This window comes from Nocardia alni (assembly GCF_019038435.1).
Classification (GTDB): Bacteria; Actinomycetota; Actinomycetes; order Mycobacteriales; family Mycobacteriaceae; genus Nocardia; species Nocardia alni.
In genome coordinates this window covers 1-48,280 of the sequence record NZ_JAGPOX010000071.1, presented here as the reverse complement: position 1 = coordinate 48,280, position 48,280 = coordinate 1, and the positions used below count along the sequence as shown (strand labels likewise).

46 protein-coding genes and 3 pseudogenes are annotated in these 48,280 nt (G+C 65.7%); 19 read left to right on the top strand and 30 right to left on the bottom strand.

Features of this window, described 5'->3' with window-relative positions; translation table 11 throughout:
* Positions 1-681 precede the first annotated feature (681 nt).
* The 5 genes from JZ791_RS25040 to JZ791_RS25020 all read right to left on the bottom strand — a co-directional run bounded on the left by JZ791_RS25040 (position 682) and on the right by JZ791_RS25020 (position 4,916).
* Positions 682-1,113 carry a hypothetical protein gene (locus JZ791_RS25040; RefSeq protein ID WP_216897656.1) on the bottom strand — a complete coding sequence of 144 codons (432 nt, stop codon included), beginning with the start codon at positions 1,111-1,113 and terminating at the stop codon, positions 682-684.
* Positions 1,114-1,189: 76 nt separating this feature from the next.
* Positions 1,190-1,495, bottom strand: coding sequence for a hypothetical protein (locus JZ791_RS25035; protein WP_216897655.1), 306 nt, complete (start codon positions 1,493-1,495; stop codon positions 1,190-1,192).
* Positions 1,496-1,539: 44 nt separating this feature from the next.
* Positions 1,540-3,174, bottom strand: coding sequence for a M4 family metallopeptidase (locus JZ791_RS46115; RefSeq protein ID WP_216897654.1), 1,635 nt, complete (start codon positions 3,172-3,174; stop codon positions 1,540-1,542).
* Between the two features lie 262 nt (positions 3,175-3,436).
* Positions 3,437-4,033: a DUF1697 domain-containing protein gene (locus JZ791_RS25025; RefSeq protein ID WP_216897653.1), complete on the bottom strand. Its 597-nt coding sequence runs from the start codon at positions 4,031-4,033 to the stop codon at positions 3,437-3,439.
* A gap of 136 nt (positions 4,034-4,169) precedes the next feature.
* Positions 4,170-4,916 (bottom strand): acyltransferase, encoded by a 747-nt coding sequence (locus tag JZ791_RS25020; protein WP_216897666.1) that lies wholly within the window; start codon positions 4,914-4,916, stop codon positions 4,170-4,172.
* A gap of 302 nt (positions 4,917-5,218) precedes the next feature.
* Here JZ791_RS25020 and JZ791_RS25015 point away from each other — a divergent pair, with 302 nt between their 5' ends.
* Positions 5,219-6,592, top strand: coding sequence for an outer membrane protein assembly factor BamB family protein (locus JZ791_RS25015; RefSeq protein WP_308163076.1), 1,374 nt, complete (start codon positions 5,219-5,221; stop codon positions 6,590-6,592).
* A 327-nt stretch (positions 6,593-6,919) separates the two neighbouring features.
* Here JZ791_RS25015 and JZ791_RS25010 read toward each other — a convergent pair whose 3' ends face one another.
* The 9 genes from JZ791_RS25010 to ctaD all read right to left on the bottom strand — a co-directional run bounded on the left by JZ791_RS25010 (position 6,920) and on the right by ctaD (position 18,753).
* A complete protein-coding gene (locus JZ791_RS25010) occupies positions 6,920-9,103 on the bottom strand; it encodes a terpene synthase family protein (RefSeq protein ID WP_216897652.1) in 2,184 nt (727 codons plus the stop codon).
* A gap of 208 nt (positions 9,104-9,311) precedes the next feature.
* Entirely contained in the window at positions 9,312-10,589 is a 1,278-nt protein-coding gene (locus tag JZ791_RS25005; protein ID WP_216897651.1) for a THUMP-like domain-containing protein, read from the bottom strand.
* A 20-nt stretch (positions 10,590-10,609) separates the two neighbouring features.
* The gene (locus JZ791_RS25000; RefSeq protein ID WP_216897650.1) at positions 10,610-11,587 is read right to left on the bottom strand and encodes a class I SAM-dependent methyltransferase; all 978 of its coding nucleotides are present in this window, start codon (positions 11,585-11,587) and stop codon (positions 10,610-10,612) included.
* Between the two features lie 35 nt (positions 11,588-11,622).
* Positions 11,623-12,387, bottom strand: a complete 765-nt coding sequence (locus tag JZ791_RS24995) for an enoyl-CoA hydratase-related protein (RefSeq protein WP_216897649.1) — start codon at positions 12,385-12,387, stop codon at positions 11,623-11,625.
* Between the two features lie 48 nt (positions 12,388-12,435).
* Complete coding sequence (locus tag JZ791_RS24990) at positions 12,436-13,209, bottom strand: NUDIX hydrolase (protein ID WP_216897664.1); 774 nt, start codon at positions 13,207-13,209, stop codon at positions 12,436-12,438.
* Between the two features lie 140 nt (positions 13,210-13,349).
* On the bottom strand, positions 13,350-14,192 hold the full coding sequence (locus JZ791_RS24985; protein WP_216897648.1) for an ABC transporter ATP-binding protein: 843 nt from the start codon (positions 14,190-14,192) through the stop codon (positions 13,350-13,352).
* 431 nt (positions 14,193-14,623) lie between these two features.
* The gene (locus JZ791_RS24980) at positions 14,624-15,370 is read right to left on the bottom strand and encodes a peptidyl-tRNA hydrolase (protein ID WP_254206265.1); all 747 of its coding nucleotides are present in this window, start codon (positions 15,368-15,370) and stop codon (positions 14,624-14,626) included.
* A gap of 213 nt (positions 15,371-15,583) precedes the next feature.
* Positions 15,584-16,825, bottom strand: a complete 1,242-nt coding sequence (gene serB / locus JZ791_RS24975; RefSeq protein ID WP_216897647.1) for a phosphoserine phosphatase SerB — start codon at positions 16,823-16,825, stop codon at positions 15,584-15,586.
* A gap of 191 nt (positions 16,826-17,016) precedes the next feature.
* Positions 17,017-18,753 carry an aa3-type cytochrome oxidase subunit I gene (gene ctaD, locus JZ791_RS24970; protein ID WP_216897646.1) on the bottom strand — a complete coding sequence of 579 codons (1,737 nt, stop codon included), beginning with the start codon at positions 18,751-18,753 and terminating at the stop codon, positions 17,017-17,019.
* Between the two features lie 354 nt (positions 18,754-19,107).
* Here ctaD and JZ791_RS24965 point away from each other — a divergent pair, with 354 nt between their 5' ends.
* Positions 19,108-20,046: an ABC transporter substrate-binding protein gene (locus tag JZ791_RS24965; RefSeq protein ID WP_308163075.1), complete on the top strand. Its 939-nt coding sequence runs from the start codon at positions 19,108-19,110 to the stop codon at positions 20,044-20,046.
* A gap of 158 nt (positions 20,047-20,204) precedes the next feature.
* On the opposite strand, the gene JZ791_RS24960 is transcribed toward JZ791_RS24965, so the two are convergent.
* Both JZ791_RS24960 and JZ791_RS24955 read right to left on the bottom strand, forming a co-directional pair.
* Positions 20,205-21,038, bottom strand: a complete 834-nt coding sequence (locus JZ791_RS24960; protein WP_216897644.1) for a hypothetical protein — start codon at positions 21,036-21,038, stop codon at positions 20,205-20,207.
* Positions 21,013-21,765, bottom strand: coding sequence for an alpha/beta fold hydrolase (locus tag JZ791_RS24955; protein WP_216897643.1), 753 nt, complete (start codon positions 21,763-21,765; stop codon positions 21,013-21,015). Before JZ791_RS24955 ends, JZ791_RS24960 begins: the two co-directional genes overlap by 26 nt.
* Positions 21,766-22,197: 432 nt before the next feature.
* Here JZ791_RS24955 and JZ791_RS24950 point away from each other — a divergent pair, with 432 nt between their 5' ends.
* Positions 22,198-22,824: a class I SAM-dependent methyltransferase gene (locus tag JZ791_RS24950; protein ID WP_216897642.1), complete on the top strand. Its 627-nt coding sequence runs from the start codon at positions 22,198-22,200 to the stop codon at positions 22,822-22,824.
* 5 nt (positions 22,825-22,829) lie between these two features.
* Here the strand turns inward: JZ791_RS24950 and JZ791_RS24945 are convergent, their stop codons facing one another.
* Entirely contained in the window at positions 22,830-23,897 is a 1,068-nt protein-coding gene (locus JZ791_RS24945) for an alpha/beta fold hydrolase (protein ID WP_216897641.1), read from the bottom strand.
* A gap of 112 nt (positions 23,898-24,009) precedes the next feature.
* Between JZ791_RS24945 and JZ791_RS24940 the strand changes: the two genes are divergently transcribed.
* Positions 24,010-24,903: a LysR family transcriptional regulator gene (locus tag JZ791_RS24940; protein WP_216897640.1), complete on the top strand. Its 894-nt coding sequence runs from the start codon at positions 24,010-24,012 to the stop codon at positions 24,901-24,903.
* A gap of 119 nt (positions 24,904-25,022) precedes the next feature.
* Here JZ791_RS24940 and nrdF read toward each other — a convergent pair whose 3' ends face one another.
* Entirely contained in the window at positions 25,023-25,985 is a 963-nt protein-coding gene (gene nrdF, locus JZ791_RS24935) for a class 1b ribonucleoside-diphosphate reductase subunit beta (protein WP_216897639.1), read from the bottom strand.
* A gap of 298 nt (positions 25,986-26,283) precedes the next feature.
* Here nrdF and JZ791_RS24930 point away from each other — a divergent pair, with 298 nt between their 5' ends.
* From JZ791_RS24930 to JZ791_RS24910, 5 genes are all read left to right on the top strand, one after another.
* Positions 26,284-26,682: a DUF7144 family membrane protein gene (locus tag JZ791_RS24930; RefSeq protein WP_216897638.1), complete on the top strand. Its 399-nt coding sequence runs from the start codon at positions 26,284-26,286 to the stop codon at positions 26,680-26,682.
* 183 nt (positions 26,683-26,865) lie between these two features.
* Entirely contained in the window at positions 26,866-27,186 is a 321-nt protein-coding gene (locus JZ791_RS24925) for a WXG100 family type VII secretion target (protein ID WP_254206258.1), read from the top strand.
* On the top strand, positions 27,186-27,485 hold the full coding sequence (locus JZ791_RS24920) for a WXG100 family type VII secretion target (RefSeq protein ID WP_216897637.1): 300 nt from the start codon (positions 27,186-27,188) through the stop codon (positions 27,483-27,485). The genes JZ791_RS24925 and JZ791_RS24920 overlap by 1 nt, the downstream gene beginning before the upstream one ends.
* Entirely contained in the window at positions 27,482-28,966 is a 1,485-nt protein-coding gene (locus JZ791_RS24915; RefSeq protein ID WP_216897636.1) for a hypothetical protein, read from the top strand. Before JZ791_RS24920 ends, JZ791_RS24915 begins: the two co-directional genes overlap by 4 nt.
* A gap of 21 nt (positions 28,967-28,987) precedes the next feature.
* Positions 28,988-29,629, top strand: a complete 642-nt coding sequence (locus JZ791_RS24910; RefSeq protein WP_216897635.1) for a pentapeptide repeat-containing protein — start codon at positions 28,988-28,990, stop codon at positions 29,627-29,629.
* Between the two features lie 67 nt (positions 29,630-29,696).
* On the opposite strand, the gene JZ791_RS24905 is transcribed toward JZ791_RS24910, so the two are convergent.
* Positions 29,697-30,539, bottom strand: coding sequence for an oxidoreductase (locus tag JZ791_RS24905; RefSeq protein WP_216897634.1), 843 nt, complete (start codon positions 30,537-30,539; stop codon positions 29,697-29,699).
* A 95-nt stretch (positions 30,540-30,634) separates the two neighbouring features.
* On the opposite strand from JZ791_RS24905, the gene JZ791_RS24900 reads away from it, so the two are divergent.
* Both JZ791_RS24900 and JZ791_RS24895 read left to right on the top strand, forming a co-directional pair.
* Positions 30,635-31,267: a hypothetical protein gene (locus JZ791_RS24900; protein WP_216897633.1), complete on the top strand. Its 633-nt coding sequence runs from the start codon at positions 30,635-30,637 to the stop codon at positions 31,265-31,267.
* A 66-nt stretch (positions 31,268-31,333) separates the two neighbouring features.
* Positions 31,334-32,302 (top strand): amidohydrolase family protein, encoded by a 969-nt coding sequence (locus tag JZ791_RS24895; RefSeq protein WP_216897632.1) that lies wholly within the window; start codon positions 31,334-31,336, stop codon positions 32,300-32,302.
* 112 nt (positions 32,303-32,414) lie between these two features.
* On the opposite strand, the gene JZ791_RS24890 is transcribed toward JZ791_RS24895, so the two are convergent.
* The 7 genes and pseudogenes from JZ791_RS24890 to JZ791_RS24870 form a co-directional block, all read right to left on the bottom strand.
* Entirely contained in the window at positions 32,415-33,047 is a 633-nt protein-coding gene (locus JZ791_RS24890; RefSeq protein WP_216897631.1) for a hypothetical protein, read from the bottom strand.
* 520 nt (positions 33,048-33,567) lie between these two features.
* Positions 33,568-35,184, bottom strand: a pseudogene (nrdE, locus tag JZ791_RS47235) (class 1b ribonucleoside-diphosphate reductase subunit alpha); the annotation flags it as partial.
* A 276-nt stretch (positions 35,185-35,460) separates the two neighbouring features.
* Positions 35,461-36,396: pseudogene (locus JZ791_RS47230) on the bottom strand (LAGLIDADG family homing endonuclease); the annotation flags it as partial.
* A gap of 6 nt (positions 36,397-36,402) precedes the next feature.
* A pseudogene (locus tag JZ791_RS47225) lies at positions 36,403-36,900 on the bottom strand (ribonucleotide reductase N-terminal alpha domain-containing protein); the annotation flags it as partial.
* A gap of 38 nt (positions 36,901-36,938) precedes the next feature.
* The gene (gene nrdI, locus JZ791_RS24880; RefSeq protein ID WP_216897661.1) at positions 36,939-37,436 is read right to left on the bottom strand and encodes a class Ib ribonucleoside-diphosphate reductase assembly flavoprotein NrdI; all 498 of its coding nucleotides are present in this window, start codon (positions 37,434-37,436) and stop codon (positions 36,939-36,941) included.
* A 67-nt stretch (positions 37,437-37,503) separates the two neighbouring features.
* Positions 37,504-37,737: a redoxin NrdH gene (locus JZ791_RS24875; RefSeq protein ID WP_216897630.1), complete on the bottom strand. Its 234-nt coding sequence runs from the start codon at positions 37,735-37,737 to the stop codon at positions 37,504-37,506.
* A gap of 688 nt (positions 37,738-38,425) precedes the next feature.
* Positions 38,426-38,992: an NAD(P)H-dependent oxidoreductase gene (locus tag JZ791_RS24870; RefSeq protein WP_216897629.1), complete on the bottom strand. Its 567-nt coding sequence runs from the start codon at positions 38,990-38,992 to the stop codon at positions 38,426-38,428.
* A 185-nt stretch (positions 38,993-39,177) separates the two neighbouring features.
* Between JZ791_RS24870 and JZ791_RS24865 the strand changes: the two genes are divergently transcribed.
* Together JZ791_RS24865 and nadE are read left to right on the top strand one after the other, a co-directional pair.
* Positions 39,178-39,801, top strand: a complete 624-nt coding sequence (locus JZ791_RS24865) for a TetR/AcrR family transcriptional regulator (RefSeq protein ID WP_438804561.1) — start codon at positions 39,178-39,180, stop codon at positions 39,799-39,801.
* Between the two features lie 4 nt (positions 39,802-39,805).
* Positions 39,806-40,639: an NAD(+) synthase gene (gene nadE / locus JZ791_RS24860; RefSeq protein WP_216897627.1), complete on the top strand. Its 834-nt coding sequence runs from the start codon at positions 39,806-39,808 to the stop codon at positions 40,637-40,639.
* A gap of 3 nt (positions 40,640-40,642) precedes the next feature.
* Here the strand turns inward: nadE and JZ791_RS24855 are convergent, their stop codons facing one another.
* The 3 genes from JZ791_RS24855 to moaA form a co-directional block, all read right to left on the bottom strand.
* The gene (locus JZ791_RS24855) at positions 40,643-41,068 is read right to left on the bottom strand and encodes a DUF1003 domain-containing protein (RefSeq protein WP_216897626.1); all 426 of its coding nucleotides are present in this window, start codon (positions 41,066-41,068) and stop codon (positions 40,643-40,645) included.
* 116 nt (positions 41,069-41,184) lie between these two features.
* The gene (locus JZ791_RS24850; protein ID WP_216897625.1) at positions 41,185-41,427 is read right to left on the bottom strand and encodes a MoaD/ThiS family protein; all 243 of its coding nucleotides are present in this window, start codon (positions 41,425-41,427) and stop codon (positions 41,185-41,187) included.
* Positions 41,420-42,478 (bottom strand): GTP 3',8-cyclase MoaA, encoded by a 1,059-nt coding sequence (moaA, locus tag JZ791_RS24845; protein ID WP_216897624.1) that lies wholly within the window; start codon positions 42,476-42,478, stop codon positions 41,420-41,422. Before moaA ends, JZ791_RS24850 begins: the two co-directional genes overlap by 8 nt.
* A gap of 112 nt (positions 42,479-42,590) precedes the next feature.
* Between moaA and JZ791_RS24840 the strand changes: the two genes are divergently transcribed.
* From JZ791_RS24840 to JZ791_RS24830, 3 genes are read left to right on the top strand one after another with little or no spacing between them, the layout of a single operon-like run.
* Positions 42,591-43,823 (top strand): molybdopterin molybdotransferase MoeA, encoded by a 1,233-nt coding sequence (locus tag JZ791_RS24840; protein ID WP_216897659.1) that lies wholly within the window; start codon positions 42,591-42,593, stop codon positions 43,821-43,823.
* Positions 43,824-43,876: 53 nt separating this feature from the next.
* A complete protein-coding gene (gene moaCB, locus JZ791_RS24835) occupies positions 43,877-45,019 on the top strand; it encodes a bifunctional molybdenum cofactor biosynthesis protein MoaC/MoaB (protein WP_216897658.1) in 1,143 nt (380 codons plus the stop codon).
* Positions 45,012-45,452 (top strand): molybdenum cofactor biosynthesis protein MoaE, encoded by a 441-nt coding sequence (locus tag JZ791_RS24830; RefSeq protein ID WP_216897623.1) that lies wholly within the window; start codon positions 45,012-45,014, stop codon positions 45,450-45,452. The genes moaCB and JZ791_RS24830 overlap by 8 nt, the downstream gene beginning before the upstream one ends.
* Before the next feature lie 16 nt (positions 45,453-45,468).
* Here the strand turns inward: JZ791_RS24830 and JZ791_RS24825 are convergent, their stop codons facing one another.
* Positions 45,469-45,903, bottom strand: coding sequence for a MarR family winged helix-turn-helix transcriptional regulator (locus JZ791_RS24825; protein WP_216897622.1), 435 nt, complete (start codon positions 45,901-45,903; stop codon positions 45,469-45,471).
* Between the two features lie 87 nt (positions 45,904-45,990).
* Between JZ791_RS24825 and JZ791_RS24820 the strand changes: the two genes are divergently transcribed.
* The 3 genes from JZ791_RS24820 to JZ791_RS24810 form a co-directional block, all read left to right on the top strand.
* Positions 45,991-46,893 (top strand): LLM class F420-dependent oxidoreductase, encoded by a 903-nt coding sequence (locus JZ791_RS24820; protein WP_216897621.1) that lies wholly within the window; start codon positions 45,991-45,993, stop codon positions 46,891-46,893.
* 379 nt (positions 46,894-47,272) lie between these two features.
* The gene (locus JZ791_RS24815; protein WP_308163077.1) at positions 47,273-47,704 is read left to right on the top strand and encodes an ATP-binding protein; all 432 of its coding nucleotides are present in this window, start codon (positions 47,273-47,275) and stop codon (positions 47,702-47,704) included.
* Positions 47,705-47,709: 5 nt separating this feature from the next.
* Positions 47,710-48,280, top strand: a 571-nt coding sequence (locus tag JZ791_RS24810) for a CobW family GTP-binding protein (protein ID WP_216897620.1), incomplete at its 3' end; no start/stop codon positions are given.

The window sequence follows — 48,280 nt, the reverse complement described above, 5'->3', positions numbered from 1 at the left end:
GTGCCTCCACCCCCACCCTCCCCTGCACCCTCTGGGTAGAACAACACATCCAGCACGTCAACCCGCACTTGGCCGAATTGGTCGAAGCCGCAGATGAACTCGCCCGCCAGCGAGCGCTGCCGTGGTGGAGGTAGCCGCACCGTACTTCCCGCCCGAGCACTCCCTGCGCCGCCCAGCACCCGATCCGACAGCGCAGATCGGCACAGAGGCAGATCGACACAGAGATTGCTCGGTGCATACAGCAGCCGATAGACCTACCGAGTTGTCGGTGACACGACCGCGCCGCGAAGACACAGTCTGCTCAGACTTCTCCTGCCCCGCAGAATCGGCACCGCACCCGCTGGGCGATGGCATCCGCTTCGTCGTCCCCGCCGGGCCACAACCGCAACGCTCGCTCGATCTCACTCTCGCCCTTGTCGAGGTACGCCTTCAGCGTGGCGTACTTGATAGCGAGCCTGTGGAGGTGCCTGCCGTGGTCGGCACCACGTCGCCTTCAGCCGGTTCGAGAATTCCAGTGAATGCCTCCAGCGCTGCCACTCGAGCCTCGAGCAGGTCCTCAGTCATGTACATCAACCCTTTCTATCGCGTTCGCACAAAAGATTCATCAATGCGGCAACCCGTCCGACACGCTCGCCGGATAACTCACGGACAGCCCGAACTACGACGCAGAAGTATTGCGCACTACTGATTCGAGGGGAGCCGATGGAGAATTTCTCTCAATTGTTCGGACTGCGCCTGGAACATTCCGGTGAACGACTTTAGCATGGTGTCATGCCCGCGCAATACGGCGGTCTGCTCATCGAGCCTAGCATTGATCGCATCGAAATTCTCATGCATATACTCGAATTCCTTATGCATGTGCCCGAACTGGCCATGCATGTAGTCGAACTGGTCATGCATATACTCGAACTCGCCATGCGTGTACTCGAACTCGCCATGTACGTAGTCGAACTCGTTGCGGATGTTCTCGAACTGGCCGTGCGCTAGGCCGAACTCCTCCAGCACCTTAGAATGGTTATCATCGATGGTTTTCGCAAATTTCCCGATTCGATAGTTTGTTTCGGAGGCATCGTCTTCCAATTTGGATACCCTGACTTCTACGGCGGCGGTCATTGCGCCTATCCTCTCACTAGCGGGAATGGTATCAATCTGGAGCTGAGCGCCTGGGTCTATCAGAGCGATCGGACTGCTAGTTCTTCGAGCGGAGACTGTCCAGGATTTCTTGCTGTGTGTCCCTGAAGGACCTGAACAGGGTGCCCTGGTCGGCCACCTCGAGGTGGAGTTCATTGAGGTAGTTTTTGACCTCGCATAATTCGGACTTGACATCGCCGAGTCCGGCTTTCATCGCGTAGATCTCGTCTTGGACGGTGGCGAGTTCCTGCATCGTTCGTGCGTGGTTGCTCTCGGCGGTGTGCAGTAGGTCGATCAGTCGCGCGGTCGTGCCGATCTCGACGTCTTTCAATCGGCTTGCCCTTGCCTCTAATTCGAAAATCACTAGTGCTCCTCTCGGTGGTCGGATACTGCCGGGCAGGATCCGGGTCAGGCGCGGTCCTCAATGACCGGGATGCGGACGGCGTCGATGGCCCTGCGAATTCGGGTGCATTCGGCGTCGGTGAAGCCGGGAGTAGCGTCTTCGACCGCGTCGTGGCAGGCGGACAGGAGGGTTCCGGCCAGGGCCGGATAGTCGGCGCTGGGGTACAGCTCGGTTTCGACCGTCCAGTAGAGGGTGGCCGCCTTGTCGAGGCCGAGGCCCTCCAGCGGCTTACCGGCGACGGTGTCGCCGTCGGTGATCAGGTAGGCGAGGCGGTTGCCTACGCCGCTGTTGATGTGAACGCCGCCGAGGTCGGGGGCGGGGGTGCGGTCAGAATCGGTCGCGGGGCTCCAGCGCGGGCCCTGATACGTATCCGGTTGGGGGTCGGGGGATTCGGCGGGCGCCCGCATGTCGCGGATGACGCCCAGGCGAGTGCCGTTGCCGATCTTCCAGCGATCCTTGGCGGAATGCTGTGCTCGCGTCGACAGTTCGGTGAATTCACCGAAGATGTCGGAGAGCGACTCGTTGATCGCGCCGGATTCGTTGCGGTAGTCGAGATTACTGGTCTTCTCGGTGACGCCGTGGGTCAGCTCGTGGGCGACGACATCCAGGCTCATCACCTCGGTGCCCATGACGAAGCCCTGCTCGCCGGACCAGAAGGCGTTGGCGTACGGGCAGGTGTCGAGGCAGGCCCGCACGGTCGCGCGCAGCGCCTTGCCACGGCCGTCGCGTGCGTCGATGCCGATCAGATCGGTGAGGCTGCCCAGCTCGGTGTGGTGAGCGAAGAAGCTCTCGGTGTCGCCGATCCAGTCGTACACCTTGTTCGCATCGGCGTTTCCGGCGACGCGCGGCTTTCCTTCGGTCCGCACGACCGGATACGATCCGTCACCGCCACAGGGGATTTCGATCTTCTCGTCGGCTCCCCGGGAGCGCGCGTCGCACACGATCCGATTCACGTCCTCCTCTGATTTCCATGCGTCCAGCACCGTATCGGGCGAACCTGCCGCGACGAAGACCCGCCAACCGCCCGCACCCGCCGTGACCTCGAAAACGAAGGCCGGGATCGCGGTCTTGTCGGAGCCGCCCCCGGACAGCTCGGGGTCATACCAGACCGGCGATTCGACTCGTATCCGGACGTCACGTGCGGGAACCCCGGCTCGCCGGGCCGCCGCGGCGAGCGCCGCCGCCCGAGCGGGTTCGGCTGGACCCCAATGGTATTCGCCGATGACCCGCTCGGCCAGCGCGCCGGTCGCCGACAGCAGCGCCCCGTCGGCCCGTAACGCCAGCACGACACCCGCACCGTAGACAGGGACCGCGCCGATCGACTGGACCAGCCGCACGGCGGCACCCTTGCCGCGCCGAGATACCTTCTGCACCTGGAGTTTTGCCGATGCGGCCGCACCGAAGAGCCGCTCGACATCGGCGGTGTGCGCGGTGGCCGCGGCCCTCGGATCCTGCACACCGCCGGGCCCGGGCACAGGCCGGTCCGGCACGACCTGCCGGACCGATCCGTGCGCGTCACGGTGAATCCGCTTGGGAGCGGCCACCAGTGACGGCGACGGCGGCCCGGCCACTGCCGAACCCGTCGCTACAACACTTACGAGCACGGCAACCACGGTCAGCCGCGCGAGGAATGCACTCATCGAGCCCCCTAGCTCGTCGATGGACGACGCCTCGGGCATCGCCGACGACGAGCCAACCCGAACGAGTGTGTGGACACCAAGTGCACCGGGCCGCTCAACGAAGACATACCGAGTGAGACGTCTACTGAAAATTCGCTTGTTGCAACCTATTTCGGCTGCGGTCCCCCGAGACGAACTCTCTCGGTACTAATTCATCGACTCTAAGGCTGCATATCCCACCCACTCGATCCGCTGCGGATCGCCGGAGGGTGGTGCTCTATGGCTACAGTTTGGCGAGGATCTTGTGCACCGTCAACCACGTTCGTGTCGTAATGCCTTGACCATAGGCTTTTTCCAGCCACGCCATGTGGGCCGGCGAGTTGGGCGTGCTGTTGTCCATGATCGCCAGCAACGCGCGGCACGGCTCGTCGTACCGGACGACCTGGACGGTCTCGGCGACATCCGCAGGCGGCTTCGCCTTCAGACCGGGATTGTCGGCATCCTTGATGAAGGTGGCCATCAGATACGTCTCCCGGGAATGCGTCAGCCCTGGGAACGGGTCGGAGTCGACCAGTGCCTGCAACTCTTCCCGGCTGCGGATGATGGTGCCGCCGCCGATGCCGAGTTCCGCGTTGAGCGCCTGCTGAATCCGTGATTCCAGTGCGACGGTATCGGTCTCGTCGCTGCCGAATACGATATTGCCGCTGGCCAGCACCGAACCCACCGAGCTGAACCCGAGCCCACTGAACACCCCGCGCAGCTTCTCGCCCTGCATATTCGGATTGCTGGGCATGATCCCGCGCAACAACGCCGCATACCGCCGCGGCTGCCCCTCACCCGTGCGGGGAGCACCCTTCGGTTTCGACTTCGTCGGACTCATACGCCAGACCGTACCTCGCCCCACCGACAGAATCGTGCTCCGCGCGGTATCAGCGGCGCCCGGCCTCTCGATCCCCGCACCTCATGATCACGACGGATCATCGGCCACGATCCACCACTTCCTGTGCGGCCTCGCGCTACCGCTGCCCCGCGGCGACCCCGCCCGACTTCTTGCGCTCGATATCGGCCAGCGCCGCCTCCCGCGCGGCCCGCGCCTGGGCCTGGGCCTCCCACGCCTCCTTGCGGTTCTTGACCACCTTCGCGGGCGCGCCGACGGCGATGCTGAAGTCGGGGAAATCGCCCTTCACCACGGCATGCGCGCCGAGCACGCAGCCGCGCCCCACCCGCGTGCCGCGCAGCACGGTGACCTTGGCGGCGATCCAGGTGTCCGGGCCGATGCGCACCGGCGTCTTGACGATGCCCTGATCCTTGATCGGCATGGTCACATCGTCCATCCGGTGGTCGAAGTCGCAGATGTAGCACCAATCCGCGACCAGCGTGGACGCGCCGATCTCGATGTCGAGGTACGTATTGACGACGTTGTCCTTACCGAACACCACCTTGTCGCCGATGCGCAGCGAGCCCTCGTGGCAGCGAATCGCGTTGCCGTCGCCGATGTGCACCCAGCGGCCGATCTCCATACGGCCCATCTCGGGGGTGGCGTGGACCTCCACCCGGCGGCCCAGGAAGACCATGCCACGCAGCACGATATGCGGATTGGCCATGCGGAACTTGAACAGTCGGTAGTACCGCACCAGGTACCAGGGCGTGTACGCCCGGTTGGCGAGCACCCAGCGCAGTGACGCCACCGTCAGGAAGCGGGCCTGCTCGGGATCGCGGCGGCGAGACCCCCGCCAGCGCGCGCTCAACGGTGCGCCCCACATGCTCGTCACAAGTGCTCCTCGCGTCCATCGGGCGATGCGTGTCGTCGCACGGTGTGCCCATATTCGTCGTCGAGCCACCAGGGTACTTTCGCCGTGCCCGGGCATGTCCCCTACCCTCGGTAGCGACCCGTCGCACGTCGGCCGACGCGCGCGGAAATCGGCCGTTCGGGCACGACATCGTGAGGCGGCACGCCACTTGTCGGGGTGGACGGTTAGTCTCGTGCAGGCCCGTACGAGCAGATGGGAGACAAGGTCAGGTGCATACCAGCATCCGGCGACCCGCGCGCGACCCTCGGATCGCAGTGCATCCCTCCACCGCCACGCGTTCCCGGACGGCATTGCGCCGCCCGGCATTTCGGGCCGCCGTCCACCTGGGGGTCCTGGGTTCGGTCGGCGTACTGGCCCTGAGCGGCTGCGGGGGCACCACATTCGACAACATCTCGGTCGGCCCCGGCAAGGGCTGGCCCTCGGCCTTCCACGACGGCCGCAACAGCGCGACGAGCCCGGTCACCGGTTCCCGCCACTTGGCGCTGAGCTGGACCCGGCCGATCGGTGGCCCCACCGCGGCGGCCACCGTCCTGGACCAGGACGGTCAGATATTCGTCACCACCGATATCGACACGAGCTGCGTCGGAGTACCGAATCCGGGCGGCGCGATCTTCTCGTTCCAGATGCCCACCGGCCGCAAACGCTCCTGCGATGAACTGGGACCCGACGGCATCTACGCGGATGCGGCGATCGATGGAATGTCCAACGTCTATGTCGGCGACGACGGTGGCGCGTACTCGCTCACCGCGAACGGCCAGCCGCGCTGGCGCACCCCTGTGGCCGGAGTTCCGATCTCGGTGCAGTTCACCGGCGACAGCCATGTGCTGACGGTGACTCAGTCCGGCCAGGTCGACGTGCTGAACCGGCAGACCGGCGACCGCATGGTGCCGACCTATCAGCTGCTCGGCCAGCCCGACTTCCTCGCCCACCCGAACCTGCCGCGCCCACCGGACGGCGACGGGCTGCCGGACTGCGCGACCGGCGGCCCGCAATGCCCCGTCGCGAACGTCTCTGCGATAGAGGCGAGTACGGGCCGCTTCTACGTCACCGTCTGGCACCCCGGTTCCCCGACCGCCTCGCTGGTGGCATTGCGCTATGCGGACAAGCAGATTCACCAGGAATGGCGCGCCGACATGCTGATCGGCGGCAGCGCCACCAGCCCTACCCTGTCCCCGGACGGCAAGACCGTCTACGTCGGCGACAACAGCGGCCGCCTGATCGCCGTCGACACCTCGAACGGCCACACGAAATGGGTTCAGCCCCTGGGCTTCTCACCCGAGGGCGGCATCTCCGACGATGACGGCCTGCTGATCCCCGGCGGCGACGACGGCCACCTGATGGCCGTGCGCGACAGGGGTGACAGCGCCGAAATAGCCTGGGAACGCAAGGATTTGGCCCTACGCGGCCGTCCGGTGCAGACCGCGGGGAATACGGGCTACGTCGTCTCCCCCATGGGAGACGTGCTGAAATTGGTCACCTTCGACACCACCGGCGGCAATACCGTCGCGTCCGCCACCCTCCCAGGCGCCCAGGGCACCACCACCGGCACGGCGATCGGCCCGAAGGGAGGCGTGGTCGTCACCACCCGGGTCGGCGAGATCTATGTCTTCAAGCCCGAGGCTCAGTAGTCACCGGTCGCGGTGAATCACTTGATCCGCCAAGGCAACCGGGTCGGCGGTACCGGTGAAATCGGCCAAGAAGGTTTCCAGGCACTCTCCGGACTCACCTGTCCCTTGTCTCGGAGGCACAGTCACGGTGCTGGCCCGGGCACAGCTCGATGACTGCGCCCTGGAGCCGCATTATGACACTCGACACGGGGCAGGGCGCGTCGAACTCCCGCGCACGCGATCGTCCCGACGCCCGTACGGTGCCCCGGCGTGAAGTCGTGTAGCGCGCGGAATCCGAGGCTATCGGCGAACTCACATCAACCACCGGTGACAGTTGCAAATTCGTCGTCAACTCGACGCGACAGATCGGGACAACCGGGTGCGCAGGTCAGCGAGTTCACTGGCGAAACGCCCGGACGAACCGCCGGGAACGGGTGCGCGATGCGATATCCACAACGCCTGCTCCTCGAAGCGCTCGCTGGTCGGATACCAGGCCAGGTCTCCGGCCATCAGATGTTGTAGCCGGCGCACGTGGTCGTCCAGGGCCGAGCGCGCATCGTCCGACAGGCGGTAATCCTCGCAGAACACCGGAAGGTCCTCGCGCACCACATGGTCGAACTGGCGTACGCGTTCGTCGACGAGGTCGACGACGATATCGCGGGCGGCCTCGCGCGAACAGCCCAGGAAGGACTGGGTCACATACACCAGGTTGTGGTGCTCGAGGTCGAACTGGATCTCCTTCTGATAGGAGTACAGATCGTTCACCAGCCCGAGATGATCGAACACCGCACCCTCCAGCTGTCGAATCACACTCGAATCGGAAAGGTCCCCCGCCCCGAAACCCGCGGCGACCGGCGCGCCATCGGTTCCGAGCAGCGCGGCCAGCAGCGGGCCGCCCGCGGTGATCCGCCGGATGTCGAGGTAGTCGACGGGATCAGGTATGCGCTTGCGAGTTTCGTTGTCCAGCACCTGTTCCCAGGCCCCCAGCAGATCCCTCAGCGCCGCGTGCATCCGGCGCGTGCGCGCCTGGCCGATCCGGTCCGAGGCCGCACCCCACAGGTCGACGAGCCCGCATTCCAGCGGCGTCACCGGCGGGGGAGCATCCGCGGCGGCGAAGATCGGCAAGCGTCGCAACTGTTCTCGTCCGGCGACAGGTGCGCTGCGGTAGACGCGCGAGAGCAGGTCGTTCGCATAACAACCCCAGCCGAGGAACCGGGAGCGCAGGATCAGGTCCTCCACCGCGTCCTCGTGCCCCATCAGTGCGGCCGCCCCGGCGAGATCGGCGCCGCGCACCGATTCCGCCGTCCAGCCGACAGCCGGGTCCAGCATGCCCATCGCCGACAACCACTGCGGCAGATCCGCCCGCGCCGCCTCCACATGCGGATGCATGATTGCCCGATAGGGCATGAGAAGTTGGGGCACCGGCAGTCGTCCCGGCCTGCGCGGCGGCGGCATGTGCTGCTTCAGTTGGGCACGAAAGCCCGGCGCCAGCCGGGCCACACCGCTGCCGAGCCCGGTGGGCCCCGGGTTCATTCCACTGTTCATGTAGCGGCTGGACCGCAGATGCCATTCGTGCCCGCCGGCCTGCCAGTCCTGCAGCCCCTGGGTGTAGCGGGCGAGCGCGAGCTGTTCGGCCGCTGTCGCGGCCTGTTCCAGGAACAGCTGCGGCAGATCGACTTCGGCGGTGTCCTCGAACTGCTTCAATCGCGAGGTGATGATGTCGTTGACCAGGTCGGCCGCGGCCTGCGTGGGCAGATGCAGGAAATGCTCCAGCACCAGCACCATATTCGCATTCTCGCCCTCGACCCGCACCTCACGCTCGTAGGAGAACAGGTCGTTACGCAGATGAACGCCATCGGAGAAGGTGTCACACAGCACCCGTACCGGGCGTTCCGCGGCGAAACGCTCGGGAATCTCCGCGCCGCAGGCATATTCGACAAGATTGGCCGACCATGGCGCGCCCCCGACCCGGCGCCGCATCTCGATGTACTCGATGGGGTTGGCGATTCGCTCGCGTGCGATATTGTCCAGCTCCCACAGGGATTCGACCATGAGGTTGTGGGTGGACAGCCGCATCCGCCGCCGCCAGTCCGGCGACGTGCGCGCGATGGTGCGGGCCCAGCAGTCGGCCAATCCCGCCTCGGCGGGATTCCCGGGTTCCGGTGCGGGAGAGCCCGGTTCGGCCATGAAGCCTTCCAGGCGCTCGAGATATCGGGCGGCCTCGCCGTGCCGGCGGGTGTTCTTGTACTTGGCCAGGAAATCGTCGTCGAAGAAGAAGACCCAGACGTACCAGTCCGTCACCAGGGCGAGTGTCTCGGCATCGCAGTCGGGGTGCGTGTACGCGCACAGCAGGGGCATCTGCATGCGTTCGAGCCGTTCGGCGGTCCAGACGAGCTCCCCGTCGGGCCCGGGCTCGCTGAGAATGCCCATACCTCGAGCCCAGGCGGCCGAATGGTCGTGGGCATACGCCAGATTCGGGTTGAGCCGCGCCGGATGCGGAAGATAGAAATCGGGCAGAATAAAGGGCTTCAAGCCGGGCTCCCTCGGGCAGGAAAGTGCCGGTATTGCTGGCGCCTAGATGCTGAAAGACATGCGTGAACTGCACTGATGTTGATCTACCGTTGATTTCACGGTAAGAGCCCGCGCGGCTCGCGGTCAACACCTTCACTCACCGTCACGGCGAGTCCCGTGCGACTCGCCGCACACTACCGGCCAACTCGTGACACAAGTCCCTCGGAGATCAGCGGACCGCTGGTGTCCGGCACAGGAAAACGGTTGGCGTGCGGCCGATTCGCGTGATCACCAGGGACAGTGGCTCGGTTCCGCGCGGTTTGAGCCGCTTGCGCAGGGCGTCGGGGTCGACATCGACCCCGCGAGCGAGGATCTCCAGGGGGCCACAGTCGCGACGCAGCAGTTCCGCCCGCAACGACTTCTCCCGGAATTCCAGGCGATCGAGAATGCGCAGACCACGGACGCCCTCGGGAACGCGGTCGCCGGTGAGATAGGCGATGTGGGGATCCAGCTGCCACAGCCCATGTTTCGCGGCGTAGTGCCGGACCAGGCCCGCGCGGACGACGGCGCCGTCGGGATCGACGATCCACTCACCGGGCGGACGGTGGTCGATATCGTCGGGCTCGGCGTCGGTGAGGGTCCAGGATTCGCCCTCCGAGCGCAGGACGCTCGCGCGGCGGGTCACACCGAAGTCGGACAGGGCCGCCGGCCAGAGGCACGCCTCCCGCACCGCCCCGTCCAGCGACACCACCTCGACCTCACCTTCCCACTGCGGCATATCAGTGGCGGCGCCCGGACGGCCGTTGCGACGGTTCGGCCGCGCTACCGGATCCTCGGTGCCGGCGCCCGGACGACGCGGCACAAAACCATCGAAATCCAGTCCGGGAGCGCACTTCACGACCAGGTCGCGGCCCGGATATGCCGCCATCAGAGCGGGCAGCGGCGGTTGCAGTCTCGCCGGATCGTGTGTCCGACGACCGTCCGCGCGCCGAGCCGGATCGGCGATGACAACCTCGGCGCCACTGCACGGAGCGAGCGCGTCGGCCCTGGCCAACAGCACATTTCGTACGGGATGAGCGGCCATCGTCGCGAGATTGTGTGCGGCCATCGCGAGTCGCACATCGTCCAGATCGCTGCCGATCACCTGGGGGCATACCGGATGCAACGCGGCGAGTTCCGCGCCGATCGAGCAGGTGACATCGTGCACGACACGTCCGGCCAGACGTTCGGCGCGATGTCGCGCAACCGCGGTCGGTGTCGCCTGCTGCAACGCGTCATCGGTGAACAGCCACTGGCCGGCCCCGTCGAGTTTGACCGCGGCGCGGCGGCGCAGGCGGACCGTCTCCGCCAGGATCGGCGCGCGCTCGCCGTGATCGCGGCGCAGGCGAGTGAGATCCTCGAGCAGAGAGGTCGCGGTCAGGGCGAAGCCGTTCGCCTCCGCCAACGCGGCCTTCCCGGCCGCGCTGACAAGGTAGGCGACATCGTCTCGAGTGAAGACGTAGCCCAAGGGATATCGCCTCGCGCCGGCTACCGGCCCGACGCAGCCGGCTTCACGCCGGTGATCATCGCGTTGTAGAAGAACTGGCGTGGCACGACGTGGCGCAGCACCTTCTCGTCCAACTGGCTCAGCGCCAGCCACGCCTTGTACTGAGCCATGCGGTAACGCCAGGTCAGCTTCTCCTCCGGGACCGCGGCCTCGAAGGTGCGCACCGGCCAGCCCCACAGGGCCGCGGCGAACTCCTCGGTCGCCGCGTGCGCCTCGGCGGCCCCGGCGCGGCTCGCGATGGCCTCGAGTTCGCTCGGATCGAAAGTGTGCAGATCCACGACTGCCTCGAGGGCCGCGGCACGCGAGGACTCGTCGAGCTCGGCCTGCGGCCGCCGCCAGCCGGACAGGAACGGCAGCTTGGTCACCTCCGTGGTGACCTTCCAGGTGAGCTGCCCCAGCTTGCGGGCGTAGAAGTTGCCCACGGTGGTCGGCTCACCGGCGAACACGAACCGGCCGCCCGGCTTCAACACCCGCAGGCACTCCTTCAGCGCCAGCTCCACATCGGGAATGTGGTGCAGTACGGCGTGCCCCACGACCAGATCGAAGGTGTCGTCGTCGTACGGGATCGTCTCGGCGTCGGCGACCCGGCCGTCCACGTCCAAGCCCAGATTCTGGCCGTTGCGGGTGGCGACCTTGACCATGCCGGGCGACAGGTCGGTCACCGAACCGGCCTTGGCCACCCCGGACTGCATCAGGTTCAGTAGGAAGAATCCGGTTCCGCAGCCGAGTTCGAGGGCCCGCTCGTAGGGCAGCTGGGCATCGGGAACCACGGCGTCGAAACGGCCGCGGGCGTAGGCGATGCAGCGCTCGTCGTACGAGATCGACCACTTGTCGTCGTAGGTCTCGGCCTCCCAATCGTGGTACAGCACCTGGGCGAGCTTGTTATCGGAGAGCGCAGCCTGGACCTGCGCCTCGGTGGCGTGCGGGTTCGGCGCGGGATCGTCATGACGTCCGGTCATGGTCGGAAAGGTTACTCGAGAGTCGCGGGCTCTGATCAGCGGCCCACGAATTCGGCGGAGCCCGGACCGACCGCCAAATAAGAACCTGTTCCTATGCTGCGATCTTCGGTCGCGAACAGTTCCGCCCACTCGGTGCGAGCCCGATCGTGGCCGTGCGTACCGGCCTCGAAGACCCGCTTGGCGGCCGCCAGCGCGCGGGCCGGGCCGGCGGTGAACTGGCGAGCCCAGCGCAGCGCGGACACGTACACGTCGTCCGGGGGGACGACCTCGTCGACCAGCCCCAGTGCCGCGGCCTCCTGCGGTTCCACGAAGCGCCCCGAGTACACCAGGTCCTTGGCGCGCGCGGGCCCGATCAGCAGGCTCAGCCGCCGGATACCGGCCAACGGAATCAGGCCCGCCAACGTTTGCGGCAGGCCCAGCTTCGCGTTGTCGCCGATGATGCGCCGGTCGGCGCCCAGCGCCAGCTCCAGCCCAGCACCGAGCGCATATCCGCTGATGGCCGCGACCGTCGGCTGCGGCAGACCGGCCAGGCACCCCAGTGCGGATTGCAGATCAGCCGCCATCGCGGCGGCCTGCTCGGGAGTGAACAGGGCCAGCTCGGACAGCTCGTTCCCCGCCGAGAACACCCGCTCGTCGCCGTAGACGACGACCGCCCGCACCTGCTCGTCCACGCCGACCTCCGCGGCCGCCGCCGCCAGCTCGCGCGCCACCTGCAGGTCGATCAGATTCATCGGCGGCCGCGCGAAGCGCAGCACGGCGATTCCCGTCTCGGGACGGTCCACGGTCACGAATTCGGCCATGGGGGACGAGACTACTTGCACCGAGACCATGGCACGGATCGTGGGCACTCAGTCCACGCGCCGAGAACCCTGGAGCCGAATCCCGCCGGGGAATTCCGCGTAGTAACGCTCATTGTCCGGGAAATTCAGCCGCTGCTGCCCGTTCTGGGTGCTGAAGATCGGCCGGATCGGCTCGAGGGTCGGCGCGGCGGCGAGGATTTCCGCCGTGGAGGCGAACTCACCGAGGTTGACCAGCTGCGACCAGGTGGGCGGCAGCAGCACATCGGTGCCCGCTCGCCAGCGATCGAGGGCCTCGGCGGGCGTGCACCACCGCACCTCGAGTGCCTCGGAGGTCGCCCCGTCCGCGCGCTGCCCCGAGGGCAGTACGGCGACGAAGAAGCGGGTGTCGTACCGGCGCGGCTCGATGACCGGGGTGATCCAGTTCGCCCAGGGACGCAGCAGATCCGCGCGCAGCACCAGGTTCTCGCGGGCGAGGAACTGGCCCAGGGACAGCTCGCGGCGCTCCAGTTCGGCGCGGGCCGCGGCATAGGCGGCGGTGTCGGATACGACGGTATCGGCCGTCGGCCCGGCCAGCAGCACCCCGCACTCCTCGAACGTCTCGCGCACCGCGGCGCACACCAGCGCCTGCGCCCGGGCCGCGTCGACGCCGAACCGCTCCCCCCACCACGCGGGCCCCGGTCCGGCCCACGCGATTTCGGCCTGCGCATCGCTGGCATCGACCCCGCCGCCGGGAAATACCGTCATCCCCGCCGCGAACGCCATCGCCTTGACCCGCCGTTGCAGGAACACCTCGGGCCCGGATGCGCCGTCCCGTACCAGCATCACCGTCGAGGCGTCCTTCACCGGCGGGGGCGCCGAATCGGCCTCGACGGATGGTCCACTCGCACGCTCACTCACTCTTCGCACCCTAACGCCCGCTCGAGTCCACCCCGGATCGGGATAGCGATTGCGCCCGCCGCGACTCACCGATTGCGGTTGCTCCGATGCCGGCCCAACCGGCGGCTGCGCCGGGCGAAATAGCGGCCGTCGATGCGGTCCAGGGTGATCGACTGCCGGAACGCCTTACTCAGGTTCTCCGCCGTGAGCACGTCCTCGAGCAGGCCCTGTGCGACGACGCTGCCCTCGTTGAGCAGCAGGCCGTGCGAGAAGCCCGGCGGGATCTCCTCCACGTGGTGGGTGACCAGGACGGTCGCGGGTGCGTCCGGATCCGAGGCCAGATCGCCGAGCTTCTCCACCAGTTCCTCGCGGCTGCCCAGATCCAGGCCCGCGGCGGGCTCGTCCAGCAGCAGCAATTCCGGATCGCTCATCAGCGCCCGCGCGATCAGCACCCGCTTGCGCTCGCCCTCGGACAGGGTGCCGTAGGCGCGGTCGGAAAGATGTTCCGCACCGACGCTTTCCAGCATGTCGACCGCGCGGTCGGTGTCCATGTCCTCGTACTGCTCGCGCCAGCGACCCATCACCGCATAACCCGCCGAGACGACCAGATCACCGACCTTCTCATCCAGCGGCACACGCGCGGCCACGGCCGCCGACGACATCCCGATGCGCGGGCGCAATTCGTTGATATCGGTCCGCCCCAGCGTCTCCCCCAGCAGAACGGCGGTGCCCGAGGTGGGGTACATGTCAGCGGCGGCCATGCGAAGCAGGGAGGTCTTGCCCGCGCCGTTGGGGCCGAGCACGACCCAGCGTTCGTCTAGCTCCACTTGCCAGGTGAGCGGACCCACCAGCGTATGGCCCGAACGTCGTACGGTTACGTTGTCGAAGTCGATGAGTAGATCGGGATCCGGTTGGCGCACGGGCTCCATCTTGGACCACGCGCTCGAATGATTCCCAACATGGTCCGTATGGACTTAATGCGTCATATGCCGCGAGGCCGTCAACGAGACGTGGATTCATCGCCGCCCCGGTGAAATTCGGCATTTTCGGGCGATTCAGTAGCACTTCCGGACGGGCCGCCGTCGCCCCGCGGGTCCGTGCCATCGGATGATCCGACGCCGTCGGATGAGGGATGATCGTCCGGACGCCGATGGCGGGGCCGACGAAACAATCGGGCCAGGATCAGGGCGATCGGAATCGAGCACGCCACCCAGGCGCCCAGCACTATCCACACTGTGGTCATATCCGTGGCACCCTCCCGCGGACTCGTATCCGACACTGCCGCACCCGGGCCGTCACGTCGAGCGTGCGGCTCATGTGCGCCAGGCGCAGGCTCGGGCGACCGTGATATTCGACCGCGCTACTGCGCCGCTACGGCGATAACCGTCATCGAACCGGGCGCCACCTCGGTGAACCCGGCATCGCGCACAGCCGTCGCCGACCCCTCCCCGACCCGGCGAATCAGATCGGGCCACCGCGCCCCGGCCTCGCGCACCGAACACGCGTAGCCGTTACGGCCCCACTCGAACACTCGCTCCACAGACAGAGCACCGGCCAGCAGCATGCTCGCGTGACCGACCTGTGCCGCGGCCTTGCCAACAGTCATACCCAATTCCGAATCAACCCATAGCACAGGGAGTTCCGGATCGATCGGGCCTGGACTGTCCGGTTCGATATCGGTGCCGCCGATCTGGAGCCTGCGGATGCGCGGGTCGATATCACCGACCGGACCCGGGACCAGCGCCCGCGCCTGCGCGCCCTCGAATTCGACGCTCACCCCGGCCACCTCGTTCGCGGCCAGCCATTGCGCGCCGCGGGCCCGCCGCGCGACCTTGCGGATACGCGAACGCTTCCAGCTCAGATACCGCTGCTCCCACTCCCCGTCCGGACCGACGCGCGGGTCCATGCACAGCGCGAGCGATGCGGCCGCCGCGGCCGCCAGCAGGGCGCTGCGGCGTGGCGGATCCGGCTTCGGAATATGCAGCACGATCTGCATCGCCTGCACCAGCGCCGGATCGTCGGGATCACCGCCGCCACCGTATCCCCGCGCCAATTCGGCATGCCGCGCGATGAATCCGGCGTCGAGTACGGGATCGGTGGTCACCAGCCCCGCCGAATCCGATCCTGGTCCCTCTCCGGCCGCTGCGGACACGCGTTCCTCCCTCTGTGTATCACCGCTCGTAACCAATTTATCCGGGCAGTCGAGCAATTTTGCAGCGATCGGATACTCCGCTCGACGCGGACATCATCGGCAACTTGTCCGCAACTGGACGTGTTTCGGCCCGGACCGGGCATTCCGGCTCATTCGGGACGCGCCCGCTCAGGTCAGCGGCACCCGACGCAGCAGTCCATCACGAGCGTCGGCGGCCTCCACCTCGTCGCGGGTGACGCCGAGGATGAACAGCACCGCGTCCAGATATGGATGCGACAGAGCCGCGTCGGCGATCTCGCGCAGCGCGGGCTTGGCGTTGAAGGCGATGCCCAGGCCCGCCGCGTTGAGCATGTCGATATCGTTCGCGCCGTCGCCGACCGCGACGGTCTGCTCCATCGGCACCCCTGCCTCGGCCGCGAAACGCCGCAGCGCCACCGCCTTACCGGGCCGGTCGACGATCTCCCCGACGACCTTGCCGGTCAACCGGCCGCCGACCACCTCGAGCGTATTGGCCTGGACGAAATCCAGCTCCAGTTCGTGCGCCAGCGGCTCGATCACCTGACGGAAGCCTCCGGACACCACACCACAGCGGAACCCAAGACGACGCAGTGTGCGGATGGTGGTACGCGCACCCGGCGTCAACTCGATGCTGTCGGCGACCTCGTCGATCACCGACTCGGACAGTCCGCTCAGGGTCGCCACGCGCTGGCGCAGCGATTCGGAGAAGTCGATTTCCCCGCGCATGGCGGCCTCGGTGACCCCGCGGACCTGATCCTCGACGCCGGCGTGTGCGGCCAGCATCTCGATCACCTCGCCCTGGATGAGCGTGGAGTCCACGTCGAACACGATCAGCCGCTTGGCACGCCGGGCCAGGCCCGCGCGTTCCACGGCGATGTCGATGCTCTGTTTCGCCGCGATCTCGGCCAGGGTGGTGCGCAGACGGGTCTCCGCGTCGTCCGTGGGCGGGGCGGTCACCATGAGTTCCAAGCCGGTCACCGGATAGTCGGCGATGCCGCGGATCGCATCGATGTTGACGTTCTGCGCGGCCAGTTTGCGGGCGATCACGCTGAACGCCCGCGCGGTCACCGGGCTGCCCAGCACCACGATCGCATGGGTCGACAATCGGGCGCCGACCGTGGAGTCCGCGCCGATCTCCACGTCGACCTGCATGCCGATCGACGTCATCGCGTCCTCGAGCTGATCCTGCACGTCCTCCGGATCGCGCGGGCACGACACCAGCACGCCCAGGGTGAGCCGACCGCGGATCACGACCTGCTCGACATCCAGAAGGCTGACCTCGTTGCGCGACAGGGCCGCCAGCAGAACCGAGGTGACGCCGGGCTTATCGGGTCCGGTGACGGTGATCAGAACGGTCGTCCCCGCCCCGGCATCGGACTCGGACGTGCTCACGATTAATGAGTTCCTCTCGTGACATGCGTACGCCGCCTGTGCGGCACGCTCATTGTCTCAGGTCGATACCGGCGGGTACGAACCCGTCCGCGGCACGTGTCCGGGATCACCCCGGCCCGGTCAGCGGCATGAAAAAACAAGCGCGGCGGCCGTCTCGAAAGACGGCCGCCGCGCCGGGAAAATTCGTCGTGCTAGCTGTGCACCTTGTCCTTTTCCTCGACGGTGTGCGCCTTCCCGCCCCAGCCGACGTGGGCCTCGGCCCGCATCCTGTCGACCATGTGCGGGTAGTGCAGCTCGAACGCCGGACGCTCGGACCGGACACGCGGCAGCTCGTAGAAGTTGTGCCGCGGGGGCGGGCAGGAGGTCGCCCACTCCAGCGAGTTGCCGTAGCCCCACGGATCGTCCACGGTCACGACCTCGCCGTACCGGTACGACTTGAATACGTTCCAAATGAAGGGCAGCTGCGAGGCGCCCAGGATGAACGCGCCGATCGTAGAGATGGTGTTCAGCGTGGTGAAACCGTCACTCGGCAGGTAGTCGGCGTAGCGGCGCGGCATGCCCTCGGCGCCCAGCCAGTGCTGCACCAGGAAGGTGGTGTGGAAGCCGACCATAGTGGTCCAGAAGTGCCACTTGCCCAGGCGCTCGTCCATCATGCGGCCGGTCATCTTCGGGAACCAGAAGTAGATGCCCGCGAAGGTGGCGAACACGATGGTGCCGAAGAGCACGTAGTGGAAGTGCGCGACCACGAAGTAGGTGTCCGACACGTGGAAGTCCAGCGGCGGGCTGGCCAGAATGACGCCCGACAGACCACCGAACAAGAAGGTGGTAAGGAATCCGACGGACCACAGCATCGGCGTCTCGAACGTCAACTGACCACGCCACATGGTGCCGATCCAGTTGAAGAACTTCACGCCGGTCGGCACCGCGATCAGGAAGGTCATGAACGAGAAGTACGGCAGCAACACCGCACCGGTGGCATACATGTGGTGCGCCCACACCGCGATCGACAGCGCGGCGATGCCCAGCGTCGCGTAGACCAGGGTGGTGTACCCGAAGATCGGTTTACGGCTGAATACCGGGAAGACCTCCGAGACGATACCGAAGAACGGTAGCGCGATGATGTAGACCTCGGGGTGACCGAAATACCAGAACAGATGCTGATACAAGATCGTTCCGCCATTGGCCGGGTCGTAGATATGCCCACCCAGGTGCCGGTCGTAGGCCAACCCGAACAACGCGGCCGTCAGCAACGGGAAGGCCAGCAGAATCAGCACGCTGGTGACGGCGATATTCCAGGTGAAGATCGGCATCCGGAACAGCGTCATCCCCGGGCAGCGCAGGCAGACCACCGTGGTCAGCATGTTCACACCGCCGAGGATGGTGCCCAAACCGGAGACGGCCATGCCCATGATCCACAGGTCGGCGCCGACACCCGGAGAGTGCACGATGTCCGAGAGGGGGGTGTAGGCGGTCCAGCCGAAGTCGGCGGCGCCACCGGGGGTGACGAAGCCGGCGGTCGCCAAAGATGCGCCGAACAGGTACAGCCAGTAGCTGAAGGCGTTCAAGCGCGGGAAGGCGACGTCGGGGGCGCCGATCTGCAGCGGGAGCACGATGTTGGCGAAGCCGAACACGATCGCGGTCGCATAGAACAGCAGCATGATCGTGCCGTGCATGGTGAACAGCTGGTTGAACTGCTCGGGTGAGAGGAACTGCAGGCCCGGGCGGGCCAGCTCTGCGCGCATCAACAAGGCCATCAGGCCGCCGATCATGAAGAACGACATGGCCGTCACCAGGTACATCATCCCGAGGACCTTCGGGTCAGTGGTGGTGATCAACTTGTAGATGAACGAACCCTTCGGACCCAGACGTTTCGGGTACGGCCGAGTCGCTTCCAATTGGGGGACTGGCTGGGGCTCTACAGCAGTCACTGATCCTCCTGAAGGTGTGCCTTCTGGTCGTCGTTCTTGGTCAGGCTCCGTACGTCTGTGGCGTTCCTTGGATCGACGCACGACGAACGACGCTGGCTTTCGCTACTACGGATCGTAAACCGTGCTGCCGCAACCATCGCGTCCGGTCCTACTCAGTGTCGTACTTGGTGTCGCGATCGGATGTCGGTCCCGCCGTGTAGCCTTCCCCGCATGCCGGTGACTCAGCGCCGAAACATTCATACCCACGACCGGGCATATGCACGGCGTTTGCGTGCCGGTTGCTTGCTATTGGTCGCTGCCGTGGGCGTTTTGACCGCATGTAGCAATGGGTCCTCGGACAACCCGAGTTCGATCGTGCGCACCACCACCAAGATCGCCACCGCCGATGTGGTCGGCGTCGAGCGCGACACCTCCAAGGCCTGCCCGCTGCCCAGCGCCCCCGATCAAGACACGGGCACTCATACCGTGACCACTCCGAGCGGCGCCGTGCAGGTACCGGCCGATCCCAAGCGGATCGTCGTGCTCGACACCGCCGCCCTCGACGCGGTCTGCGCCCTGGGGCTGTGGCAGCGAGTCGTCGGCGCGACAACGATTTCCGGACCGACCCCGCAGCCGACATATCTGGGTTATGGCATGCAGGTGGTACCGAGCGTGGGCGCCACGGGTGCGGTGGATGTGGCGAAAGTCTCTGCGCGGCACCCGGATCTCATCCTCGGCACGGTCGGCGACGGCGACGCGGGGGCGTTGCACGGTATCGCGCCCACCGTGCTGATCGGCAAGGATCCCAGCTGGCAGGCCTCGTTCAGCGCCTTCGCCGACGCCATGGACCGCGCGGGCGCCGGAACCACCGCGATCTCGCAATACCACACCGATGCTCACCAGATGGGAGTCTCGATCGCCGCGAAGCTCTCTCAGGCCTCGGTGCTGCGGTTCGACGCCAAGGACGCCCAGGTCCAGGGCGACGACACCTTCGCCGGCGCGGTCCTGGCCGACGCCGGTGTGCAGCGGCCCACAGCCCAGCGGGGCGCCTCCTTCACCGTCGACAGCCTCGCCACCGACGCCGACCGCGACAAGGTCGAGGGCGACATCATCTACGTGATGTTCGACGGCAAGGACGGCAAGGACTACGGCCAGAAGGTCATGCACAGCGACGACTGGAAAAAGCTCGAGGCCGTCTCGGACAACCGCAACTTCGCCGTCGACGACACCATCTGGCACGGTTCGGGCATCACCGCGGCCCGGGCAATCCTGAGCGATCTGCACGACTCGCTGAACGGCTACGTCACCGACTGATCCGCGCGTCTCCGATCGCCACCGAGTTGGTCAGTGAACACCGGTAATCCACCGCTCAGGTCGCTACTGAGCAAACTGCATGTGCAGTGAGCAAACGATGTAGCTGTTGCTCACTGCACACACGTCTTGTTCAGTGGCAGAAACGCTAGGGGCGAGGGTCAGTAGATACGCAGGCCACGGCGGCGCACGATCGCGAGGGCGATCGCGGTGCCCAGGATCCAGACCAGGAGACCCAGGCCCGCGTTCCAGATGAAGCGCAGGCTGCGGTCGATGTGAGGCAGAAGTCGCAGCAGTGGATCGTGCTGTTGGCCGTCGATGGGAGCGATCAGGTAGTACAGGCCGTATGGGAGCATCAGATGGACGATCCACAGGACGGTGGCCCAGCTGCGCAATTCGCGCCAGCGCCGGATCAGGGTTCGGGTCTCCACGGCCAGCAGCACCGAGATGACGTTGCCGACCCCGAGCCAGCACAGCAGCGGCAATGCCACGGCGAACAGCGTCCCGGTGAGCGCTCGGGCGTGCAGTGTATGCGCCAGGATCGCGGTCATCACCAGCGTCGGCAGACCGACGATCACCAGCAGCGCAATGTTTTTCGTGAGCAGGATACCGCGTAGGGACATTCCGCCGGCCATGCTGGAGCGCACCCTGGCCGCGTCCAGGCCCAGCACGTTGGTGGTGGTGACGTCGGCCAGGATGAACGTCGCGAAGTACGTGCCGACCAGCACCACCCAGCCGAACTGGTGGTGCCGGTGAGCCAGCGGAGAGTAGACCAGGTACAGCAGCGAGAGCACCACATTGATGCCGACGCCCTCGAGCCAGTCGCGTGGTGCGGTGAACGACCAGCGAACCTCCTCGCCGACCCGGCGCAGCAGCCCGCGGTCTGCCGCCATCGGAGGCGGTTCGGGGTAGCGAAGTTCTTCACGCAGATATGCCTGCACCCGGTCGCGGGCGCCCACCCGGACCTGTTCAGCCCACCGAATCGACAAACTCACCTATCTTCGCCGCGATCACTTCCGGAATCCGCTGCGGCAGCAGGTGTCCGCCCCCTTCGACCAGCTCGAGGCGGGATCGAGGGAACCGATCGTGCAGCGCGCGTGCGGTGGAGATCGGGACGACTCTATCGGTCGGATCGGCCAGGATCAACGCGGGCATCGCGGGCGCACCGAGTCGCTCGATCCAGTCGTCGAGGCTGGTCAGTAGCTCACGCTGCTCCAGCAGCACGGTACGCCAGACCGCACCGTGCTCGTAGCGGATATCGGCCAGCGAACGCCAGGCCGTCACCTCGGCGTTCGGGCGATGCTTGCGGTCTTGGCGGGCCAGCCACGGCATCATCTGCCACATCGCGATGTTCAACATCGGCCCGGCGACCGGTGCGGCCATCACCTCGTCCCAGGTGTTGACGCACCCGGGGCCTATCCCGGCGACGGAAACCAGCCCGCGCACCCGCTCGGGCGCCATCGCGGCCGCCGCCAGTGCCACTCCGCCACCGTAGGAATGCCCGACCAGCACGGCGTCGCGGACGCCCTCGCGATCGAGCCGGTCGAGCAACCACGCCGCGTTGTCCTCGAGTGTGCCCCCGGGCGCGGTGTTGTCGCCGTACCCCGGCCTGTCCCAGGCCAATGCGCGCACCGAGGACGGCAGATAGCGACGCACACCGTCCCAGGCCGAGCGGTCACCCGGCTGCCCGTGCAGCAGGACCACAGGAACGGTCGAGGTCATCGTCGGTACTCCCCTCGCCGGCTGTCGGCAGGTGCGCACCGTCGCCGCCACGACCGGTCGCGCCGGTCCGATGACGAAATCCGATGTATGCGCCATGTTCCTGCCCCTCTCGAGTGACGCGCCGAACGGCTCTCACACGCAGCGGATCTCGACTACAGGTGATCCACTTGATACTTGAAGTTAGCTACCGAAGCTGATTGCCTGCCGATTGCGCCCTGTGTGCTTGCTGTGCATCCGGTGCGAGCCGCTCGCTCATCGGCGCCCGGCACGTAAGAGCTACATCTGGGCAGCCTAATGCGGGTGACGCCCCGTCACCCGCGATATGCATTCGGCGCGAGCTGATGCCTGCCAACCGTAGACCGATCGGATCTTCCGCATACCAGGCGAGAGGCTGCGATACGGAATGGGCTTGTTATGTGATGAAGTTGGCAGATGCCGTTGGATTTTCTCGTAGGGTTGGTCAAGCAAGCAGCGGACTGGGGTCTGCCTATCTCGGGAGCCTCCGATCCCGCGGAACTGCAGTATCTTGCCAAGCTTGCCGCCGAACCCCACGTGCGCTTCATTGCCGAAATCGGATTCAACGCCGGGTTCTCGACCTACGCGTTCCTGACGGCCAACCCGACAGCGATGGTGTGCTCCTTCGACATCGCCGAGCACGTGTACGTGAGCACGGCCAAGCAGCACATCGATGAGATCTTCCCCGGCAGGCACGTACTCGTGGCGGGCAACTCCCTCGCCACCGTGCCGACCTTCCGAAAGATCAACCCGCACCTGACATTCGACCTGATCTTCATCGACGGCGGCCACACCTACGAGATCGCCACGGGCGACCTGGCCAACATGCGGGAGTTCGCCGGGCCGGACACGATCCTGGTCATGGACGACATCGCCCCTTGGCTGGAGTGGGGCGTCGGCCCCACCCAGGCATGGACACAGGCCGTCGCCGAGGGCATGGTCGTCCAGGAGGAACTCATCAAGGACGGCGTCGCGGTCACCACGATCGAGCCACCGGGCCGCCGCAGCTGGGTCATGGGACGGTACGCGCGAGACGACGGCTGAGCGACTCACCGAGCGCCCATTCGGGCGACATCGCGGATGGCCGTGGCGAATTGGCTGGGAGCTTCCTGCGGCACGTTGTGCCCGATTCCGTCGAGGGTGCGGTGCTGGTAGGGGCCGGTGTAGAGCTTGCGGTAGCCGGTTCCGTCCTTGGCGGGGCCGTCGAAGTCGCTCGCAATCGTGATGGTGGGCACCGTGATCGGAGGTTTGGCGGCGAGCCGGTTCTCGTCGGCGTCGTAGCGCGCCTCGCCCGGCGCCAGGCCGAGCCGCCACCGGTAGTTGTGCACCACGATGTCGACGTGGTCCGGATTGTCGAATGCGGTGGCGGTCAGGTCGTAGGTCGCCTCGGTGAAATTCCAGTGCGGTGAGGCGATCTTCCAGATGAGCCGGTTGAAGTCCTTGGTGTACTGGCGGTAGCCGAGTTCTCCGCGTTGGGTGCTGAAGTAGTACTGGTACCACCAGCCGTATTCCGCCTGCGGCGCAAGCGGTTCGGCGTTGGCCGCCACGTTGGCGACGAGATAGCCGCTGACGGCCACCAGTGCGGAAACCCGTTGCGGCCACAGCGCGGCGACGATGTCGGCGGTGCGGCCACCCCAGTCGTAGCCACCGAGGATGGCGCTGGGAATGTTCAACGCATCCATCAGAGCGATCACGTCATGGGCGATCGCGGCCTGCTGGCCGTTGCGGACGGTTCCGGCGGACAGGAATCGCGTGGTGCCGAAGCCGCGCAGATACGGGACGATCACGCGAAAGCCCTGTGCCGCCAGGATCGCCGAGACGTCGGCATAGCTGTGGATGTCGTACGGCCAGCCGTGCAACAGGATGACCGCCTGACCGCTCGCCGGGCCCGCCTCGGTGTAGCCGATGCTGAGCTCGCCCGCGTTCACCTGCTTGACCGGCCCCAGCGTGTGCTGCGGCGCGACCGGCGGTCCGGCCTGCACGGCCGGCGACGCGCATGCGGCGACCGTGCTCACACCCGCCACCGCGGTGGCCAGGCGAGCGAAACTCCTTCGGCTGAAACCGCTGACCGTCCGCGCCCGCTCGCCGATGGTGTCGTCGCGATCGGCACTGCTCATTGCATTCGCTCCTTGGTACGGGGTGGTGTGTTTCCATCACACCTGGTCGTTGCCATCGAGTCCAACGATTGCTTTGGATCAGTTTCATCGTTGAAATTGATAAAGTGCAGCGGTGGAGGTACGGCAGATCGAGCATTTCCTCGCGGTCGCCGAGGAGATGAGCTTCTCGCGGGCCACCGAGCGGGCACACGTCGTGCAATCGGCCCTGTCGGCGTCGATCGCGAAACTCGAACGCGAACTCGGGGTGCGGCTGTTCGACCGGTCCCGGCAGCAGATCAGGCTCACCGCCGCAGGCGAGCACTTCCGCACCCATGCCTACGGGGTGCTGCGCGCCACCCGCGCGGCCGCCGAATCCGTCAGCGACTTTCGCGGAACTCTCTCGGGCACGGTCGAATTCGGTTCGCTGATCTCGTTCGGCCCCCTGGACGTAGCCGGTGCACTCGGCCAATTCCACCGGGCCAACCCCCACGTACGCCTGCGATTGCGCCTCAGCCAGGCGGGTGCGTCGGCCTACTTGTCCGCCCTGGTCGAAGGATCACTGGACCTGGCACTGATCTCGATGCCCAACCGCTTCCCCCCGCAACTCGACATGCACCTGATGTTCGAGGAGCCCATGGTCTTCGTCTGCCCCGCGGAACACCCCCTCGCCACCCGCGAACGCATCGACCTCACCGAGACCACCACCGACGATTTCGTCGGCTACCCACCCGAATTCGGCCTGCGCCGCCTGATGGACGAAGCATTCCACGCCGCCGGAGTCCACCCCCGAACCCACTACGAGGTCCCCGCCGGCTACACCGCCATAGCCGACCTGGTAACCAACGGCCTCGGCACAGCCTTCATGCCCCTATCCGAGGCCCGTCGCTTCAGCGCCCTACACCACGTCGAACTCACAACCCCGGTGATCTGGCAGGTCTACCTGGCCTCACCGCCGGCCGCCCAGATGACTCCTGCCACAGCACGTTTGGCCAGCACACTCCTCGACGTGGTAGCCCAAGCGCACTGACCAGTACACCCGCCTCGATCGGCCTCGGAGCCGACGGACCACCGCACTTGTGCGTCGGCGATTTGTTGCTGTCGGCGGTCCGTATAGCCGCTATCCCAGGACAGCCCACCCGAGCGGGCTCAGAACTCCCAGTCCTCATCCTCCGTGTTGACCGCCTTGCCGATCACATAACTCGAGCCCGAGCCCGAGAAGAAGTCGTGGTTCTCGTCGGCGTTCGGGGACAGGGCCGAGAGGATGGCGGGGTTGACGTCGGTTTCGTCCTTGGGGAACAGGCCCTCGTAGCCGAGGTTCATCAGGGCCTTGTTGGCGTTGTAGCGCAGGAACTTCTTGACGTCTTCGGTGAGGCCGACCTCGTCGTAGAGGTCCTGGGTGTACTCGACCTCGTTCTCGTACAGCTCGAACAGCAGCTCGAAGGTGTAGCTCTTCAGCTCTTCGCGCTCGGGCTCGGTGAGCTGCTCCAGGCCCTTCTGGTACTTGTAGCCGATGTAGTAGCCGTGCACGGCTTCGTCGCGGATGATCAGGCGGATCAGGTCGGCGGTGTTGGTGAGTTTGGCGCGCGAGGACCAGTACATGGGCAGGTAGAAGCCGGAGTAGAACAGGAAGCTCTCCAGCAGTGTGGAGGCCACCTTGCGCTTGAGCGGCTCGTCGCCCCGGTAGTAGTCCAGGACGATCTCGGCCTTGCGCTGGAGGTTGCGATTCTCCTCGGACCAGCGGAACGCGTCGTCGATCTCGCGGGTCGAGCACAGGGTGGAGAAGATGGAGCTGTAGCTCTTGGCGTGCACCGACTCCATGAACGCGATGTTGGTGTACACCGCCTCCTCATGGGGGGTCAGCGCGTCTGGGATAAGGCTGACCGCGCCCACCGTGCCCTGGATGGTGTCCAGCAGGGTCAGGCCGGTGAAAACCCGCATGGTGAGCTGCTTTTCGTGCGGGTTCAGGGTGGCCCACGACGGGATGTCGTTGGAAACCGGGACCTTCTCGGGCAACCAGAAGTTGCCCGTGAGCCTGTCCCAGACCTCGGCATCCTTCTCGTCGGGCACCCGATTCCAGTTGATCGCAGACACTCGATCGATCAGTTTCACGCCCGCTCACTCACCCTTCTCACCTTGCCGGATCATGCTCGCCTTGAACACTACTACTGGGGGCCGACATCCTCGCACAGCACAAGACCTTGTGTCTTCGCACCCTCTAAGAGGGTGCGCACAAGCGTGAGGCGACCCACTCCGCTATCACCCACCGCCGTGAAATGCACCGCGTCACACGGGCTCGCAACACAAATGACCACTCCCCCGGACGTACGCTAAGGGGCGCTCGCAGTTTGCCAGATGCTGGCACCGCGCTCACGCTCGGCCCGATCCTCCTACGGAAGGAGTTTGTGCCATGGCAGTACCCACCACCACGAGGACCGGCGCCTCATCCACCTCGTGGACTCTGTTCGCCGGCGTGCTCATCCTGATCGCGGGTGTGATGCACCTGCTGACCGGCATCGCCGCCATCGCCAAGCGGGACGTGTTCGTCGTCGACGCCGACGAGATCTTCCGGATCAACCTGACGGCCTGGGGCTGGATACACGTGGTCATCGCGGCGCTGATCATCATCGCCGGAATAGGCATCGTGACCGGCAAGGCGTGGGGCTATCTGACCGGTATCGTCTTCGCCGCGGTGAGCGTCCTGGCCAATTTCGCTTTCGCGTCGATGTACCCGTTCTGGTCGCTGGTGATCATCGCCGTCGACATTCTCGTCATCTGGGCACTGGCCAAGCAGCTCGCCCGGGATTGATTTCGACACGACGGTCCGTGCCGCACGCTGGGCACGGACCGTCGGCGTCTCGGACCGCCCGCGCTCCGGAACCGGCGCCGGCAGGGTCTCGCCCGGGCCCTCTCGCCGACGGAATTCACTGATGCCCCGGTAGCCGATTCAACCCGAACCGACCGCCGAAAAGCTGTGATAGCGTGCATTTTCATGACTGGGAGTGGGGGAAGTCCCGATTTGTCCGTCATACCGGACGATGTGACCGCACTGGGTAAATACGCCTACGACCTCGCCGAGACACTGCGGACCGCGCTGGCCAACGCCGGACGCGATGTCACCTCACTGACCGAGAACGGCTGGTCCAGCTCGGCCGCGACCAGCTTCGCCGATGGCTGGACCGAGTGCCAGGACGGTGGGAACAAAATCATCGACGCATTGACGACCATGGCCGCCTCGCTCGGAGTCACCGCCGATTCCTATCGCGCCCAGGACAATCAGTTCGCCGGCAGAGTCTCCAGCCTGAATCTGTGATGAGCGGCGAATACGAGGTCGACCTCAACCAGCTCGACAACGTCGTCAGCCGCCTGTCCAGCCTGGTGGGATTCATCTCCGAGCACCTGGACACCCTCGATCAGAAAAGCGCGGCCGTGCATTCGGGATCCTGGCAAGGCGCCGCGGCTACCGCGCACGAGAACGCGCACCGTGAATGGTCCGCAGCGGCAAGAGAATTCGTCGACGGCGTCAAGGATATGGGCACGGTGGCCCGCAATGCGCACACCCAATACACCGCGGTCGACACGGCGAACACCCGCATGTTCGGCCACCGATGATCAAGGTCGACCCGCAGGTCTATTACGACGCGGCGAAGAAGCTCACCGACATCGGCAGCAACATCGACAACGGCACCACCAAGCTGGTCCAGGCACTGTTGGACACCGGATCCATGGCCGGGACGAGCACCGAGGCGACAGCCTGGGCCACCAGCTACGACGCCCGCGCCAACGACACGATCGACAATGCCCGGCGGCTCGCCCAAACCCTCCCCTACTTCGGCAGCCTCGTGGCGCTCGCCGGTTACAACCACGCCTTGGCCGACTACAACGCCGACATCAACCCCCACAAAGGCCCAGCTCCCACCAAACCCGCCAGCGTGCCCGCCCCGGTGCCGCTGTGCTGGGCCGGAGCACCGGCATCAGGTGGCCCCGGCGACGGCCTGGTCTCCATCGCCGCGCTGATGGAAAACATCCACATCCACATCCCCGACGGCAACACCGACAAACTCGATGCCGCCACCACCGCCTGGAAAGCATTCCTGAAGTCCGACATCGAATACGCCGGAAGCCGCATCAGCGACGTAGCCAGCGCGCTGCGCCAAAACCAGGCCCACGAGATAGCCGACCTCGACGACCTCGTCGAAACCCTCTCCGACTCGGCCTACAAGATCTATGCCTCCGCCAACCAGCTGGCCACCGAAACCGGCGCCTACGCCAAGCCCCTCCACGAGCTGCGCGCCAACATCAAAAAGACGATCACCGACCTCGAAGAGGCCATCACAATAACCCTGGCCGTCGACGTCCTCGCCGACTTCGTCTCAGCCGGGGCAGGCGTCATCCTCAACGGCGCCTCCCTCGCCGCCTTCCGCTCCTACTTCGAAACCGCCGCCGACTCGATCACCGGCTTCGTCAACACCTCCAACATCGCCCGCATCCTCGGCCTCGGCGCCAAGGAGGAGAACGTAGTCGCCAACGTAAGCCGAGACCTCGACGAAATCGACAGCCTCACACCGCAGGAGATCGAGTCTGAGGAAGCAAGCAGCAGTGCAGGTAGAACCAGCCCTGCCAACACCTCCAATACCCCCGGGACAGCCGAATATGATCAGCGGGCCGATGAACTGGCCAAGGATCCTGCGCATGGCGGTCAAATATCTGATAAGTCACGCAGAGAGGCAGAGGTGGGACTATCCCTGGAGAATAAAGGACAGCTTGCTGGACCGATTACACGAGCCCCGTTCGAAAACGGAAAGGATACAGGCGAGTTCGTTGACGCCAATGGACAGCATTGGGACATGAAGCAACCCACGGATACGTTTCCATCCAATGCGGGACCTATGGCAGGTAAACCGATGCCTCCCACGATGCGAGGAGCATACAATCGTACCGACTTCGTGAGTATGGTCAATGATGAGATTGCAACAGGGGAGAACGTCATCATCGATCCGCAGAACTTGTCTTCATCCGGATTCAAAGATGTACAGGACGCCATCGCGGAGAACCCGCAATGGTCAGGGAAGGTCGTTGTCCACAAGCCATAGCATAGTACAGTGGAGCTTATTATGAACGAGTCCAGGACCTATACCTACAAGGTGACGTCATGGCCAACGAACCCTGACGCATCGACTGCTTTGGAGCAGTACCTGCGCGTGCGGAGCGCTGGCCAATATGCGACGCTCGGGGGTGCTGGCTTGGACTTTTCAGGCGCGGATCTACACGGCGTTAATTTATCGGAAGCATATCTTGCGGTAGCTAATCTCGACGGCACCAATCTGAACAACGTTGATCTCAATCGCGCCACTTTGAGCGGGGCGACGATGCGGCGCACCAATCTGTCCGGCGCTTACATGCACAAGGTTGAGGCGGATGAATGCGAAGCGACCTCGGCCGACCTGTCGACCGCTAACCTGTTTCGAGCCTCATTCGTGAAATCGGATTTGCGATATGCGAACCTACAGGATTGCCAGCTCAGTTCTACAAACTTTCGGCAAGCCGATCTCCGTAATGCAAACCTGCAGCGGTGCCGGTTCGGCCCCAGCCCAGCCCGTTTGTCCGAGTCTCAACTCTTCGGTGCAGATATCACGGATGCGACAGGTGATGTTCGTGGCCCAATTCATGTGACCGAAGCCAATATATTGGCTGGCGCAGAGCTCGAGGAATGGTTCGCTGCGCACGGAGCGCCGAATGTCAGAGTTGTCGAGTAATATCGAGGTGCGGCATCCGGCCCGCCGACTGCGATATCTGCGGTCGGCGGGCCGGGATGGCTCGGTGTCAGCCGATGAGGGCCAAGTCCTCTTCGGTGAGTTTCAGGGTTCCGGCGGCGATGTTCTCCTCCAGGTGGGCGGGGTCGGAGGTGCCGGGGATGAGCAGGATGTTCGGGGAGCGGGTCAGGAGCCAGGCGAGGGCTATTTGCTGGGGGGAGGCGTTGTGGCGGGTGGCTACCGTGTCGAGGTGTTCGGTCAGGAGGGGTTGGAAACCGCCTACCGGGAAGAAGGGGACGAAGGCGACTCCGGCCTCTTCGCAGGCGGCGATCAGGGGGTCGTCGTTGCGCATGGCTACGTTGTAGGCGTTCTGGACGCAGACGAAGGGGGCCAGGTCGCGGGCCTCGTTGAACTGGGTGTGGGTGATGTTGGAGATGCCCAGGTGCTTGATCAGGCCCTCCTCCTGGAGCTTCGCCAGGGCGGTGAGCGGCTCGGCCAGGGAGCCCTCGACGGGGGCCAGATTATCGCCCAGGCGCAGGTTCACCACGTCGATCTGGTCGATGCCCAGGGTCTCGAGGTTGATCTCGACGTTCTTGCGCAGGCCGTCGGGGGTCAGGCCGGGGTCGATCGCGGCGAATTTGGTGACCAGGACCAGGTCGTCCGGATAGGGGTGCAGGGCCTCGCGAATCAGTTCGTTGGCATTGATGCCGTCACGGTCGTAGAACTGCGAGGTGTCGATGTGGTTGACGCCCAGCTCTACCGCGCGGCGCAGGATCGCGTGCGCGGTCTCGCGGGTGGGCTGCTTGCCCGCGGGCCAGCCGGTCAGTTTCATGGTGCCGAATCCGACACGGTTCACCTGGAACGATCCGAGCCGGCCCGCACCCGCCGCGCGGGCCGAAAGTGTTTCTGTCATGCCTTCAGCCTGGCGTATCGGGTCCGCCGACCGTAGTGATTGGCAACAAGCTGCCGCGGATTGACGCCGGCCCAACCGGCCGGGAGACTCGTGGAATGGTCCAAACACAGCAGGTCATGGTCGTGCGCGGTGCTCGGGAGCTGTTCGAGAGCACCGCGCACCTGTTCGAACGCACCACGACCAGCCTCGACTGCGCCGCCAAGGACTTCGTCACCTGGCACAACGCCCGGCACGACCAGATCCGTCCCAGCGTGGCGCTGCGCAAGCTGTACCGGCCCTCGGCCCTGCTGGACCCGTCGCTGTCGCAGCATCTGCACACCATGGTCGAGCGCGGCGCGGGCGTGCGGATCAGCGACGAGGAGATCAGTGAGACGATCATCCTGGACCGCAAGACCGTCATCCTCGCGGGCGACGCCTCCTTCGGCGAACGCAGCTACAGCATCATCACCGTCCCGGAGGTCGTGCACGGCGTGCTGTCCCTGTTCGACGCGGCCTGGCGCGCCGCCACCGACTTCGCCGTCTACGACAACGACGCCGCCGAACTGCGACGCCTCGCCCCCCGCATCCTCGACCACCTCAACACCGGCGCCACCGACGAGGCCGCCGCCCGCGCCCTGGACCTGTCGGTCCGCACCTACCGCCGCCGCGTCGCCGAACTCATGTCCGCGCTAGGCGCGACCTCCCGCTTCCAGGCCGGCGCCCGCGCCCAGGAACTCGGCCTGATCTGACAACTCCGTAGGCGGAGTCGTCAGCTGCGGCATCATCGATATTCGGGACCGTGCAGAGAGGAACAGATGACTATCGGACTGGTCGATGTTCATTCGCATTTCGTTACCGACTTCTATATCGCGGCCGCACGATCCGCCGGTCACGACAGACCGGACGGCATGCCTGCCTGGCCGACGTGGAGTGTCGATGACCACCTGAACCTGATGGAGCACAACGGAATCGAAATCGCTATGCTGTCGGTGTCCTCACCCGGCGTGCATTTCGGCGACGATGCCGCCGCGCGACGACTCGCGCGAGAGGTCAACGAGTTCGGGGCCGGGACAGCTGCGGCTCATCCCGGCAGGCTAGGGCATTTCGCATCCCTGCCGGTGCCCGACATCGACGGGGCGCTGGCTGAATTGGCTTACGCCTTGGACGAACTCGGGTCCGATGGCATCACACTCGAATCCAACGCACACGGCATGTATCTCGGTGACGCGCGGCTAGACCCTCTGCTCGAAGAACTGAACCGCCGTCGCTGCGTCGTCTTCGTCCATCCGACCGCACCACCCAACGCCGACGCCGTCGCACTCGGTCGGCCGATCCCGATGATCGAGTTCCTGTTCGACACCGCGCGAACGGTGACCGACCTCATCCTCGCGGGCAGTCTGCTGCGATACCCCAACATCAACTGGTTGTTCACCCACGGAGGTGGGGTACTGCCGCTGCTCGCCGACCGCATCGGCCTGTTCCGCACCCTGTTCGCCCGCGGTGACCAGTCCCAGAATCCACCCGCACTGTCCGAGCAACTCGCCGAACTCTGGTACGACATGGCCGGAACACCGTTCCCGGCACAGATCCCCGCCCTCACCCGACTCGTCGGCACCGACCACATCCTGTACGGCAGCGACTACTGCTTCACCCCTCCGGCCGGCGTCGCCGGACAGGTCACCTCGATAGATAAAGCCGCTGCCCCCAAGGATTCTCCGGACTGGCGGGCTCTGACAACAGCGAACGCCCGCCGCCTGTTCCCCAGACTCGCCACCGAGGATTGACCATCAGAGGCGCCCGGGATGCGCGCGCAAGCGCCCAACGCTGAACTTCGCTTCCCCCCAAAAACATCTGGCGGATATGGCCAGGAGCGCGGCCCAATCCGACGTTCCGGGTTCACAGTCCGTAGAGCATCGGCAGATCCACGAGCAGCACGTCCGGGCGGTTGACGGCGGCGCGTTGCAGGTCTGGCCGGAAACCGTGGAGGGAGAACAGAGTGAGTACCGCTTTCTCAGTATCGTGGCCGGAGTCCGCCAAGAGGGCGCGTAGATACTCGAGGCGTTCGAGGTCACCGATCGTGCGGGGGACGATGGTGGCCTTCGCCTCGCCGATCAGCGCAATGTCGGTTCGTGGAGACTGCGGGCGAGCGCCGAGGCGCAGGGCGATCACGTCGACCTCATGTTTGGTCTTGCGCCGTTGATCGGGTATTTCAGTGCCTCCGACGGGACCGAGGAAGCCGCCCAGCTGGTCCGCGCCGTATGTGCGAACCCAAGTCCGGCATAGGTTTTCGAAGTGCGGGCCGAGAATCTTCGAGCGGAAGGTCGGGGCGGAAGTTTGCCAGATCTGCCTCGCGAGCAGGTCGCGGTCCGGGCCGGAGCGAACGGCGATCTCCTCCAGGGCGTCGGTCATCGGCAGAGTGATGAGTTGGTTGAAGCGAATCACCGGATCCGCGAGGGTGATGGTGGGGTGCTGTCGACGCAGCACATCCTGATCGCGGCGGATGAAGCCCGCCGATTCCAAGGTTTCCAAAGGGTGGGTGAGCTCTGCGTGATGCGCGGTTCTTCGCGGAGGAGATAGTCGGTTTCGGTGCGGGAATCGACCGCGCGGCCAGGGCTGAGCATCGTGCCCGCCAGCCAGCGCTCGAAACCGCCGTTGGGGCTGGGCGCCCGGCCAGCGTCTGGTAGCCGGGTGCTCCGCCGAGGGTCGAGTCGACTTGCAGGGCCGTCAGCGGGTCGCCGATATCCCAGAAAGCTCGGCTGGTTCGAAAGTCGAAAGCGGACAGTCGCAGATCGATGACCGCCCAACCGCGTAATGCCTTTGCACCGGAAAGGATTTCGTGCATCACGCTGATCGCGGATCCGCACAGGATCAACCGGACGCCGGTGCTGGGATGCTGCTGGTATATAGAGGCGAACAAAATCCGTATAAGTGAAACTATACGGAATCCGTATAGGTGGGGCTATACGCGACTCGGCCGACGCACGACGAGCGCGCTGACGACGACGGGCGCCCGCAGATGTACCGCGAGCGCCCGCCTCGAATCAACGGGTTACAGCATGCAGCTGACGCAACCCTCCACCTCGGTACCCTCCAAAGCCATTTGGCGGATGCGGATGTAGTAGAGGGTTTTGATGCCTTTGCGCCAGGCGTAGATCTGGGCCCTGTTGACCTCGCGGGTGGTGGCGCTGTCCTTGAAGAACAGGGTCAGGGACAGGCCCTGGTCGACGTGCTGGGTGGCGGCGGCGTAGGTGTCGATGATCTTCTCGTAGCCGATTTCGTAGGCGTCGGAGAAGTAGTCGAGGTTGTCGTTGGTCAAGTAGGGGGCCGGGTAGTAGACGCGGCCGATCTTGCCCTCTTTGCGGATCTCGATCTTCGACGCCACCGGGTGGATGGAGCTGGTGGAGTGGTTGATGTACGAGATCGAGCCGGTCGGCGGGACGGCCTGCAGATTCTGGTTGTAGATGCCGTGCGCCATGACCGAGCTTTTCAGCTCACGCCAGTCGTCCTGGGTCGGGATGTGTACCCCGGCCTCGGCGAAGATCTGGCGCACGCGTTCGGTTTTCGGCTCCCACACCTGCTCGGTGTACTTGTCGAAGTACTCACCGCTGGCGTACTTGGACTCCGGGAAGCCGCCGAAGTATGTGCCGCGCTCGATGGACAGCTTGTTGGAGGCCCGAACCGCGTGGTACGCAACGGTATAGAAGTAGATGTTGGTGAAATCCACGCCCTCCTCGGATCCGTAGTGGACCCGTTCACGTGCCAGATAGCCGTGCAGATTCATCTGGCCCAGGCCGATCGCGTGGGAGGAGTTGTTGCCCTGTTCGATCGAGGGCACCGAGTAGATGTGGGTCTGATCCGATACCGCTGTCAGCGCCCGGATCGACACCTCGATGGTCTGCCCGAAATCCGAGGAGTCCATGGCCTTGGCGATGTTGAGCGAACCCAGGTTGCACGAGATGTCCTTGCCCACAGTGGCATAGGACAGATCGTCGTTGAATACCGAAGGCGTGGAAACCTGCAGGATCTCCGAGCACAGGTTCGAGTGGGTGATCTTGCCCGCGACGGGATTCGCCCGGTTCACCGTGTCTTCGAACATGATGTACGGGTAACCGGACTCGAACTGCAGCTCGGCGATCGTCTGGAAGAACTCGCGCGCGTTGATCTTCGACTTGCGAATGTGCTTGTCGTCGACCATCTCGTAGTACTTCTCGGTGATGTTCACATCGGCGAACGGCACGCCGTAGATGCGCTCGACGTCATAGGGCGAGAACAGGTACATGTCCTCGTTCTTCTTCGCCAGCTCGAAGGTTATGTCCGGAATCACAACGCCCAGCGACAGGGTCTTGATACGAATCTTCTCATCGGCGTTCTCGCGCTTGGTATCCAGGAACCGGTAGATGTCCGGATGGTGCGCGTGCAGATACACCGCGCCCGCCCCCTGCCGCGCACCCAACTGGTTGGCGTAGGAGAACGAATCCTCCAGCAACTTCATGATCGGAATGACACCCGAGGACTGATTCTCGATCTTCTTGATCGGCGCACCATGCTCACGAATGTTGCTGAGCAGCAACGCAACACCACCGCCGCGCTTGGACAGCTGCAGCGCCGAGTTGATGGAGCGCCCGATGGACTCCATGTTGTCTTCTATGCGAAGGAGAAAACAGTTGTGCACGACCGTGCCGTGGATCGCGTAGGTGTGCGTGCCCGCCACGTGCAGGTTGTACACCTTTTCCGGGTTGTCATCGGTGCGCTCGATCGCACGAACGCCATAGACATGGCGACCGTGAACTACCTGGTACGTCGTACGCTTCGTACCTTTGCGACCGGTGTAGTTGTGCAGGTTCTTACCGATGTCGAAGATGAACTCTTCGTTGGTACCAGGCAGACCGGGCACAAACACCTGTCCGGTAAGGTCCCCCGCCTGATTGATGTAGGTGCGGACCACAGACACAATGCCCAGTCGGCGCAGGATCAGCTGCACTTGGTCGATCAGTTCCGGGTTGACCAGGTCCAGGACCATCCCGCCGGTGGTGCAGCACCCATCACCACGAAACAGCCCGCTGACCAGACCACGCAGAAAATCCTCGTCCGCGGTCATGACCTCATGCGGCAGGTGCTTGGTGGCATAACCGGTACCTGCCAATGACAACAGCAGCGACGCCACGATCTTGCTGTTGCACACCATCCGGGTGGAGTGGTCGGAATAATTCGTGTACAGAGACAGGTCGATCCCGAATACCTGTTTGAACGCCATACCGAGCTCGACATGATATTCGGTTTCGTACGCACCGAGGGTGAAGTGGACACCGTTCGGCTGGACACCCTCCACACCCGAACGCTTGGATACATGCCCCTCAGCGAGGTACCAGCCCAGGATCAAGCCCAGTTCGTACGACTCTTCGACATGACGGTTGACCGGGACGAACACCTGGCTGTATCGCTGCTTGTTGCGGTGCTTCGCGTCCGTATTGACCTTGCGGACCAGCCCGTCGGACTCTTCGAAGACACCTTCTCCAACGAACTCCATCATGTCGAAGACTCGACGTTCACGCGTATCCAGCGGCGCGGTCGTCACGATGAAGTCGGAAGGATGCACGTCCTTCGCTGCCAGCCACACGAACCCACGAAACGGGTCGGCGCCGTCTCCGTCGATCAGCGTTTCGACGTCGCGCGCGGTCCACACCAGAATGGGATGTTCCGGGGTGCACCGAATCGGTTCCTTGTGCCCGAAGTGCGAAATCGATACCAGTGCTTCATCGTTCGGGTTCTCGATGAGCCTTTCGACCTCAGCATACGAACCGTCGTGCGACAACACCCGATCGCCGGGCAGCAGGGTCTCAATGGCCCGTGGACCGTCGATAGTGTCCACCGGTGTGCCCGCCGGAAAGCAGGAGACTGGCTCGCCACGCTGCTTCTTACCCGAATTCAGGAAGGTTGGGGTGGCCGGTTGGAAGCGGCCGGAGATGATCTCCTCGACCAGTTGCTGGGCCAGGATTTCGTCGCCGTCTGCGAGGGCCAGGGCGACCATGCAGACGCGGTCCTCGAAGCGTTCCAGGTAACGCTTGCCGTCGAAGGTCTTGAGTGTGTACGAGGTGTAGTACTTGAACGCGCCCAGGAAGGTGGGGAAACGGAACTTCTTGGCGTAGGCCTGCTCGAACAGGCGCTTGACGAAGCCGCGGTCGTACTTGTCCAGGACCTCGGGCTCGTAGTAGTTCTCCCGGACCAGGTAGTCGAGCTTCTCGTCCAGGTTGTGGAAGAAGACCGTGTTCTGGTTGACATGCTGCAGGAAGTACTGCCGCGCGGCCGCGACGTCCTTGTCGAACTGGATCTCACCGTTCGGGCCGTAGAGGTTCAGCATCGCGTTGAGGGCGTGGTAGTCCATGCCCTCGGTGGATGCGACGTCGGTGGCGACCGGGCGCTCTACGCGGGCCGATTTACCTGCAGGTGCTGTTGTCGTTGCCACTGTGCTTGTTGCCAAAATGATCCCAATCCCTCTCGGACGCGTTCGACGTCCTCGGCAGTTCCCATGAGTTCGAAGCGATACAGGTAGGGCACCCCGCATTTGCGTGAGATCACTTCTCCCGCATAGCAGTACGTATCGCCGAAGTTCGTATTGCCGGCCGCGATGACGCCGCGCAACAGCGCACGATTATGCGGATCGTTGAGGAACCGCGCCACCTGACGGGGCACGAATTCCTTGTCGGATCTGTTGCCGCCCAGAACGTGCCGACCGCCCCCGTAGGTGGGGCAGATCAACACGTAAGGCTCATCGACGCGAAGCGAATCGGCGGTGTGCAGCGGAATGCGAACGGCCGGGAGGCCCAGTCGCCGCACGAAGCGGTGCGTGTTCTCCGACGCACTCGAGAAGTAGACCAGAGACCCTTCCCCAGGCCCAGGTGGAGTAGACGTGGCGACCACGGCAACCACTCCCCCTTCCCGATACTTCCTCTCGAACAGCGTGCCGGGCGAACAGCGCCCCGGCGAATCAGGCGGCGACGACCGCCAGCGACTTGATCCTGTCGGGACGGAAGCCCGACCAGTGGTCCTCACCGGCGACGACGACCGGGGCCTGCAGATAACCCAGGGCCATCACGTAGTCGCGGGCCTCCGGACTCTCCGAGATATCGACGACCTGGTACTCGACACCGGCCTTGTCGAGGGCGCGATAGGTGGCGTTGCACTGGACACAAGCGGGCTTGGTGTAGACGGTGATTGTCATAGTGTCCCTCTCTCCTCGGCGTTGGAACCTGTGGAACCTGTGCCTGAACCTGAGCCTTGAATCCATGCAGTGCACGACTGAGCACGATCCACGTAGTACTTGCGCAAACCCCTGGAAGTCGCTGTAGCGGGCCACGAACGTCAGGCGACGAGGCTGAACACGGCCCGGGGACCGCGTCGTCTTCCAGTGCTCAAGACACTACACCTAGTGGCCGACAGATTCCTACAACACGACATGTTGCGAGTCACATCGGTGAAATTCGGTCCGCGTAAGTACCTGGACAGTCGATTCGCAACTCGACACCACTGTGTTGCACATCACGATTTCATACCGCAGCACATTCTCAGCAAACGCATTGTTCCCAACTGTCACAGAACCACCGTCCATCCCGCGAGTCCCGCAACCCCCTTACGCCACGAATCACCCGGCAACACGCACGCCAGCTGAGCGCCATCGCTGCGACACGCCGCGTTCATCCGGTGTGTCGGGTCGCCAGAGTCCCCTCACACTCAACGCCACAGGTTTGCCCGGCACTCCCGGACGCCGTTCACACGCGACCGGGCCCGCCCCGTCACCATGGACAGGGCGGGCCCGGTCGTCCCACATCGAAGCGTGCGATCCTGTGCCGCCCTCATCGGGCGGCTATCGGCCTACCGCGGGCGTCCCGCTTGGTATGCCGGCGTTCCGCTCAAGCATCCACCGACTGACGCACGGCCTCTACCAATTCGTGCACCACACCGGCCAACTCGGTCAGCGCCTCGGCGTCGTCGCGCGGGTGCGCCTCGGCGAAACGCTGCCCGATGACACCGAAGTGCAGGTGCGCGCTCTCGACCACCGACGCGCCCGCCACGCTCAGCACCTTGACGGTGTCGCCGTGCGCCCACTTGGCGGCGTTCTGACTGATCGAGGCACTCACGACCGCGGCGGGCTTGCCCTTGGTGGAGCCGGCGCCGTAGGGCCGCGAGGCCCAGTCGATGGCGTTCTTCAACGCGGCGGGAATGGAGCCGTTGTACTCGGGGACGAACAGCAGCAGGCCGTCGGCCTGGGCAACCGCCTCGCGCAAAGCGGCCGCGGCGGCGGGGACGCTGCCCTCGACGTCGATATCCTCGTTGTAGAACGGGACATCGCCGAGACCCTCGTAGATGGTGACCTCGACACCCTCGGGAGCCGTCTGCACCGCGGCCTCGGCGAGCCGCCGGTTGATCGACGCGGCGCGCAGGCTGCCGACAAGAGCCAGAATGCGAGTCTGGGACATGATCTTCTCCTTGTGGGACGAGGCGGCGGTGCGCCATCTTCAGGTAGAATAACCGGACCATGGTCCGCTTTCATTCCGCTCAGCAGGGGGGTCAGCTTGTGAGCTACGACACAGACGTGAACCAGCCCAGCACCGATCCATGTACGGACCGGGCAGAACTCGCCGAGCGGGTCGCGTCCCTGCCCATCACGGCCCATCCCGCACCACAGGCCGAGCAGCATCCCTTGGCCTTCGTCCTGCCCGTCGCCGACGAGCACGGCGAACGCAGCGATGCCGCGCGCAACCGGCAGCTATTGCTGGACGCCGCCGAGGAGCTGGTGCGCGAGTGCGGCGCCGACGGCCTCACCATGGACGCGCTCGCCAAGCGCGCCGGGGTCGGCAAGGGGACCGTCTTTCGCCGCTTCGGCAACCGATCCGGGCTGATGCTCGCCCTGCTCGACCAGTCCGACCGGAAGATGCAGGCGGCCTACATGTTCGGGCCGCCGCCGCTGGGTCCGGGCGCGCCGCCGGCCGAGCGGCTGATCGCCTTCGGCCGCGCCCGGCTGGCCGCCACCGAGATCGAGGGCGATATCCGGCGCGCGGCCGACGTGTCGGGCCGGTACGCCACCGCGCCCTACGCCGTCGCGAAAACCCATGTGATGCTGCTGCTTCGGCAGGCCGGGGCCGCCGGTGAGATCCCCCTGCTCGCCGACAGCCTGCTCGCCGCGCTCGACAGCACGCTGGTACTGCATCAGATCCGGGTGCTCGGCTACACATCCGAACAGATCGGTGATCATTGGGAACGCCTGGTCCGGTGGGTCGTAGAGTGACGGCGTGGGTAATCTTCGCCAGGCCATCGCGGCCGATCTGGGTGTCCAGCCGATCATCGAACCGAAGGTCGAGGTGCGTCAGCGCGTCGAATTCCTGAAGGAGTTCCTGCGCTCCACCCCCGCGACGGGCTTCGTGCTCGGCATCAGCGGCGGCCAGGACTCGACGCTGACAGGTCGGCTGTGCCAGCTGGCGGTGGAGGAACTGCGCGCCGAGGGCCACGAGGCCACCTTCGTCGCGGTGCGACTGCCCTACGGTGTGCAGGCCGATGAACACGACGCGCAGATCGCGCTGCTGTTCATCCAGCCAGACCGCTCGATCGAGGTGAACGTCAAACCGGGCGCCGACGCGGTGGCCGCCGAGGTCGCACGCGGCCTGGACGGCGAACCGCTGCGCGATTTCGTGCGCGGCAATATCAAGGCCCGCGAGCGCATGGTCATCCAGTACGCGGTCGCCGGTCAGCTGAACATGCTGGTCGTCGGCACCGATCACGCCGCCGAGGCGCTCACCGGATTCTTCACCAAATACGGCGACGGCGGCGTCGACCTGACCCCGCTCACCGGCCTCACCAAACGCCAGGGCGCGGCCCTGCTCCAGGAACTCGGCGCCCCGCCCAGCGTCTGGCAGAAAGTCCCCACCGCCGATCTCGAGGACGACCGCCCCGCACTGCCGGACGAGGTCGCACTGGGCGTCACCTACGCCGAGATCGACGATTATCTGGAAGGCAAGGACGTCACCCCCGAGGTGGCCGCCAAGCTCGAGTCCATCTATCAGGCCACCCGCCACAAGCGCACCGTCCCGGTGACTCCGCTCGACACATGGTGGAATCGGGCCGAGTGACGCTCAGGAGCGGTGGGCGTCGGCCTCGTCGATGAGGCGGCGGTGCAGTTCGGTCGTCATCGCGTGGATGGCCCGGGTCAGCTCGGTGTTGGTCTTCAGCTCGAGCTCCTCCTGAGAGAAGTCGTGATCGGCCTTGATCTGCTGGAATTCGGCCTGGCGATTCTGGCCGATCATGACGAACGTGGACAGGAAGATCGCCTCCAGCGACACGATCAGCGTCAGCGTCGGCCAGGGTGTCTTTTCGATCCAGACCATCCACACCCCGAAACCCACCGCGTGGATGTAGACGAACCACATCGACCCGGCGAACCTGGTGATCCAGTCCGCGATCCGCAATTGGATGTTCGCCGCGCGCTTGGCCTGCAGTTCCAGCACGGCCGGATGCTGACGCGGCCGGTTCGGTGACGACGGACTGGGTGATTCGGACATCCGCACAGTCTCCTAGCGGCCGTGGACGGAAAGCGTTTGCCGCCGAATGATAACGCGAACTTCCCGTACACCCGCTGGTATGTACGGCCGATCCACCGTGCGGCAACCGGGCCGGCTCAGCCGCCCGCGAACGGGGGTAGGACGTCCACCCGCGGGGTCAGGCGAGCGGTGGCGTCGCGGGTGAGTTCGTCGCCGATCAGGAAGGCGCAGACCTTCAGCATGGGGTCCAGGTCGGGGCCGTAGGTGGCGGACAGGGTGTGGCGCAGGTCGGCCACCGTCGCTTCGGCGGGGAGGTCGAGGCTTTCCGTTGATTTGCCGACGGCGTCGGCGATCGCGGCGAAATAACGGACCTCAACCACCGATCGCTCCCATCGTCCGTTCCGGCGGTACGAAATCCGCCGCATCGATGCCGTGTCCGGCCCATTTGTTCCACATCGCGCCGCGCCACAGGGTTGCCAGGTCGGCGTCGTGCGCGCCCTCGCGCAAGGGGGTGCGCAGATCGTATTCCTCGTCGCTGAACAGGCAGGAGCGGATCTTGCCGTCGGCAGTCAGGCGGGTGCGGTCGCAGTCGCCGCAGAACGCGCGGGTCACCGACGCGATGATGCCGACCCTGGCCGGGCCGCCGTCGACCAGCCAGCTCTCGGCGGGTGCGGCGGGATCTCGCCGACCGGCCTCGGTGAGGGTGAAGCGCGCGCCGAGCACGTCGAGCAGTTCGGCGGCGGTCACCATCTCGGTGCGCGCCCACCCGTGGTCGGCGTCCAGCGGCATCTCCTCGATGAACCGCAGCTCACAGCCTTCGTCCAGACACCATCGCAGCAGGTCCGAGGCGCCGGAGAGGGTTTCGCGCATCAGCACGGCGTTCACCTTCACCGGGGCCAGGCCCTCGCGCCCAGCAGCCCGGATACCGGCCAGCACCGACTCGAGCCGATCGCGGCGGGTCAGGCGAGCGAAACCGACGTGGTCGACGGTGTCCAGCGAGACGTTGACCCGGTCCAGTCCGGCCCGCGCCAACCCGCGCGCCCGATGTTCCAGCCCGACGGCATTGGTGGTCATGGCCAGCGGCGTATCCGGCACGGCGGCCTTACAGCCCGCGATGATCTGCTCCAGGTCACGGCGCATCAGCGGCTCGCCGCCGGTGAACCGCACCTCGCGCACGCCCAGTTCGCGCACCGCCAGGGCGACCACGCGCACGATCTCCTCGGCCGAGAGCAGCTCATCGGCCGGTATGGCCGGTAGGCCCTCCTCGGGCATGCAGTACGTGCAGCGGAGCGAACACTTCTCGGTAATGGAAACCCGCAGGTCACGGGCGACACGACCGAACTTGTCCAGAAGATACGGAGTATCGGGCCGTCCTGCCACCGGGGGATGCCCGCGGCGGACGGCTGGAATCCCCATGACGACCACACTCACGACACCCATTATTGCCGCTCTGTGCACGGGCGTGCTTCGGAGGAACGTACGAAGTGTCTCGGACAGGGGCGCTACTAGGCTGCCAAGCATGAGAACATCGCGCAGCGATTCGATGACGGGCGGTGGCGGGACGACCGGTGGGCGAACCAGCCCTGCCGCCGTCTCGGCCCGGTCTGTCGAGGACCATCGACGGCGTGTCGAGGAACTGCTGCGTCCGTCGACCGCGCGCGAGGTCGAAGATGTGGCGACGGGGCGGGCATCGGGCCGGCTGCTGGCGCGAGATGTGAAAGCGCCGCTGGATCTGCCGGTCTTCCGCAATTCCGGGATGGACGGCTACGCCGTGCGTGCGGCGTCGGTGTCGGTGACGCCGGTGACGCTGCCGCTGGCAGGAGTGGTCGCGGCCGGACAGGCCGGACAGGCGCCGCTGCCGCCGGACGCGGCGATGAAGGTGATGACCGGTGCGCCGATCCCGGCCGGCGCGGACTGCGTGGTCCCGGTGGAGGACACGCGGGCCGAGGGCGGGTCGGTGACGATCGAGCGCGGCCGCAAGGCCGGGGACTTCGTGCGTGAACCGGGGACCGACGTGCGGGCCGGAGAACTGCTGGTGGCCGCGCGCACGCTGGTGGCGCCCCGGCATATCGCCGCGCTGGCCGCGGTCGGGCTGCCCACACTGCCGGTATTTCGACGGGTGCGCGCGGCGGTCCTCACCACCGGCGACGAGCTCATGCCCGCGGGAGCCGAGCTGCGGCCCGGGCAGATCTACAACTCCAACGGGATCGCACTGGCCGCCGCGCTGGAGGCCAACGGGGTCGAGGTGGTCTCGGTCGAGCACAGCCGCGACGATCCCGAGGAGTTCCGCCGCAGACTGTCCGCGGCAACGAGTTCCGCGGACGTGGTGTTCACTTCCGGCGGGGTGTCCAAGGGCGACTTCGAGGTCGTCAAGGACGTCTTGGCCACGCGGGGAGGCGAATTCGGCTCGGTCGCGGTGCAACCCGGCGGCCCGCAGGGCATCACGGTCGTCGACGGGATTCCGGTGCTGAGCTTCCCCGGCAATCCGGTGAGCACGATGGTGTCGTTCGAGGTGTTCGCGCGGCCGATCCTGCGGGAGCTGGCGGGACTGCCCCCGGTGCCCACATACGAGGTGGCGCTGCTCGATTCGGTGCGATCCCCGGCCGGGCGGCGGCAGTTCCTGCGCGGGCGGATCGAGGGCGACGGCGTGCGCTTGGCCTCGGGCCCCGGATCACATCTGGTGGCGGCGATGGCCCACGCGGACGTGCTGATCGATATTCCCCCGGAGATCACCGACGTAGCGACGGGCGCGACAGTGAGGGTTATCGAATTGTGAGTAATCAAGAGCCGGAACGGCTTTCGCATGTCGATTCCGAGGGTCGAGCCCGCATGGTCGACGTGAGCGGTAAGGCCGACACGACCCGGACGGCGGTGGCCGCGGGCGAGCTGCGCACCACCGCCGAGGTGGTCGCGCTGGTGCGGGCCGACGACATGCCCAAGGCCGACGTGCTGTCCACCGCGCGCCTGGCGGGCATCTCCGGGGCGAAGAAGACCTCTGAGCTGATCCCGCTGTGCCATCAACTCGCGCTGTCCAAGGTGGACGTGCGCTTCGGCTTCACCACCGACACCATCACTATCGAGGCGACCGCGAAGACCACGGGCCCCACCGGCGTCGAGATGGAGGCGCTGACCGCCGTCGCCGTGGCCGGGCTGACGCTGCACGACATGGTCAAGGCGGTGGATCCGGCGGCGGTGCTGAACGGGGTTCGGCTGCTGACGAAAGACGGCGGAAAGCACGAACATTGGGAGCGGCCGGACATCGAGGCCGCAGCAGCGATCGAATCGTCGGATCCTCTTGCGGCAGAATCGAATACATCAGGATCGGCGACTCGGCCGCGTCCCTCGGGCGACCAGAGCCCGGCCGAAGCGAGCGTCGAAGGACCCGATGTCCGCGAACACGGTTCACACGTCCACGGCGACCACGAAGCCTCCCATCACGGTTCACATGAACGTGGTGCGCACAACCACGGGTCCGACACCGCTGATGGTCCCACCGGATCTCGGTCGGCCGTTGTCCTCGTGGCATCGACCGGCGCGGCGGCCGGGACACGAGTCGACAAGACCGGTCCGGTGTTGCGGAATTGGCTTGCCGGACTCGGCTTTTCGGTGCGCGGTCCGCTAGTGTACGCGGATGCCGAGATCGCGGCCGGACTGGCGGACGCGTTGAGTGGCCGGCCGGGACTGGTGATCACCACCGGCGGTACGGGCGCATCGCCGACGGATGCGACGCCCGAGGCCACGCGCGCTGTGCTCGATCGTGAACTGCCCGGTGTCGCCGAACAGATCCGGCTCGAGGGCACCGCGACCTTCCCGCTGGCGGCACTGAGTCGCGGTCTGGCCGGACTCGCGGGGCGATCGGTCGTGATCAATCTGCCCGGTTCCCCCGGCGGTGTGCGCGACGGAATGGCCGTGCTGGAACCACTGTTGGACCATCTGCTGGCCCAGGTGGCAGGAGGAGGTAACCATGACTGAACTCGATACCGGGCCGACCGTGCGTCTGGCCTCGATCCGCGATCGGGCGCTGGTCCCCGAGGAAGCCGAGCGCGCCGTCACCGGGCCCGAGCACGGCGCGGTCGTGGTGTTCACCGGGAAAGTGCGCAATCACGATGGCGGGCAGCAGGTTTCGACACTGGAATACTCCGCGCACCCGCAGGCGGAGATGTTCCTGCGCCAGGTCTGCGAACAGGTGGCGGCCTCGTCCGGGCTGCCCGTCGCGGCCGTACACCGGGTCGGCGCGCTGGATATCGGCGATCTGGCGATCGTGGTGGCCGTCGCGGCCCCGCACCGCGCCGAGGCCTTCACCACCTGCGCCGACCTGGTGGATCGGATCAAGCACGACGTTCCGATCTGGAAGCGTCAACTGTTCGCCGACGGCCTGTCCGAGTGGGTCAACGCCTGCGGGTGAACCGGCCCAAGGGACTTCACTGCTCGCGCGTCAGGTTGCGCCGGATTCGTTCCAGCGCGCCGATCACGGCTTCCCTTTCGGCGGTGTCGAATCCGGCGAACGCGCGATCGGTGAGACCGGCCATCTCGTCCTCGATGGTGGCCTCCAGGTCCCGCCCGCGGTCGGTGAGGTGTAGCCGCACCAGCCGGCGATCGGTCGGATGGGGCTCGCGACGTAACAGTCCGGCGGCCTCCATGCGGGTGGTCGCCCGGGTGACCGTCGGGGTGGACAGCCCCAGCTGCTTGGCCAGCTCCCCCGGCGCCAGCCCGTCCCGCGCCCACAGTGCCCGCAGGATGAACTGCTGCCCCTCGTAGACGCCGTGGCGGGCATAGGTGGAGGCAGCCGCCATCGTCATCGCGTGCTTGGTGGACCAGTACACGGTGAGGAAGTCGGCGGCGGGCTGGGCGGTCATGGTCCGTCAAGCGTAGGGTATTGAAATCGTTAGCCGACTCACGATACGATCATTGCTCGGCTAACGACTTCTTTCGAAGGATACTCGATGAAACTCGGCATCGGCCTCACCGACTTCTCCTGGCCCATCCCGACCGACCACATCGGCCCCACCGTGACCGACCTGGCCCAGCAGGCCGACGAGTCCGGAATCGACAGCCTGTGGGTGATGGACCACTTCTTCCAGATCCGCATGAGCGGACTTCCGCAGGAGTCCCCGATGCCGGAAGCCTATGCGACACTGGGCTTTCTGGCCGGAGTCACCAAACGCATCCGGCTCGGCACACTGGTCACCTCGGTGGCGTATCGGCACCCGGGTGTGCTGATCAAGACGCTCACCGCACTGGACGTGCTCAGCGGCGGCAGAACGTACTTCGGGATCGGCGCGGGCGCCGCGGTCGATCCCTCGACGCTCGAGGGCGTATTCGAGACCGATGGGCTCGGCATCCCCTTCCCTTCGCTGAAGCAGCGCTTCGAGATGCTCGAGGAGACGCTGCAGATCGCCCACCGGATGTGGGACGGCGACGAAACTCCGTTCCGTGGAAAGCACTACACCCTGACCCGGCCGCTCAACTCGCCGAATTCGGTACAGCGGCCGCGGCCGCCGATCCTGCTCGCCGGCGTCGGTGAGCGCAAGACGCTGCTCATGGTCGCCCGGTACGCCGACGCGTGCAGCCTGTCCGATCTGCCGGGGCCCGAATTCGGCACCGAGATCGAGAAGAAGCTCAACGTATTGCGCACACACTGCAATACCATCGGGCGCGACTACAACGAGATCGAGAAGACGGTGGCATCCCGGCTCGACCCCGCCGACGCCGACCACTTCGTCGAACATATGCGGGAATTGGCCGCGCTCGGGATCGATCACGTACTACTGGCTCCGGCGGGGCCGTGGGACGAGAAGCGCCTCGCGGGCCTGGTCGAGCTGCTGCCGGAGGTGCACGCGATCTGATTTTCCCCCTATTTGTCACCGTGCCGGGCGCATCACATTGAGCAATACCCGGTATGAGGGCACAATGGGGTTGCGGGCGGCGAGCCAGATGCACTCTCATCTATCCGACTCCGGCACTTTCGACTACTGTCAGGGACCGGACTCGGATGGAACCGGTGACTTCATCCTGTGATGGATTCGAGCGCTTGGTTCCCGACCGCATGTCACAGGTTCGGGAAAGACGGGATCGCCCGCTGTGGGCCGATCGAGAAAGGGGCGCAGCGTGCACTCGTGGGAGTCCGCGCCGCTGAAACGCATGTCAGCGCCGGTCATCACACACGCCGCAACCGCATCGGCCCGGGTATCGGCGATACCCGACGCCCCGGTCCCAGAGGACCCCATCATCACGATCGCCATCGCGATCTCCGCCGATATCGCCACCGCGCGCGAGGCGGGGCGCGACTACGCGATCATGCTCGGCTTCTCCCGCACCGACGTCACGATGATCTCCACCGCCATCTCCGAGGTGGCCCGCAATATCATCAGCTACGCCGGGAACGGGGAGATCCGCCTGCTGCTGACCGAGGTGCAGCGCCGCCGCGCGCTGGTGGTCCAGGCCCGGGACGAGGGGCCCGGCATCGCCGATATCGTCTCGGCGCTCGGACACGGATGCGCGCCCGGACGGCGTCAGGGGCTGGGGCTGCCCGGCGCGCGTCGCCTCATGGACGGACTGTCGATCGACACCGCGCCCGGACGCGGCACGGTGGTGGAGATGTGGAAGTGGACGCCCATCAGCTTCCGCCGGGGAGGCTTCAGCCGATCGGTAAGGTAGACCGGATGAATCGGCGCATCCCCGTCCTGATCGTCGCCGGATTTCTCGGAGCCGGCAAGACGACGCTGCTGAACCATCTGCTCCGTCAACGGCAGGCGCGAATCGGCGTGGTGGTCAACGACTTCGGCGCGGTGAACATCGACGCGCTGCTGGTGGCCGGTCAGGTCGACGCGATGGTGTCGCTGGGCAACGGCTGCGTGTGCTGCGCGGTGGACATCAGCGAACTCGACGAGATGTTCACCCGCCTGGCCCAGCCGAGCAACCGTATCGACGTGATCGTGGTCGAGGCCAGCGGCTTGGCCGAGCCGCGCAACCTGATCCGCATGGTGATCGCCAGCGACAACTCCCGCATCCGCTACGGCGGCCTGATCGAGGTCGTCGACGCCGAGCACTTCGAAGACAGCCGCGAACAGCATCCGGAACTGGCCTCCCACCTGCGCCTGGCCGATCTGGTGGTACTGAACAAGGCCGACCGGGTACCGTCCGCACGCCTGGACCTGCTGCGCCACGAACTCGGAGAACTGGCACCCGGAGTACCGCTGCACGCCACCACCCACGGCCGAATCGACCCGGGCC

What these genes read in the sequence shown, in the direction of transcription:
- JZ791_RS24925 (WP_254206258.1), top strand. Translation starts at nt 26,866, where the DNA reads ATGACTGGGAGTGGGGGAAGTCCCGATTTGTCCGTCATACCGGACGAT.
- JZ791_RS25020 (WP_216897666.1), bottom strand. Translation starts at nt 4,916, where the DNA reads ATGTGGGGCGCACCGTTGAGCGCGCGCTGGCGGGGGTCTCGCCGCCGC.
- JZ791_RS24920 (WP_216897637.1), top strand. Translation starts at nt 27,186, where the DNA reads ATGAGCGGCGAATACGAGGTCGACCTCAACCAGCTCGACAACGTCGTC.
- moaCB (WP_216897658.1), top strand. Translation starts at nt 43,877, where the DNA reads ATGGTCGACGTGAGCGGTAAGGCCGACACGACCCGGACGGCGGTGGCC.
- JZ791_RS24830 (WP_216897623.1), top strand. Translation starts at nt 45,012, where the DNA reads ATGACTGAACTCGATACCGGGCCGACCGTGCGTCTGGCCTCGATCCGC.
- JZ791_RS24915 (WP_216897636.1), top strand. Translation starts at nt 27,482, where the DNA reads ATGATCAAGGTCGACCCGCAGGTCTATTACGACGCGGCGAAGAAGCTC.
- JZ791_RS24905 (WP_216897634.1), bottom strand. Translation starts at nt 30,539, where the DNA reads ATGACAGAAACACTTTCGGCCCGCGCGGCGGGTGCGGGCCGGCTCGGA.
- JZ791_RS24950 (WP_216897642.1), top strand. Translation starts at nt 22,198, where the DNA reads ATGCCGTTGGATTTTCTCGTAGGGTTGGTCAAGCAAGCAGCGGACTGG.
- JZ791_RS24900 (WP_216897633.1), top strand. Translation starts at nt 30,635, where the DNA reads ATGGTCCAAACACAGCAGGTCATGGTCGTGCGCGGTGCTCGGGAGCTG.
- JZ791_RS46115 (WP_216897654.1), bottom strand. Translation starts at nt 3,174, where the DNA reads ATGAGTGCATTCCTCGCGCGGCTGACCGTGGTTGCCGTGCTCGTAAGT.
- JZ791_RS25040 (WP_216897656.1), bottom strand. Translation starts at nt 1,113, where the DNA reads ATGACCGCCGCCGTAGAAGTCAGGGTATCCAAATTGGAAGACGATGCC.
- JZ791_RS24955 (WP_216897643.1), bottom strand. Translation starts at nt 21,765, where the DNA reads ATGACCTCGACCGTTCCTGTGGTCCTGCTGCACGGGCAGCCGGGTGAC.
- JZ791_RS24985 (WP_216897648.1), bottom strand. Translation starts at nt 14,192, where the DNA reads ATGGAGCCCGTGCGCCAACCGGATCCCGATCTACTCATCGACTTCGAC.
- JZ791_RS25025 (WP_216897653.1), bottom strand. Translation starts at nt 4,033, where the DNA reads ATGAGTCCGACGAAGTCGAAACCGAAGGGTGCTCCCCGCACGGGTGAG.
- JZ791_RS24855 (WP_216897626.1), bottom strand. Translation starts at nt 41,068, where the DNA reads ATGTCCGAATCACCCAGTCCGTCGTCACCGAACCGGCCGCGTCAGCAT.
- JZ791_RS24945 (WP_216897641.1), bottom strand. Translation starts at nt 23,897, where the DNA reads ATGAGCAGTGCCGATCGCGACGACACCATCGGCGAGCGGGCGCGGACG.
- JZ791_RS24870 (WP_216897629.1), bottom strand. Translation starts at nt 38,992, where the DNA reads ATGTCCCAGACTCGCATTCTGGCTCTTGTCGGCAGCCTGCGCGCCGCG.
- JZ791_RS24990 (WP_216897664.1), bottom strand. Translation starts at nt 13,209, where the DNA reads ATGCTGGTACGGGACGGCGCATCCGGGCCCGAGGTGTTCCTGCAACGG.
- JZ791_RS24825 (WP_216897622.1), bottom strand. Translation starts at nt 45,903, where the DNA reads ATGACCGCCCAGCCCGCCGCCGACTTCCTCACCGTGTACTGGTCCACC.
- JZ791_RS24875 (WP_216897630.1), bottom strand. Translation starts at nt 37,737, where the DNA reads ATGACAATCACCGTCTACACCAAGCCCGCTTGTGTCCAGTGCAACGCC.
- JZ791_RS24995 (WP_216897649.1), bottom strand. Translation starts at nt 12,387, where the DNA reads ATGGCCGAATTCGTGACCGTGGACCGTCCCGAGACGGGAATCGCCGTG.
- JZ791_RS25000 (WP_216897650.1), bottom strand. Translation starts at nt 11,587, where the DNA reads ATGACCGGACGTCATGACGATCCCGCGCCGAACCCGCACGCCACCGAG.
- JZ791_RS24840 (WP_216897659.1), top strand. Translation starts at nt 42,591, where the DNA reads ATGACGGGCGGTGGCGGGACGACCGGTGGGCGAACCAGCCCTGCCGCC.
- JZ791_RS24895 (WP_216897632.1), top strand. Translation starts at nt 31,334, where the DNA reads ATGACTATCGGACTGGTCGATGTTCATTCGCATTTCGTTACCGACTTC.
- JZ791_RS24820 (WP_216897621.1), top strand. Translation starts at nt 45,991, where the DNA reads ATGAAACTCGGCATCGGCCTCACCGACTTCTCCTGGCCCATCCCGACC.
- JZ791_RS24910 (WP_216897635.1), top strand. Translation starts at nt 28,988, where the DNA reads ATGAACGAGTCCAGGACCTATACCTACAAGGTGACGTCATGGCCAACG.
- JZ791_RS24930 (WP_216897638.1), top strand. Translation starts at nt 26,284, where the DNA reads ATGGCAGTACCCACCACCACGAGGACCGGCGCCTCATCCACCTCGTGG.